Below are 57,671 nucleotides of genomic sequence, written 5' to 3'. Positions count from 1 at the left end.
TTATTGTATAGAATATTTCTTTTGTATATTGTTCGCTTTCGTAATGTCCTATCTCTGCCAGCAGAATGTCCGTATCGTGTCCGAAGTAATCGTGATACTTGATTTCCCCGGTGATGAACACGTCTGCACCGTTGCGTATGGCAAGCGGCATCAGAAATGCTCCAGCTCCTCCACACAGTGCCACGGTCTGTATTTCACGCCCGGTCAGCTTGTTATGCTTCAGACAGCCCACTTCAAAGGTCTTCTTGATGCGTTTCAGGAACTCCAACTCCGTTTCCGGTGTTTCCAGTTCTCCGATAACTCCTGCCCCAGCCTGTGTCCAGCTATTCTGCAAAGGATATAAATCGAATGCAGGTTCCTCATACGGATGGGCATTCAGCAGAGCTTTGATAACTTCCGATTTCTTGTAGGCAGGCAATACGGTTTCTATCCGCATTTCTTTTTCCGTATGCAACTCTCCGATGCTTCCACAGAACGGGTGGCTACCCTCCTGAGCGCGGAAAGTTCCCTCTCCTTCTACATTGTAGCTGCATGCGTCGTAGTTTCCTATGCAACCGCATCCGGCTGCAAACAAAGCTTTACGAATATCTTCCGCCTGTGCTGTGGGTACAAAAGTCACCAATTTTACCAAAGCATTCTCTTTGGCTTCCAGCACGCGTACATTACTCAATCCTATTTTCTCGGCAATCTTGAAGTTCACCCCTCCCGGAGCATTGTCCAGGTTGGTATGTGCCGAGTAGATCACGATATCATTCTTGATTGCTTTCATGATACAATGCTCTACATAGTCCCTACCCGTGATGGATTTATATCCTTTGAATATCAGCGGATGATGGGATATGACAAGATTGTACCCTAACGCAATCGCTTCGTCCAGCACGGCTTCGGTGACGTCAAGACACAACAAAGCCCCTGTTGCTTCCGCTTCTGTCAATCCGATTTGCAGGCCGGCATTATCAAATCCGTCTTGCAATGGCAGAGGCGCGAACCGTTCAAGGGCGCTTACTATCTCCTTAATTCTCATTATGTGAATAGAAAATTTCGGTGCAAATATAGTAAAAATGCACTGAATAACTGTTTGTTTTACTCTTTTTTTATATATTTGTTCGGATAATTGTAAAACTCTATACCATGAAAGCATTACTTTTCTCGTTTTTTGCTTTATTATGCATTCTTTTCTCGTGCCAACCCTCACCCAAAGCCCAGGATGGCGGTGAAGAAGATGCACAAGAGGAATTTGTGGATACTACTCCGAAGGCTACAGCCATCTTCTGGATAGATAAACATAAGGAAATGCCCGGACAATCGTCAAAGAGGCCGGGGGCGGTACGTACCGTGAAAGCCAAAGTCAATATCCATTTGGCAGGACGTATAGAAGTACTTTCGTATGTGAAACCGCAGAAAGGATATATAAAAAGTTATATAAATCGCCGTCTTGAGACGTTCCGGGTAAGGAAAGTGTTGATGGATAGTGCTTATATAAAACCCGGCATCCAGTATGTGCAATTGCGTTATACTCCTGAAAAAGTAGAGCACTAACGGTTTTTCTTCTTTTCCTTTTTCTCTACCATTACCTGCAATAGTTTTCCGTTGGCATCGAACGACTTACGGGATGCCAGCGAGATGGTAATCATTAGCGAAAGCATGGATGCCGTGAAGGTTATCACCATAATCATCATCTGATATTTGATGGCGACATTCGGGCTACTGCCTCCCAGGATTTGTCCGATCATTGTGCCGGGCAGTGCCACCAGACCCATAACGGCAATATTGGCAATCAACGGACTAAAAGACTTAATGATAGCCTGTTTGATAAAAGGCGCCTGTGCTTCCGCCCTTGTGGCGCCATTGCCAAGCAGATAGCGATACAATTGCTGTTCCCGTTTCAATCCGCTGTAATAGGCATTCAGCGCAACAACATTGCTGGATAACATGTTTCCCATCAGGATACCGAATATCGGAATAAAATACTGGGCACTGAACACATTTTCCAGCCGTAATACAATGGCAATGAAGTACATGCCGATGCAGACGACACTGAATAAGAAACCTATGGAGATAGGAATAAACAGTATTTTCCGTTTCAGTTGGGTGCGTGCCAGGGCAGTTTGTGCGGCGACGAATATCATAATAATCACCCACAGGAAGTTGATCCACGGGTTATTCCACAGAAACAAGTATTTCAGGTAGATACCGATAAAGAAAAGTTGTACAATCATCCGTGCGATACCAATCACGGTAACCCACAATAGCCCTGTTCTGAATTTCCACAAGTAGAACAGCGGAATGAGCAACAGCAACAATCCAATGGCTAAACTGGTATATGATATGTCGATAGTTCCCACTTTATTAATCTCTTAGTTACAGTGTTATCATCTGGTTGCATCCTTGCGCAAATCCCTGGTCGTGAGAGACGGCGAGGATGGCACTTCCCTCCCTCATTCGTTTCCGGAAGAAAGCAAGTACTTTATCCGTAGAGTCCGAATCCAGTGCGGAAGTCGGTTCATCCACAATCAGCAGCGGCTTTTGCATCAGGGTGGCTACGGCAATCATGATACGTTGCCGTTGTCCTCCGGAGATCTCATTCACACGTTTATCGTACAATTCCTCTTCCAGCCCCAATTCATCGAAACAGGCAAATAGTTTATCCAGTGAAAAGGGGGTATTCCGATTAGCTTTCAGATTGAAAGGGAGTTGCACCATTTCCTTCACCCATTCCGATGGAAGCGCGAGTTCTTGCGGTATCCATGCCACTTGCCTGCGAATTTGGTCGATAGTTCCTTTTTCCAGTAAAATGCCGTTAACGGTGATGTTCCCTGCTTTGAGGGGTACAAATCCTAAAACTGCATTCAGCAAGGAGGTCTTTCCCCGCCCCGATTGTCCGGAAATACAGGCGATTTCCCCTTCGTGCAGTTGTAAGCAAAAACCGGAAAAAAGTGTATCTGCTCCGAAAGCGATGCATGCGTTGTCTATTTGAAGTATAGTCCTGGTCTCCATTTGAAAGCAAATATAGAAAGGAATTCTGAGAAAACGACGGATTATTGGCTGAAATCAGTATCTTTAAATAAGATAAGCTGCATTTTGGCATAACTTTTTCATGCAAGCATGAAAGTTCTGCACTCAATTTGCATTATCTTTGCTATCAGTTTTTAATAAAAGTGAGAATTATGATACAGAACGAACGTGCAAGCCGCCACGAACATGTGTTGGACGTGGCAAGGCAGATGATGACTGCTGCCCGTACCGCTCCGAAGGGAAAAGGTGTAGATATAATTGAAATAGCTATGGTCACCGGAGACGATTTAAAAGTACTGTCGGACAAGATGGTTGCCATGGTGGAAGAACACGGAATGAAGTTCTTTTTGCGGGATGCCGCCAACATTTTGCAGGCTGAATGTGTAATTATAATAGGTACGCGCGAGCAGGTGCAAGGATTGAACTGCGGCCATTGTGGTTATCCCACTTGTGCGGGACGCCCCGAAGGTGTGCCTTGTGCCGTGAATTCGGTCGATGTAGGTATAGCTATCGGTTCGGCTTGTGCCACGGCAGCCGATTTGCGCGTGGATACCCGTGTGATGTTTTCTGCCGGACTTGCTGCGCAGCAATTGGAGTGGTTGCCGGGATGCAGATCCGTGTATGCTATTCCGGTCAGTGCTTCGACCAAGAATCCGTTCTTTGACCGCAAGCCGAAAGAAGAAAAGAAAGAATGATAAATATGAGTGATACGTTCAATGCTGTTTTACTTGCCGAATGGGCGCCGCAAAGCGGAATACAGCTGACTTGGCCCCATGCCGGAACTGACTGGGCACATATGCTTACGGAAGTACAAGCCTGCTTTGCCGCTATCGCACGCGAAATAGCCCAACGGGAATTGCTTCTGATTGTAACTCCCGAACCGGAGGAGGTCAAAAAGCAGATTTCAGCTACCGTCAATATGCAGAATGTCCGTTTCATGGAGTGTGAAACGAATGATACCTGGGCGCGTGATCATGGTGCAATTACCATGTTGGATTCAGAAGGCGCTTCGCTTCTTGATTTCATGTTCAATGGCTGGGGGCTGAAATTCGCTTCGGATAAAGACAATCTGATTACTCGTCAGGCTGTGGAAGCCGGTTTCCTGAATGGGCGGTATGTTAATCGTCTGGGGTTTGTTCTGGAAGGTGGTTCCATTGAGAGCGACGGTTTGGGAACATTGCTCACCACGTCCGAGTGTTTGCTTTCTCCCAATCGTAACGGACAGATGAGTCGCGATGAAATCGAAGAATATCTCTGTTCTGTATTTCATCTGAAACAGGTACTTTGGCTCGATCATGGGTATTTGGCAGGAGATGATACAGATAGTCATGTCGATACGCTCGCTCGTCTTTGCTCACCGGATACTATTGCCTATGTGCAATGCACCGATACGCAGGATGAACATTACGAAGCTCTCCATCAAATGGAAGAGCAACTGAAAACCTTCCGTACTTTGAATGGAAACCCCTACCGCCTGTTGGCATTGCCTATGGTGGACAAGATTGAGGAAGAGGGTGAACGTCTCCCCGCAACGTATGCCAATTTCTTGATAATGAATGATGCGGTGCTTTATCCTACTTATCGTCAGCCGGAGAATGACCAATGTGCTAAAGAAGTGCTTCAAGCAGCTTTCCCTCATCACGAGATAGTGGGCGTGGATTGCTGTGCATTGATAAAGCAACATGGCTCGTTGCATTGCGTGACGATGCAATATCCAGTGGGAATTATAGCCTGAAAGGCTAAAATTATATGGCGTAGGGCAACGCCCTACGTAGTAAATGAATCGCTAACCTAAGCCCTGAAAGGGCGAAATAGAATATTGATCTGATACTAATTAGTGAAATATTAAAATTAGAAAGATATGAGAAAAATAAAAGTCGGAATTATTCAGCAAGCCAATACAGCAGATCTTCGTACGAACTTGATGAATCTGGCTAAAAGCATAGAAGCCTGTGCTGCACATGGTGCGCAACTGGTTGTATTACAGGAACTACACAACTCCCTGTATTTCTGTCAGACTGAAAACACACAACTGTTTGATCTGGCGGAAACCATTCCCGGCCCTTCCACCGGATTTTACTCCGAACTGGCCGCTGCCAATAAAATCGTATTGGTGACCTCCCTATTTGAGAAACGTGCTCCGGGACTCTATCATAACACCGCCGTCGTTTTTGATCGTGACGGGAGCATTGCCGGAAAGTATCGCAAGATGCATATCCCCGACGATCCGGCCTATTATGAAAAGTTCTACTTCACCCCCGGAGATATAGGTTTCGAACCTATCCAAACCTCTCTCGGAAAACTGGGCGTACTTGTTTGCTGGGATCAGTGGTATCCCGAAGCTGCCCGCCTGATGGCATTGAAAGGTGCCGAATTATTAATCTACCCCACTGCCATCGGTTGGGAAAGCAGTGATGCCGATGATGAAAAGGCACGCCAGCTCAATGCCTGGATTATCTCCCAGCGTGCTCATGCCGTAGCCAACGGACTTCCTGTTATCTCCGTTAACCGTGTCGGTCACGAACCCGATCCGTCCATGCAGACAAATGGCATCCAATTCTGGGGAAATAGTTTTGTAGTAGGTCCGCAAGGAGAATTCCTTGCACAAGCCGGAAACGACCGTCCGGAAAATATAGTAGTGGAAATAGATATGGAACGCTCGGAAAATGTACGCCGTTGGTGGCCTTTCCTGCGCGACCGTCGTATCGATGAATACGGTGGATTGACGAAACGCTTTATTGATTAAAATGCAATTTGATAAAAGCGCAGCAAAACGCAGTTTGATAAAACGTTAACGGAATGTGATTCTCCTGTTCATTATAAAATTCACGCCTCCGTAGATAAACAGTCCCAGGAACTGAGCCAGGTATTCATCACAATTCAGTGCCTCGACCAACACTACCAGAAATAGGAATTGCGCCAGATACGCCATTCCGAAAGCGATGGAAAAGAGCAACACCTGCCTCCAGGTGTTGCTCTTCTTTTCTTTATCATCCAAAGGGAATATCCAGTGCTTGCACCAGATAAAATTATGAGTCTGCGCAATGATGTAAGCAGTTATGTTAGAGAGCATATAGTCGATGTCCAGTTCATCCATCATCAGCCAGATGACTGCTGCTATAATCAGGGCATTCAGCGTACCGATTACCGCAAAACGGAAGATGCGTCTCGACTCTCTCACAACAAACTAACCTACTCTTACTCTTTGATATCTACGATCAGATTCAGTTCATCCAACTGAGACGGATCAAGTGCTGCGGGAGCATCCAGCATCACGTCGCGTCCACTGTTATTCTTCGGGAATGCGATGCAATCACGAATACTATCCAATCCGGCAAAGAGAGATACCCAACGATCAAGACCATATGCCAGACCACCATGAGGAGGTGCACCGTATTTGAATGCATTCATCAGGAAGCCGAATTGTTCTTCTGCTTTTTCAGGAGTGAATCCCAGGATTTCGAACATCTTTGCCTGCAACTTCGGATCGTGGATACGGATTGAACCGCCACCGACTTCCACACCATTGATTACCATATCATAAGCATCGGCACGTACTGCTGCCGGATCAGTATCCAGTAAATCAATGTCCTCGTCTTTCGGATGGGTAAACGGATGGTGCATAGCCATCAAGCGGTTTTCTTGCTCACTCCATTCAAACATCGGGAAGTCTACCACCCACAGGCATGCGAATGTGTTCTTATCACGCAATCCCAGTTGGCTACCCATTTCCAGACGAAGCTCGCAAAGTTGCTTGCGCGTCTTCATGGTGTCGTCACCACTCAAAATCAGAATCAAGTCACCCGGTTGGGCACCGAAAGCTTCTTTCACCTGTTGCAGTACTTCCTGCGTATAGAATTTGTCAACACTTGATTTTACATTTCCGTCTTCCTCTACACGGGCGTAAACCATACCTTTTGCACCAATCTGCGGTCTCTTCACAAATTCCGTCAGTGCATCCAGTTGTTTGCGGGTGTAGTGTGCAGCACCTTCGGCACAGATACCACCGATGTATTCGGCGCTATCAAATACAGAGAAACCATGACCTTTCAGTATATCCATCAGCTCCACGAACTTCATACCGAAACGCAAGTCGGGTTTGTCGCTACCATAATATTTCATGGCGTCCGCCCATGCCATACGCTGGAACTGACCTTCCAATTCCACACCGCGGATTTCTTTGAACAGATATTTCGTCATACCTTCAAACAGGTTGATGATGTCGTCCTGTTCTACGAAAGACATTTCGCAGTCTATCTGAGTAAATTCCGGCTGACGGTCGGCACGAAGGTCCTCGTCACGGAAACACTTGGCAATCTGGAAGTAACGGTCGAAACCGGATACCATTAACAATTGCTTCAAGGTCTGCGGGCTTTGCGGCAAAGCGTAAAACTGTCCCGGATTCATGCGTGAGGGCACCACGAAGTCGCGTGCGCCTTCCGGAGTAGAGCCTACCAGTACAGGAGTTTCCACTTCGATGAAACCCTGGCTGTCCAGATAGCGGCGTACCTCAATGGTCATTCTATGGCGGAGTTCCAGATTTCTGCGTACCGATGGACGGCGCAAATCCAGATAACGGTATTTCATGCGGATATCGTCGCCACCATCCGTATTATCTTCGATGGTGAACGGAGGTGTCAGGGCTGCATTCAGCACATTCAGTTCCGATACGATGATTTCAATATCTCCGGTCGGGATATTGGCATTCTTGCTGAAGCGTTCGTTCACCGTTCCTGTAATCTGAATGACGAATTCGCGTCCCAGGCGGTTGGCGTTCTCGCAAAGTGCGGCGTCCACCTCTTCGTTAAAAACTAACTGGGTGATACCGTAACGGTCGCGGAGGTCAATGAATGTCATACCTCCCATTTTACGGCTGCGCTGCACCCAACCTGCCAGCGTTACTTGCTTATTGACATCGGAGATACGAAGTTCTCCGCAGGTGTGTGATCTAAACATGTTGATATTTACAATTTACAATTTACAATTTACAATTTGGCTGCGCTGTCGGGGCACACGCTTAATTGCTAATGACGCGCAAAAATACAGATTTATTTTATAAAAAACTCAGATTTTCGTTAACTTCTTAATCTGCTCTTTACTCTTATCCAATATCATCTTATTCTTATGCACAATCTCCTCATTGATCTGCTTCAGGCCATTTATATAATCCTGTGCCCGTTGCAATACATTCGAAGAGTCTTTTTCGGCATACCGGGGGATGATAACCTGCAATCCTTCTTTGATTACCTTTACGTCAATGTTTTCTCCCATCATCATCGGGTCCCCGTCAAAGTGCACTACCCCCGGTTTGGTACGGTGGATGCGCAGCGTCTGGCAGCGGAAAGTTTTGATGCGGCTATTTTGGTCTATAGTCTTATTAAATAGTTGGAAAGACAGGGAGGGCACATCCAGCACCGTGAAAGGTTCAAGGATGGTCACGTCCAGTAATCCGTCCGTCAGCATGGCCTGTGGAGCTATGTACGCATTGTTTCCATATTGCGAAGCATTGCCGCAGGCTATCAGGAAAGCCTTATACTTTAAAGTACCGTCTTCCGTTTCCAGTTCGTAAGTTTCGGGCTGATACTTCAGGCTCTCCAGCAGAGTCTTTTCTAAATAGGTAAGAGGGCCTCTCCTGCCCGCCTTTGCAAACTTCAGGCTGACAAAAGCATCAAAACCCACACCGCAGGTACAGAAGAAAGGCACTTCATTGATTTTTCCGTAATCGATGACGTCTATAATTCCTTTGTTGATGATTTCTATCGCCTTTTTGGGCTCCATCGAAATTTGCAGATGGCGTGCCAGTCCGTTTCCCGAACCACACGGAATGATGCCCAATGCAGTTTTTGTATGCACCAGCGAACGGGCTATTTCGTTAATCGTACCGTCACCACCAATAGCGACTACAGCGTGCACATTTTCCTTTGCTTTTTGTGCAGCAATTTCAACAGCATGTCCGGCATATTCGGTATAGATTACCTCTTGGGCATACTTTGCCTTATCCAGCTTTTCATCGAGCAAATGGAGGATTTGCTCTTTGCTCTGCGTACCGGATTTCGGATTTATAATGAATGATATTTTCTTTTTTTCTTCGTCCATGCAAGGGTTGTTTCACTATGCAATTTTATAAATGGCAAAAGTAATACAAATACTTGAATTTTTAACCATAGAGTGGGCTTTAATCCATGGGCAAATATATTTTTTAGTAAAAAAAGAACAGATAAGCACATATTTTGCTATCTTTGCCCCCTGTTTTCAAAAGGCTTGTAATTAAGAGTTAAATATTTCATATTATATAATAAACATTTCATGGGATTACTACAAGACAAATTGGCGAAATACGACCTGCCACAGCAATATATGGCAATGGGCGTATACCCCTATTTCCGCACAATTGACAGCCATCAGGATACTGAGGTGTTGATGGATGGTAAAAAAGTCCTGATGTTCGGTTCGAATGCTTATACGGGACTGACTTACGATAAAAGAATAATAGAAGCCGCAAAAGCTGCCACAGATAAATACGGTACAGGTTGTGCAGGTTCCCGTTTATTAAATGGAACTCTTGATATACATGTAGAGTTGGAAAAAGAACTGGCTGAGTTTGTCGGAAAAGACGATGCACTCTGTTTTTCCACCGGATTTACTGTAAATGAGGGTGTTATTCCGCAATTGACGGGACGTAACGATTACATTATCTGTGACGACCGCGTGCACGCTTCCATCGTAGATGGCCGCCGCCTCTCCTTTTCTACTCAATTAAAGTATAAACATAACGATATGGCCGATCTGGAAAAAGAACTCCAGAAATGCGAGCCGGATGCTATCAAACTGATCGTGGTGGATAGCGTTTTCTCTATGGAAGGCGACCTTGCCAACCTCCCCGAAATCGTACGTTTGAAGAAAAAATACAATGCCAGCATCATGGTGGACGAAGCACACGGATTGGGTGTATTCGGAAAACAGGGACGCGGTGTTTGCGATCATTTCGGTGTGACGGATGATATCGACCTGATTATGGGTACGTTCAGCAAGTCACTAGCTTCTATCGGTGGTTTCGTTGCCGGAGATGCTTCGGTAATCAACTGGTTGCGCCACAATGCCCGTTCTTATATATTCCAGGCAAGTAACACGCCTGCTGCTACGGCTGCTGCCCGTGAAGCTCTTCACATCATTATGAACGAACCGGAACGTCAGCAACGTTTGTGGGACATCACCAACTATGCATTGAAGAAATTCCGTGATGCCGGTTTCGAAATCGGTGAAACTGAATCCCCTATCATTCCGTTGTATGTGCGTGATGCAGAAAAGACATTTATCGTAACTAAGATGGCGTTTGACGAAGGCATCTTCATCAATCCGGTTATTCCGCCCGCTTGTGCACCGCAAGATACGCTGGTACGCGTAGCATTGATGGCTACTCACACCAAAGAGCAGGTAGACTATGCTGTTGAGAAGTTGACGAAATGTTTCCGTGAACTCGGAGTGATTGAATAAGGATTTTCCAGAAATCAGATAAAATGAAAAGAGACTGTCTTCAAAAGGCAGTCTCTTTTTTTGTATCTTTGCCATCTGAAAATATTAACTTAATACTAAGAAACAAATGTCTAATACCCCCTCAGCAGCATTTTCGGATACCAAGGCGCATTACGATCTTCTGGACGGACTTCGTGGTGTAGCGGCCCTTATGGTGATATGGTATCATATATTCGAAGGCTATGCTTTTGCAAGCGATACCATGATTACAACGTTCAATCATGGATATTTAGCCGTGGATTTTTTCTTTATCCTTTCAGGTTTCGTTATCGGCTATGCCTATGATGACCGTTGGGGTAAGAGTCTTACAATGAAAGATTTCTTTAAGCGTCGTTTGATACGTCTCCATCCTATGGTGATAATGGGGGCTGTTCTGGGTGCTATTACATTCTGTATTCAGGGTTCCGTGCAATGGGATGGAACACATATCGGTATCTCCATGATAATGCTGTCTCTGCTCTGCACGATATTCTTTATTCCCGCAATGCCGGGCGTAGGTTATGAAGTTCGTGGCAACGGTGAGATGTTTCCGTTGAACGGGCCTTGCTGGTCGTTGTTCTTCGAGTATATAGGTAATATTCTTTATGCCTTGTTTATCCGTCGCTTATCCAATAAGGCGCTGACTGTGCTCGTTGTATTGTTGGGAGTGGCATTGGCGCTATTCGCAGTCTTCGATGTTTCTGGTTATGGAAATATAGGTGTGGGCTGGACGTTGGACGGTGTAAATTTTGGTGGCGGATTATTGAGAATGTTGTTCCCGTTTTCTGTGGGTATGCTTATGTCGCGTAACTTCAAGCCTATGAAGGTGAAAGGTGCGTTCTGGATATGTACCATTGTATTGATTGCTTTGTTCTCAGTGCCCTATCTGGAAGGTGCGGAGCCGATTTGTACAAATGGTGCTTATGAAGCATTTTGTATTATCGTAGCTTTCCCCACCCTTGTATGGATAGGAGCATCGGGAACTACTACGGATAAAAAGTCAACTCAGATATGTAAGTTCCTGGGAGATATCTCTTATCCGATTTATGTGATACATTATCCGTTCATGTATCTGTTCTATGCATGGCTGATTAAAAATCAACTCTTTACTTTGGGAGAGACCTGGCAGGTTGCTTTATGCGTTTATGCCTTGAATGTAGTGTTGGCTTACCTGTGCTTGAAACTGTATGATGAGCCTATACGAAAATATTTGGCTAAACGGTTTTTAAAGAAGAAGTGAAACTTCAGTCTTCCTTATCTTTTTATTTCAGATACGCTGGATCACCGGAGGTGGATTTCGCAGGATCTCTGTTGCATCGAAACAGGGACATTCCTTGATCCATTCTTCCGGTTCAATTTCACCGTTATGGTTCAGGTCGGGGCTGAGATCGCGATGCCCCACTACTCTACTACCGGGGTAATCCTGCAATAACAACATTACCAATACACGAAGGGAGTGTTTCTGGAAATCAGTTCTTGTGTCAGAAGCACGGCCGTTCGTGTCCAACCCTCCTTCATAACATACACCTATTGAGTGAGCATTGTATCCTTTCGCATGTGCACCGGGTTTTTCTACGTGACGAAGGCTTTTAATATCCCCGTTCTTCCTTATATAATAATGATAACCTGCGCCGGAGAATCCCCGGCACAGGTGGTCTGTGGTTAAGTCATATTCCGTATAGCAACGGTCAGCGCAGGTGGCGCTGCAATGAATGACGATTAAATCAATTTTTCTCATTTCTTATTTATTAGACTCCTATTATCTTATCTGACCGTCATCGCATGTGCACTCAGTGCACCCAATACAGCCGAAGCCACTGCAATTACAATTTTCAACACAGCATCCCAAGTCAATTTCTTCATAACACATCAAGTTTAGGTAAAACTACAAGCCACGCCCTCCCACCGCGCAGCCTTTCATTCTTTAATTATTAATTTTTAATTTCTCCGGCTTTAGACCCTATCCCAGCGGATCTTCCTCCAATCCTCCATCAGGCTTATTGGAAGATCCCCCTTCTCCATCCGTCTTTTCCAGGGAGAACGTCACATTCGCAGTACTTCTGGTTTGGGCGTTGCTGCCATTTACCAGTTTCAATTCCTTATCCGGAACAAAGCGGATGTTGACACGTGAGATATTCCTTACCGTACATTTGTCTGCCGTTTCTGTGCCCGGACAGCAGAACGTCATGTGAAATGTGCCGAACTTATTCAGCTTCACCTTATTGCCATTGGCAAGGTTTGCCTGAACTTCTTCTACAAGGGCTTCAATCACATGTTTCACATCGCCTTTGGTCATGGCGCAATTCTTCTCAATGGCGGCGGCCAGTACGTCGATATCCACCTTGCCACATGTGAGGGGGACTTGACGGAGGTAATACAACTTTGGGGAACTGGAATCACTGACAATCTTTCTGCGCAGATAGCGCTCTACAAGTACATCCATAAGTGAATCAAAATTAAGTTAAGGTTTAAGTTAAACTTGCTCTTTCAAGCGTATCACAAAGATACAAAATCAGAGAGGCAAAGTCAAGCATTACGATGTTTATTTTTCAATTATTTTCAATTAATAATTGATGCGATAATAGTTATTTTATTTGGCATTTTGCATCAACCATTCCATAGGCGGAACATAATCTCCCATCTTCGTCAAACTCGGATTATGATGAAAGTAAACGTCTCCCGTCTCTCCATTGCGATGCTTGGCCACGATCACTACTCCCAGTCCTTCAGCGGGATATTTGCTTTTACGGTCTATCGTCTGGCCGCAAATGGCGGGACGATACAGTAACATCACCATGTCCGCGTCCTGTTCGATGGCTCCACTCTCACGCAGGTCGCTCAATTCCGGGCGATGTCCGGGCCGGCCTGCACTCTCACGGTTCAACTGGCTCAGAAGCAAGACGGGGATATTCAGTTCCTTAGCCAGTAATTTGGCTTTGCGGCTTGCCTGTGCCACCTCCTGTTCCCGGTTCCGGTTACTTTGGTCGGACTTCATATCGCAGAGTTGCAGGTAATCCAGAATCACCATATCGCAGTTTCCCTTGCTTTGCAGCATCCGGGCCGAAGAACGCACCCGGTCCATGCTTGTCACCGGATGGTCGTCTATGTGGATGGGCAGGCGGGCAAGTTCGGCGGTGGCATTGCGTATCTGGCGCAATTCTTCCGGAGTCAACTGCCCGCTTTTCAGGTGCTGCGGACTGACGTCCGGCGTAGCTGCCAGCAGCCATCGGTCACCCAGGCGTTCGCCTTGCATTTCGAGGCTGTACACGGCTACATGGTGTCCTGCCATGGCTGCTGATCGTGCCAGGTGAAGGGCAAAGGCGGTTTTACCTACCGAAGGACGGGCGGCAATGACGACCAGATCTCCACATTGCCAGCCCGAAGTGAGAGTATCCAGGTCGGTAAATCCCGTAGGGACTCCTGTGATCCCATTCTTGCTGGAGGCAACACGCATCTCTACTTGCGCAAAGGTATCCTCCATTAACTGATCCATCGAACGTAGATGGTCGGTAGTGCCACATTCATTTTCAAGGCGATCCAGCAGCGCATGCGCATCTACCAGTGTGTCGGCAATGTCTATGGTTTCATCGGTGGCGGATGCCAGTAGTTTGTGGAAGCCGAGCCTCATTTCGCGCCTTACAAACTTCTGCCGGAGAATGAGTACATGGTATTCCAGATGGGCGGAAGAAGCCACCTGTCCACTGATACGCGTCAGGGCGAAAGGGCCTCCCACAGCATCCAGTTTGCCGCGGGCACCAAGCTCATCCCTTACGGTGATGAGGTCGATGGACTTTCCCGCGCGATACATGGCTTGCAGGGCGGCATATATTTCGAGGTTCTTTTCTTCATAGAACATTTCAGGGCGCAGCTTGTCTGCTATAAGGGGCATGGCTTCACGCTCCATCATGCAGGCGCTCAGGATGGCTTCTTCAAGCTCGGCATCGTGCGGATTAATCAAAGTACTCATTAGTAAAGGCTTTATTAGATAAATAATTGGCTGCTTGCAGGCAGTATTTGATGTCACTGAGGTGGAAATAATATTCATTGATGTTATCCAGGGCGAGCTTCTTTTCTTCGGCGGACAGCTTTTTCCATTCCCGCTTGGCACGTCCGATATTTAATTTCTGTCTTTCGGTGATTTCGTGGTAGGCATCCCAGAAGATGTCGAACTCACCACTATCGGCTCCCGGTTTAGAGGGGATACGCTCACTCTTTCCGGTCAGCAGGTCATAGTCCGGTATGCGAATGTGCGTGGTGTATGGGTTGACAAGCCTTTCTATAAAACCTTCGTCAAACATCCTGCGGAAGAAGTAACGGGTGCGGTTTCGGTTCCAGCCGAAGATCTCCGCCCAATGGTTTAGTGTGAGAATAGATTCGCCCCGTCGGCATTCGAACGAATACCCATTGATGCAACAGGTGGTTTGACTGTAGTTAACGTGTGTCAGTACCAGTACAAAAGCTTCAAAATGCCCTTTTGCCTGCTGGTTTAAAATCATTTGTTCTTCAAATAATGCTTTCGGAAACAGGACATATCCTTTACTCAAAATACCCTGAAGGTGGTTATTCATGTTTTTTCTTGTTTAATTGATTGATTGATGTTTCAAAATTACTCCTTTACAGCAGGGAATGCAATTATCCGGTTATGAGGGGTTAAATAATCCAGTTTTGATTAATAACAGAGGGGTGTATTGGTTAGATTTTTTATCACCACCCCTTTCACACCCCTCTTACCCTTCCGAAACCCTTTGTGGATAAGGGTTTCGGAGGATGGTAGAAAAACGTTTTCACACCCCCTTTCACCCCATAATATATATTATAATAATGAATGTATTAAAATACATTATATTTTTTCCGCCATTTTAGGTACGAATAAGTATGGATTTTTATCTATTGCCTCCTTCACCAACAAGGGCATGCCCCATTGCCGGACTAAGGCTAATATCTGTTTCGGGGTCAGTATGGTAGTTTTATGGGTGAATCCGGCTTCTGTCAGTTCTGCCAGCAATGATGCGTGTCCTTTTATTGCCCGGCGCAATGATTTTACTGCCGAGCAGTCGTACTGATAATTGGGAAAATAGGCTACAGCGATTTCTGTAATGGAGTGGCAGCCTTGCAGCATCCATTCAAAACTTTGTTCTTTCATTTTATTTGTTTTTTAATTAATGATGCGGCAAAGTTAGTCCGAAAAATTGGGGAGGGAAAAACCGGAGGTAAAGGGTGAGAAAACATAATGAAATATAAGGCAATAGATCAGTTAGCAGAAGTAACAATGCTGTATTGTTTCATTGTAGTTTCATGTTTGAGATGCTAAGAATTAAATAATAAAAAAGTTGAGTTTTTACCCTACTAATTAGATAATTCTCTTTATCTTTGTTGAAACATTACACAAACAGATGGGAAAATTTATCAATCCGTTCACCGATTACGGATTTAAGAAAATATTCGGCCAAGAGATTTCTAAGGATTTATTAATAGACTTCTTAAATGATTTGCTGAAGGGTGAACGGGTGATAACGGATCTCACATTCTTGAACAATGAACAACTGCCTGAGTATGACGAAGGACGAGGTCTTATCTATGATATCTATTGCTGCACGGATACCGGCGAGAAGATCATTGTGGAGATGCAGAATAAGTCGCAGTTGCATTTTAAGGAACGTGCGCTTTATTATCTTTCTAATGCAATAGTGCAACAAGGTGAAAAAGGTAATGAATGGAGATTCAATATAAAGGCTGTATATGGAGTTTTCTTTATGAACTTTCTGTTTGGTAATACTGTTAAGTTACGGACGGACGTTATCCTTGCCGATCGTGATACAGGCGAACTTTTCACGGACAGGATGCGTCAGGTATTTATAGCTCTTCCTGTTTTTAAGAAGGAGGAAGAAGAATGTGAGAATGACTTTGAACGTTGGATATATACATTAAAGAATATGGAGACACTGAAACGAATGCCATTTAAGGCCCGCAAGGCAGTCTTCGAAAAGCTTGAAGAAATTGCCGATGTAGCTTCTCTTAGTCAAGAGGAGCGGAGGCGTTATGAAAATAGCGTAAATGTGTATCGCACTAATTTGTGCGTACTGGATGCAGCGAAAGAGGAAGGTGCTAAAGAAAAGAGTCTGTCTATAGCTCGCTCATTAAAGCAACTCAATACTCCTATTGATGTAATTGTGAAATCTACCGGCCTTTCCGAAGAAGAAATCACTGCATTATAAAGAATTTACTTCTTGAAAAAGAATAGAGAATGCCCTTTCTATGCCTGAGTATAGTTAGGGCATTTATACTTCTGCTCTCTCCCTTTTAAAATACGTCAGTACCGTTGCCGGTGATAGCTGCTTGTGCCCGGCAGTTTGCGTGCGGCTTTCGAAGCAATAGCGACTATTGACTATGAGGCAAAACAGTGTATAATTGAACGAGCAATGCAAATGGTGTTGCAGATAATCGTAGAGACGGGATATGCGAATGAAGAAAGTGGAAACATGCCGGCGGGAAATGAAACTGCGATATCTCTTTTTCTTACGAGATCGTTTTAGTTTTTGTAAGGTATATTCCAGTTGTTTGATGTCATTGTGATTATAATTCATACTGCGTTTTAAATCTTCCAGACGTGTTTGTTGACGGGCATAACGTTCTTTCTTCTTGGCAATCATATCCATGATATCTTCTTCGGTCATATTCATGCCCCGGTTCTTTGCTCTCATTGTTTTGGCTTTAGTGGTTATAATGATTAAAAATACATGGTCTGTTCACTATGAACAGACGGTCTGCTGAGATTAAACAGACCGTCTGTTGGAGTGTAACGGATGGTGTGTTTGCTTTAGGGTTCCCACAATAATTTGGGATATTCTCCCTGATTATAGGATTTCCAGTGCGAACTACCCCAACCGTTTGAAGTTTCTGCACTGTATGAAGGCCATGAACTTGGATTATTGAAAAAATTATCATCAGTCGTTATTCCGGCATTGATGGAATAGTGTAGCTTGTTATTTGTTACAGAAGTCCCATAATTATTTTTAGAATAACTATTATCTAATTCTCCCATAATACTTCCTATACGGTTATTTCCACCATTATCTATTAATTGCCCCGCATTATAGCAATATTCAAGAACTTTAGTTCTAACCAAACGACTTATTATTCCACCACAATCACCATCGTTTTTTCGGGCATTACTTTTGGTAATTGTTCCGGTATTATAACAATATCTTATTTCTGTATCCATTTTATCTATTTCGTTTGTGCTTACCTGATTTCCCCATGTAAGGCCTACAATACCACCACCATATGTATCAACCGTAATGTTCCCGGAGTTTTTACAATATTCTATTATACTATGTGAGCCATTGCCTACTACACCACCAATATCTCCACCATTGGTAACAGTGATAGTTGCTGCATTACTACAGTTTAATATTTTGTGGCCGGATAATGTACTTTCATTTACAACACCTCCAACTGTTTTGTTATTGACATTTATTGTACCAGAAGTTAAGTGTACATTTTGTATAGTACCTCCGTTAGAAGAAAATATTCCTCCTTGAGTGCTAACTAAATTATTGACTTTATATCCTTTCCCATCGTATAATGCCCCGCTTTTTACAGGTTTCCAATTGTCGTATGCCGACAAATCTAAGTCTGCCTTTTGTTCATAATATTCCGTTTCCGCTGAGTTATTATCTGTTCCTTCTACATCTACACCTCTCAGCTGTGGTGGAGTCGTTACCAAGTATGGATCAGCAGCCGAAGTTCCTGCCCCTTCCATACCACCTGTACTAAGAGGGATAGTCAGACTCTTATTAGTAGCATTTATCGTTATATTCGAGGTCGTGACAGCGAGCAGTAATTGCTCTTTACTATCTGCTTTTGCCAGATTATCAGTGATATAAATACTGAAAGAAGTGAAAGTCTCCGGAGATTTTCTTAAACCATCCAGTAAATACTGGTTATTACTTCCCGAAATGAGGCTTGTACTATATTCAGTTCCATTTATTACTACTTTTGAAACAGGACCTAATACACCTACATAATTTCCGGTATTCAGTTCAAGGTATCTATTATCAAAAGGAGCTTTAATGCGTATATATTTCCCTGCCGTGATATCGGCAGCCGCAAGAGATTTCTGAAATGCATAACGGTTATCCACAGGACCGTAATCAAATCCTATTTCGGCATCTATACCGGGTTCCACGAGATAGCGATATATTCCGTCTGACATCTTCCAGGGCTTAATACCGTAGAATATAGGGGCGGGATCATAACTGGCACTTGAATTGGATGTCTCGTCTATTTCTATCTCTATCAATGACATGGCATGTGTGAAAGGCAGACTCAATGTGCTGCTGCTGAGTGTACCTGTAGCAGTCATAAGGTCAGCAGAGCTATAATTGTCATATGTGCTTTGATCTTCCGGCAGAGTAAATGCAGTGGTAATCTCTGCAATACTTTTCTTATCATCCATATTACTGTTGTATGGGTAATAGGCATAATAAGTGACACCACTACCGTACACATATATCTGGTTTCCTGTATTAACAGGTTGCCAGCTATTGGTTGATGCATTGTACTTATAAGGTACATTGTTGTCTAAAACAATGTTATTAGACGCTTTCAGAGAAAAGATACCGATTTGTTCGTTTCCAATAAAAGTGGTCTGATATCCGCTTTCTTGTGTGCGTGTATCTGTGTTTCCTTCAAAGCTACCCAGAGTAACCTGCAAGGAAGTAAGTACTTTACCGGATTTATCTTCAAAATCCGAATTACATGCCATAAGCAGAGTTATGAAAACAATCCATAATACTCTTTTTTCTAATACTCTTTTCATTGTATATATCATTAATCTTAAAAAGTAAAACCCGGATAAGCGTTTTGCATTGTAGTAGGCTGTGCAGCACCATAACTTCCATTATTAAAAATTGTTGGGAAATTACCACTTGTTTTGTATGAGCTTGTCCAAAGATTACCGAAATCCATGTTTCCATAGCTTCCGGAACTTATATTTGTTCTGCTCTTATTCATAATATCCCTGTTCTCATAGGCATACATTGTCTGCCCTAACGACATAACGTACCAGCCACTGCTGGGGCTTGGTGGTGCTGGTGTGCTGTTTATCAGAACTTCACGTATCTCACGAGGATTGGAATTTGAGGTACTAAGACTTTGTGTATTTGTATAGCCATTAAAAGCTGTTATATTATTAGAACCACTTCCGCCTCTCCGTACACCGGATATTCTATCCAGCGTTACGACATATCCTTTAATCTCAGTGGCTCCGGATAATTCCGTACTGCTATAATTTGAAATATTGTCTCCCCGCTCCGTTCCAGTCTTGCCACTGGCATATACGATGCCGATACAGTTTTTTCCTTCAGTTGGCTGTACGTTGTATTGCATCACGGTTCCATCTGTCAGCATACGGTAACCACCATCACTCCACGTACCGTCGTCATAGTAAAAATCGCCTATTTTTATATCTCCGGCTTTATATCCCTCTGCTATCTCACCACTTTTGTCAATATCTACAGTAGTTCCATTCCATACACTGATACTGCCAACCTCTACTGTTGCCGCAGTTCTTGTTATTTTCAGATTATAAGTGATTGAAGTGGCAGCTAGCCAATCGGCCATGGAAGTCAGTGCTAAGTCTGTTATGGTTTTGGTATCTCCTATTCCATTCATTGTATAAGAGAATGTAAGCGTAGCATTTTCAGACGTATTTCCTGTAGCAGCTATAGGCAGTAAGAAAAAGGTTGCAATTTTTCCCGTACTTCCGGCAGTTACTGTGCTGGAAGATGAAGGTAAAGTGGCAGTGCAGGATATATCATTTCCTGTTCCGGAGGCTATGTTGCTCCATTGCATCCAATCTGTTGGAGAAGTAGTGGAGCTAAACGCTACTGTGCCGCTTTTCTTTGTTTTGATGGAAAGAGAATTAATCGTTATTCCTGTAAAACCGCCTCCCGCTTCCACATTGAGGACAATCCGTGTCAGGGCATGTTTGAATGAAAAATTCACTTTGCCGTCACTTGCGGTCTTATTGGGTGCAGGTTTTGCCAATAGCAGATCCGTTTGGGCAGCTTCTGTGGATGGTACTTCGTATGTGAATGAGGGATAACCTGTTGCCGTAATATCCGGTACTGTCAGCCCTGTAGGATTATGCGGTGCATAGGCAAAGAAAGTAATCTTATCGTTACTGTTGGTCGGCCAGAATTTCGTGGGAGTATATTCCCACGTAGCGGTTCCGCTTGCTTTCGTCACTTCCTGATTGTACATGAAGTTTGGAGTGGAAGACGAAACGTTGAAGTTGCTTCCTTGTGTGAGATAAGCCAGTACACCTAAAGAAGTAAGGTTATCCTTGGTAAAATCTGTTCCGCGCGTCTGTGTCTCTACGGTAGGTACAAAGCTAATGGGTATGCCCATAGATGGTTCGTCTCCACCGGAAGATACTTTGTCTCCGCATGCCGAAAAGCAACAGACGGTCAAGCCTGTAATCCAAATCTTTAAAATTCTGCTCATAATGTTTCGTTGCAATACCTCGCGCTTGGGCATGCAGGAAACGAAAGAGGATGGATCAGAGCGAATTCAACCAGCGACTGATATTTCGTTCTTCTTTACTGAATTCTACACCGAGTTTTATTACTTCGCGTCCGTCCGCCTGATAAGGTATCAGGTAACCTTTATCATCAATCTGTTGCAGGGCCTCTTCTGCCGTGCCGTTCAGTTTGAACTCGAAGACGTAAATGTATTTCGGGGTCTTCACTACGGCGTCCGCACGGCCTTTAGCACTTTTCACTTCCGCCTGCGTGAACTGGCCCATCAATTTGAAGACAAGGTAGAACACTACCTGATAGTGACGTTCGGTCTTTGCGTTCAGTTCGTAGGAGAAGTCGGCAAAGAAGGCTTGCAGGCGGGTGAGGAAGGCGTCGTAATCGCCTGCACGCAATTCCTGCACAAACTTACCGATATAAAATCCCTGGTCGCTGTTCGTCATCGAAGTGTAGTATGGTACCAGAAAATTGATAAAGCCATAGCGGACTTCGTCGTTGGGGAACTGCAGCAGGTAATTGCCAAACTCTTGGTCGTAGTCCTTAATGGTGAGATAACCACTCTGGTAAATCAGCGGGATAGGATTACCGGCATTCACGCGATACTCCGTGAACACGGAAGCCGGAGCTTCAATGCCATCGAGCAAGGTACGCAGGTCGTATTCCGTTTCCTGAAGCATTTCAACAAGGAAGGTAGGGGTACCGGTCTGAAACCAGTAACTTCCCAACTCCATATTGCTGAATGCATTCAAGACACTGAACGGATTGAACATACCTTCTCCTCTCGGATGGAAATGATAGCCGTCATAGTTTTTGGTCAGTGCATCTACCGTTTCTTCAAACGTCAGATTGTTTATCTCACCAAAATGCTCTATTTCCGGAATAAAGACTTTGCACAACTCTTCTTTCGTAATACCACACACAGCAGAATAGTAATAATTCATGCTGATATCCTGCAGCTGGTTCAGATCACTAAATACGCTGACTTGCGAGAATTTCGTCACTCCGGTAATGAAGACGAAACGCAGGTAGCGGTCGGCGCTTTTCAGCACGCCGTAAAAGGCTTTCAGGGTTTTACGGTATTCCTCCAGCAAGTCGTTGTCGCCAAGGGCTTGCAGCAAGGGTTTGTCGTATTCGTCCACCAGCACCACAACACCGCAACCGGCTTGTTCGCAGGCACGGCGGATGATACCGGAGAAACGGGTGGAAAGGGTGTTTTCATCGACACCTTTACCATATAAAGCTTCCCATTGAGTCAGTTGGTTACTGAGAATATTACCCAAACGTTCGGGAGAGTCATATTTTTCTGCATTCAAATCCAGATGCAGCACCGGATACTGTTTCCATTCCGTCTCCATCTTTTCAATGGCAAGACCTTCAAAGAGTTCCTTCTTGCCTTCGAAGTAGGCTTCGAAAGTGGAAAGGAGAAGGCTCTTGCCGAAACGGCGGGGACGGCTCAGGAAATAAGGATTGGACGCGAAAGCCATTTTCCAAATGAATTCGGTCTTATCCACATACAGATAATTACCTTTGCGAAGTTTCTCAAAGGTCTGTATCCCGATAGGGAGCTTACGCATCAATGCATTATATTCCATAAATGTCCATTTTCCTTTTAATAGGTTCAAAGATAATCATTTTTTTCCATAATCTTTCGTTTCCAGCATGTCAAAGAGCGAGCGTTATAACTTTTTTGTTTTAACTGTGTGCCCGGAGAAGGACATTCAACCTTGTCCGGGCTTGGTTAGGGTGGTATTGAGATAAAAAAATGTCCGGCTTAATTTACTGTAACATCTTTATCTCCGCCGGTGGTATCCCAATTAAAACTATCCGTTACGTCTACTTCTATTGAGTTCAACCCGATGGTGAAGGTGAAAGCGTATGCTTTTCCCTGTGCAAGGATTCCGGTTCCCAGGTCTACTTCTTTAGTGAAAGAAGAAACTGCGGCAGTGGAAGCCCCTAAAGAAGGAATAGTAGCAATATCATACGTAATAGAGGCTTTCACCTCATCAGCGCTTGTTGTACCGGTTGCTCCATCTATAGGAATGAAGAACAGGTATTGGTCAGCCGTGAACAGGCTGGCTGCTGTTTCATTGATTGAAACGGCGGGTGTGGTATAACCTTTCCAGGCGGGATTTTCCAGTTTGAGCACACCGTTGGATGAAGTTGCAGCAAGAGGATAAGGACTTGACAGATATTTAGCTGCCTCACCTGGTAATGTTGGCAGTGTCCAGGTAGCATCATTCATGTTGATAGTTGCCTCTCCGGCAAGCTTCGTCGTATGCTTCAGGCTGATGCCGGTAATGTACACCTTAGTTTCAGCATTGGAAGATATGCTCTTGTCCGTCTTAGCTTTCATGGTGACACGGGTGAGTACGTGTTTAAAGTCGAAAGTGACTTTACCGCTGGCAGTTGTTTGTTGTTGGTCTTTCTTGGCTGTAGATACCACCAAGTCTACCATGTCTTTCTGGTTAGTCTGCGACTCAAAAGTTAGAGAGGGATCTGTAGAGTTCGTAGCATTCGTCAGGGTGATGCCATTTGCACCTCCTGTACTATACGGGGCATAAGCGAAGAAAGAGAGTTTATCCGTACTATTTCCCGGCCAGAATTTCAGTGGAGAATATTCCCAACCACCACTGCCACTACCGCCTGTAGCATTCCATGTAGTATGTACATTATCCATAAATGTACCTTTGGATCCACCGGTTGAATAGTTTCCAGTGGTCTGATAGGCAAGAATACCGAAACCTTTACTGGCCACTTTCAGCCCGTTGGCTGTAGTTCCGTCATTCGTCGAGTTGTCCGTAACCAAACCTTTTGTCTGTGTACCTGTGTACACTCCGAAACCAATGGTGCGGTTCGCATCCGGATTGGTTTCCATAACCTCATTTTGCGAGCATCCTGCCACCATAAGGGCGGTTGCCGCTACAAAAAATAAACTTTTCGTTTTCATAACTTGATACATATTTAATTAATAAAAAAGAGTTTCTATACCGGTATATCTACCTGTTGGTCATCTTCCCAGTCATCCACACCGACATCGAATCCGGAATCGGAACCGCCTTCGGGTTTTACATCCGGGAAAGTTTTAGGGACGGAGGCTTCTATGTGTAGCGTAATATTTCCAATCTCATCTGTTTGTTCTTCTACGGTTATATCCGTCAATGTTTGCTCTATCACTGTCTTACCATCCACCAACAGTGCCCTCAGCAGGATGGAATGTGAAAGTGAACGGTCGAAACCGAATACGTCGAGTGTACCTTTCATCGTACCGTCCGTGAAAGAACCTTCATCGAAGTCGGGGCTTCCTACGGTGAACTCCTGTCCGCCCAGTTCTTCACCCGCATGGCCGTCGTGCAGGAAGACCGAAAGAGGTACACCATACAATGTGCAACGTACTTCACGCACATTTTGCAGACCTTTCACATTCAATGTCACCTGTATGCGGCGGGTGAGCGGCACGGGCGTAAAGTGCATTTTGCAAGCACCTGCGGGACATGCGGCGCGTGATGCAGCAGGAGCGTAATTGCCCAGCATATCATCCGTCACTTCAAAATGGCGTATGGTGGCGGCGGCCAGCTTGTCGGGCGAAGAGACTATGACACGTGTCGATGTACGGGTCACCACTTCTCTGGCGTATGCTTCAAGAGCTTCCACGGCATCTTGTCCACGGAACAGGAGGTTATTGAAATCGGTGAAAGAACGATTGAAAAGCACAACGTCGTAAGTGCCGAGGGGCAGGCGCACAGTGGTATATTCACGTTCACCTGTCAGCAACACACGGGGCTGGCTGCCATCTTGCGGGAAGATGACCAGCGTGGCACCATCTTCTTTTTCTTCTTCCAGACCTGCGCGGCTCCAATCGGCAGTTACGGATATTTCAGACTCCATATAATAGGTGATGTCACGGCGCTCGCAACTGCAAAACACCAACAGCAGGAGAAGGAATGTTATTAATTTGAAATTCATCTCTCCCCTCCTTTCACTTTTCGGCCCAGTACCCACACAAAGGATATTTTAGCCTTTGTCGGTCCAAACCAGGTATAACTCCCGTTGCTCTGCCAGAGCAGTGTGTGGTAGTCGTTGATGGTGCGATAATGTTTGTAATTGGTTTGCAGCAGGCCGATGCCGATGCAGAACTCAAAGTTCAAATTACGGGCAATGGGAAGCGCATAACCGTAACTGATGCCGGAGGCGATATAGAATTCGCCTTGGTATCCTTTTTCTTCCCATTGCAGGTCGTATTTTCCGCCACCTGCATAGAAACCGAAGAAATGTCCGGTGAGTGCACGGCGGTTCATGCGTTTGCCCAGCCAGTATCGGGCTTCCAGTCCGCCGGAAAGAAGCTGGAGGCAGTATTTGTCATGATCGATGAGCCACCAGGGAAATATCCATTCTACATTCAGCGACCAACGCTCACGTCTTCCCAAAGGCAGTTCCAGCTCAATGTTCGGGGATATGGCAAGGTCGAACAGTAGGTTCGTTTTCAAGGCGAACAAGGGGCGGGAAGCACGACGCTGTTCAGGTGAAGAAGATGCAGACTGTAGAAGGGGCAGACTGCATTGGTCAGGTGTGCTCTGCCAGTCAGGCATACTCTGTTGACAGGTCTGGCTGTAAGGTATCGTACTTTCCTTTTGATCCACATGATTAAGTACCGAATCATGTTCGGCTACAAAATCCGGTTGAACCGCTTTCAGCTTCACCAGACAAACCGCTGCATTGCGAAGTTGCGGAAGCAGCTTCTTACTGATATAGCGATAAGCATACCCACAGTTCAGTTTTTTCAGTAACACTTTACAGCGATCCCGATCAGGTATCTCATCCAGAATACACAATACATCCTCACGGTCGGGAACGGAATCGTCAGAAACAACCAGTTCACGCAGTTTACCCCAGTCCTCACCCACCGGATCGATCAACAGGCGTTCACGATCCAGATGGGGGTATTTCCAGAGTAAATATCCTTTCACGGCGATGGCACGCTGCCGGGCAAGAGTCAAGTTGTGGCGGGCATCACCTTCGGGAGAAGCGTAAGAGAAGATAGTGATGGTATCAACGTACACGGCGGAAAGGCTGTCAGCGAACAGGACAGAGAAGGATTCAAGCGTGCGTGGATTATCCATATAATCGTACTCCACCAACGAACGGTTCTGGCGGAAATGAAGTAGTAAAGGAGTTCGGGAAAGGCTGTCAAGTACTGATACGGTAGTACTGATCTCCGGTCGTACTTCCCTTGTAGCTGCATTTGCCATAAAAGAACCTATTGCAAGCAGCGGGAAGCAGAGGCTATGGGCGAATATGTATAATAAGCGCTTCATTACAGGTCGAAGAGTTTGATTTCAGATAAGTAAAGGCGTGTCATGTGATTGATAATTCCCAGACGGTTAGCGGCCAGACGGTATTGAGCATACATCTCCTCACGGGTGGGATGATTACAGTTCAGATGTTCGTCAAGGACTTCCAATACATCCAGCAGGGAGATGCTCGAATAAGGCCGGGCAAGCTCATACGAAGAGAGGAGATTATCAGCAGAGGCGTCCTTACGGCGGATCAAGCCACCTGTTTCCAACCGGGTTAAAAGCTCAGTTAAACAGTGGGGCGCAACAGGATACTGTGTTGTGCGATAAGGATAGCCGCCAGTGTATATGTCGTATAATACGGCAATAGCTGTCTGTGTCAATTGTGTCAGCATAAGCAAAAGTTTTGCCGTTACTCCGTAAGTAACGGTGTGTGAATAGCATTACTCCGTAAGTAACGGAAACCCACAAATACGAATACTGTAAGGCGTTATGGAAGCATGACAGGTCCTTGAATCAGATTTTATGTAGAAGTAAAGCGTAAGATATTACATATCCATGTTGAAGAGTATAACGTGGGAAGGAGAATCGTGTGTTTTCTCATAGTCGGTAGGACTGTAATATGTCTGTTTGTCGGTATATTTTTCTACTAAAGCCGTGTGTAAAGTTAAAATATTGTCATTTTTTAAAGCTTATAATTTGTTTTTACGAAATTTACTCTATCTTTGTCGCGTACTAATAGTTCCGTTACTTACGGAGTAACAGCCGTTTCACGCCCTACTCCATAGCTTTTTCTTTCCAGAGTAAATGTAATTAATTATCATTCGATTCGCTTTCGCCAATTCGTCCCCGTCAAAGCTTTTCAGATAGGTGCGGGTAACTTCCAGCGAGGAATGTCCCAATCCTTCCGAAATCATTTCTTCCGGTACATGGCAGTATTTGGCAAGTGTTGCCCACGTATGGCGGGCGGTATAGGAGCTTACTTTGATATCACCCACTCCACAAAGTTCAGACAGTCGTGTTAATTGGAAATTCAGGTTCCGTAGTTTCCTGCCATATTCATTGAAAGCTGCTTCACCTTTCAGAGTGCCGCTCAGGAAATTGAGCAGATAGGGTGAAGATGAATCTTGATTACGGTAGAGGTTGATTAATCGCATGGCTTCCGGAACTACTTTCACACATAGTTCAGTACCTGTCTTGCAGCGTCGGCAGGTAAGGAGATCGCCTTGGATATCCTTCTTGTGCAGGTGCGCCAGGTCAGTGTAGGGCATGCCTTGTAGTAAAAGCATCAGTTTAAGGCTGTCTTGTGCCTGGCAGACTTCTTCAGGCAATTCGGTGCAGGGCGTTGGAGGGGTCAGCAGACGGTTCATCTGGGAGGCTGTTACTGCCAGTTTCCGTTCGGAGGTTACTCCGGTTTTCAGTCCGGAAAAGAGGCGGAACTCTCCGGGAATTAGTTCGCGGTCTACCGCACGGTTATACACTGCCCGCAACGCACGTATGTACGTGGAGATGGTGTTGTAGCTTCGTAGCAGGTCTTCCAGATGGCGCTGGAAGCGACGGAGCGAGGACTTGTTGAGACCACCGAAGAAGATTTCGCCACCACCTATAAACTCGGTAAAAGCCCGAAGGGCATACGTGTAAATGTGTGCCGTGGCAAAGCGCTCCTGTTGGCACAAATCTTCAATGACTTCATTCATGAAGCCGGTTAAACTTTTCTGTTTCATACTTCTATTATATTTAGTATTCAACTACAATATAAAAAAAGTATGATTGTTCGCAAAGGGAGGTGGGAAATGATAAAAGTTCTGATGCCCTTAATCTACAATATGATTTAGATCAAAATAGAGTAAATGGGGGGTGTCATTCTCATCATCTGAGGTTCAAATCCATCCTTTTACTTTTTTAGAGTCTTTATAAAGTACTCATAATCTTTCAATCTTTCTTCTCGTTGCTCTTTCGTCTCTTTACGCGGGTGTTTCATACGCTCTTCAAAATGGCGTGCATCTTCTCCGTAAAGGATGGGTGTTTCTTTTATAGGTCGTGCCATATCTAATTCTCCTTTCTTTATTAAAGAAATGTAAAGGTACGTATTATTTTCCATAACCTTTCATTTTCAATAGGGGTATGAGTGAAACTTCATTGTTATATTGCATAGTTTGATTTTATTTTTTTAAATTTGCTATCAATTTGGAAAAGCATAATATGAAAGCCATTGTTATCATCATTAAATCAATATATGCACTTATTACTATTGTGGCGATGTTTTTTGCATCTATGTTCTGGCTTGGCACTAAAGAATATTGGGACTTTTGAGTATCTACCAATTTTATTGAGTTCTTATTTTCAAGGTTTTTGTTAGTTTTAATTGTCGGCTTATTGTTTTATGTACCAAACCTGTTTTTAAATTTATTTTTTAGAAAAAGAATCAATTTATCTCTATATTTTATACTTTTTGAAATAGGAGGAATAATTCTTATTGCCATTTCGTTGACATTTTATTCTTTTTCTTAAAGCATACCTATATTCTGTATATTCTATTTTTTTACTATATTCACTCATTTCTTTTCGGTTATGGATTAAATGGGTACGCGGACGACACGGACAAGGCGGACGAACGCGGATTTAAAAAGCTGCGCTATACTATTATAAATGATAAATTAAAGTCCGCGTTCGTCCGCCTTGTCCGTGTCGTCCGCGTATCTATTTATTCATTACCATTCCGTTATGAGTTAAATGATATAATCTTTAAAAAGAAATATTATAGTATAAACTGGAATCTTGCCTGCAATACACTAAAATTCTTGTCGCTTATCTCCCGAATGTGTTTTCCGGGGATTACATAGCTGTAGTTTACTTTAATCCCTATATGCTTGTTTATGTAGTAATTCAATCCCAGAGAAAAATCCTTTTGTGCTCCGCCCAATACTTCCGCAGTCCGGTCGTTCATATCTACGATATTGAAACGTCCGCAGAGTTCGAGCGCACGGCCTATAGGACGGGCAGGACATGCCAGAGCTGCATCATAGTCATAAGTATCTCCTATCAGGAGCCATGAACATTGCGCATATCCACCCTGCCCGGTATAGTCGGCGAGGGCATTCCTGCGTTTCACCTGAGTACGGATATATTCGCTTTGGAGGAAGAATTTTCCGTAATAGATCAGCAGTTCAGTACCCAGCTTCACTTGATGGCGGGCATTATCCACTTCCGCATAAATCAGGTTACGATTGTCGATAGTACTTACTCCGGCAGATTTATAGATAAAGGTATTCTTGTTATCATCATCCGGCAAAGCACCATCGGGAGTGCGATAGACAGCGGCAATACCGAGATGCAATAGCTTTCCTACTTCATTTACAGGTCGGTAAACAAAACGTCCGTCTACGGCATAACCTTGCGAGGTATTCTTTAAATTACTGATATCGTTGTCGGTAAACAATCCTCCGCAAGCATAATAATGCGTAGCATTGTAAGTGTAGGCAACTCCCAGACGCCGACTGTTGGTCATGGCAAGCACAGAACCGGGTGACTGATGGAAACGTAGGTCGAAAGTGCTGCAAAGCATATCCATGGTGAAAGGTTCGTAGAATTGCCCTACCTGGATGATATGCTTACCGGAAGTGTAAGTGGCGAAAGCATCTTTGATAGAAACCTTGCTGCCTACATAACCTATTTCCACTTTCATGTCCCAGCGCTGGTAAGTGGCCTTCATGCCTACGCGCAGATCATTGAATTCCGTACCGTTACCGAAATGATTGTCATTCCTGAGATAAACACCGCCATCCATAAGCATGCGGCCGGTTACTTTGTACTGTAATTTGTCGGAGAGAGTTTCCTGTGCTGTGGCGGTCAGAGAAGTGACGACCGCCAGCAGGCACAGGGAGGATTTAGAAAGGTAATTCATTAGTAAGAAGTTTGTTGGACTACTTCTATCAGACGTGCGAAATCTTCAGGATGTACATCTCCGATGTTGCCGATGCGGAAAGTATCTGCCTGGGATATCTTGCCCGGATAGATGACGAAACCTTTTTCTTTCAGTTGGGTGTAGAAAGAGTTGAAGTCGAAACCAGCTTTCGGATAAAGGAAAGAGGTGATGATGGGCGACTGGAATTCGTCCGGCAGCAAGGTTTTGAAGCCGAGTGCGCGCATTCCTTCTACCAATATGCGGTGGCTTTCGCAATATCTCTTGTGGCGGGCGGCTACTCCTCCCTCTTCTTCCAGTTCGGCAAGTGCCTGCTTGAAGGCTCTTACTACATGGGTGGGTGAAGTAAACCTCCATTTGCCGTGTCCCTTTTCCATCGTCTCCCATTGGTCGTAAATATCGAGTGAGAGTGAACGGGAAACACCTTTGCTGTGTAACAGTTCGGATTTGCGGGCTATGATAAAACCGAAGCCGGGAACACCTTGAATACATTTGTTGGCACTGCTGATCATGAAGTCGATACCTAATTCATACATATCCAAAGGCACGCCGCCGAAGCTGCTCATAGCGTCTACAATCAGCTTTTTGTTGTGGAGCTTCACAATGTGGGCAATCTCTTTGAGAGGGTTCAGGATACCGGTAGTGGTTTCGCAATGTACTACGGCTACGTGGGTGATATCTGAATTGTTGGACAGGTAATCGTCTACATAGTCAACGGAAACCTGTTCGGTTTCTTCGAAAGCAAGCATATCGTAGTTGATGCCGTGATATTCGGCAATGTGGCCCATACGGTCACCATAAGCGCCATTGCTGAGGATAAGTAGTTTGTGTTTGGGAGTGATGACACTGCCGATAACGGCTTCCACGCAATAAGTGCCGCTTCCCTGCAAGAGTACGGAAGTGTATTCGTCGGTAGCTGTAGTAGCAAGGGTAACGAGGGATTTGCGGATTACTTCTACAATGTGTACGTTATAGTCGGCGTCCCATGTACACCAATCGGTCATCATGGCTTCTTTTACGGTTTCTGACGTGGTTAATGGGCCGGGGGTTAATAATAAATAGGGTTTCATATTGGTTTGATATTTAAAAGGATTAATGATTCGTATTCAGTTTATGATTGATAAGCTCTATGATTTGGGGAAGCTCTTCGATGCTGTCCACCACATAGTGGGCGCCCGCCAGAAGCATGCGCTGTCTGACTTCTGCTTTCCGGGCAGTGAGCGTTGCGGGAGACATTTGTTCTACTTCCTCCTGGGTTAGTCCCAGTTCGTTACTGCCGAGTATTACGCCGACGGTCCAGACTTTGGCATTGATACCCTCTTTGATGTCGGCAATGGTGTCACCGTACTTCAGAACACAGTCTGTTGAAGGGATGGCAAGATCGATCATGTTTTGGTAAATCATATAAGGAAGAGGACGTCCGGCAGGCAAGCCGTTGGGAGTGACACACTTGTCGGTGGTGTAGCCTTTGCGGGCTGCATTGGGGAGCACTACGTCCATCATGGCTTGGGTGTAGCCGGTGGTGGAACCTATTTTGATGCCTTGTTTTCTCAGTTCATTCAGGGTCTCGATGACTCCGGGAATGGGGTCGGTGTAGTTTGCCAGGGAAGCAAAAAGGTATTCCTCGAATTTGGCGTTCATATCTATTACGTCCTGTTCGTTCCAGGGGCGGTGATAGAGTTTCTCAAACTCCTCGCCTACTCCGTCCATCTTGAACAGTTCGCGGATGTGGTCTATCTTGGCCATTCCCATAGGGCGGCGGGCTTGTTCCATCGTGATGTTGATGCCTATTTCATTGAAGGCTTTCAGGAAGGCGGCTACCGGAGCGAAACATCCGTAATCGACTGCAGAGCCTGCCCAGTCCATAATGATACATTCTATTCTTTTCATGTTTACTTGTTATTTTATAATGAGTTGTTTAATAATAAATTGGGGGTTATCTACTTTTGTAAGCCTTTTAGGCTATTTGCGAAACTTGAATTATTCATCTGTTGAATTATTACTTATTGCGATAAAATGTTCTTATTTCTCTTACTTTTTTAGCTGGGCATCACAGAAAATGCAGATTGCAGCATTTTCGGTTTCTCTTCTACCGCACGTCCCGTGCGCAGGAGTTCTTCTTTCTTATGTCTCTGCACCAGGTAGACAATAGAACAGCTGAATGCTACGGTACAGATTATTCCTACATAACCGGACATCTGGTTATAAAAATCGAGCCAATTGATATCCGTATTAAAGAATTCCTTGAACATCAGGACGAGTACGGTACCGGTATATCCGATGAAATCAATCGTCACAATAAAGAATCCTACATTGCCTTTTATCTTGAAGCATGCTATGAAGCGGTCGAAAAATATGCTTTGAAAACAAAGATAGGCGATGTAAAGGCTCAGACTCTGGATGAACAGCCAGGTCACGGTGCTGAGTTGAAGCGTATCGTAATTGAGTGATACGAAACTCATGGTAGCCGTTCCGGCAACCACCATACTCAAGAGGATGACCAATACTTTGATATTACTCTTTACAAAGACCATCATTCCGAAAAGTGCCAGGATGATAAGAGTAACAACACTGTCGATCTGTGCAAACAGCCAGGAAGAATGTCCGCTCATGTCGATAATCTTCACCAGGAAATCTTCTTTAATATCCCGGAGGATAACCAACAGCAGGTTGGCTACGAACAGGAGGATCAATACAGGCATGAAGTTGCGGAACAGTTCTTTGCGTTGTTTTCCGTTGAGAGTGACACGCTGGCTCTTTTCGGCAATGTCCTGTTGGGTGGGTTGCGGCAGGCGATTCAGGGTGTAACCCAGCAAGGCAAGTAATGGCAAGGCAAAAGCGCCGATGAGAGCGGGCATCCAGAACTCTCCTACATGCAGGGTGTTCATAACGAACAGTCCGATAGATTTTGCCACGCCGGAGCTGATGACAATACTGATACCCAAAAGGCTGGCAAGAATATCGGTGGTGCGTCTGCCTTCGATGAAGCTGAATATCACGCCCCACATGCAACCCAGTGACAAACCGTTGAAGAACATGGCGAAGATATTATAAGGAGCGGGCAAGAGTCCGAAGAGAACCAGGGAGAGTTCCGCTACCAGAATAGAAGCCAGGATGAACTTCATGCGGTGCTCCTTCTTTAATTCGGAGATCAACTTGATACCGACAAACTTGGCGATGAGGTAGCCCAGAATCTGGACGATGGTAACCAGTACTTTATAATCCAATCCGAAAGCCTCCAATCCATCGAAGGAGGCAGCGGTGAAAGGTTTGCGAAGCGCATATACTAAGGAGTACGAAAGAAGCGCTGCACCTCCTGCCCAAAGTATGAATACAAGATCGGATATTTTCTTGTTTGAAAGTAGTTCCGTTTTAATGTCGGTAATTGTTTTCATTTTATTCTCTTTTGATTTCGAGGGCAAAAGTAGAAGGATGATGTTACAGAAAAAATGAATATTTATTATTAATACATTTAATTATCGGATAGAAAATAAAGTAACATTAATGTAACATTTATGCAATCGGAATATAACACAAGTGGGTGTTCTTTGCAAATTAAAAACCAAAAACACTTACAAAATATGGAGGAACTATTAGAGATATATAAGCGGATAGAAGATCTGCGTAATAAAGGGGTGAAAATGAAAGATATAGCTGACAAAACGAATATGCCTGCCAGTGTGCTGTCTTCTCTCTATTCAAGTGTGCTGCCCACCTTTGCAAGATCGGTAAAGAAAGGAATGACGGCAGAAGAAGCATTGGACTATGCCCTGTCTCAGGTGAATAATGTTTCGAAGAAACGTTTGCTCGGCAACCTTACTGAAATGAAAGGGCAGTTGCTGGAACTGGAACCCGTGACAACCGGTAACCAGAAGGAAATTCCATTCGTCAGAATGTTGACCGAAGAGATGAATCATTCGGCACAGGAAGTGTATAATTATAGTGGTATATATATAAGTTATAGTCTTTCGTCTTCGAGCGATTGCCTAAAGATGGAACCATATCTGATTAGTGCCTCCGAAAACAATGACTATGTACAGGTGACTCATATGAGCGCTTACAACACAACGCACCGGGGGATCGGGTTATTAAATAATCATCAGAATGCATATATCATCTTCAACGAAAGGGAGGCTCCGCAGCTTGCATTATTCACCATCTATCTGCAACTGCCCATGTACGACTATCCGTCTATGCTGAAAGGGCTTTACCTGAGTCTGGACTATAACCGGAATCCGATAGCCCGGCGGATTGTTTTCGTGAAATATTCCGATAGCACCAGCATGGATGATTTTATTGAACTGAAAGGCGGACTGCTGACCGAGGAAGAACTGACACCGGAGCAAAAGGTCTATTTTGAATATACATGCCGGGGCGGGGATTATATAAAAACGTGTACGGTGCCCTCCCCTCACCTGAATGGTGACGATCTGGAAAGGGAGAAGAAGATGCTGAAACTGTGATTCTGCTAATAAGAATAGAACGACGGTGTGTCTTTTGTTACGGTTTTACAGTTTTTCTTATCATCTTGCTTTGATATTGAAAGTTTTTTAGTATGTTTGCCGCATTATTAATGAAAAACACGTCTTTTCAATGAAAAAGCAAGATTTCCTGTTTATTATTCTGGTGGTGGTAGTCTTTCTACCCTTCTTTTTGAGTGACGCGGTTTATGACTGGTATAAGTCGTTCAATGCTGCACATGGTATGGTGATGAGCTTTCTGAAGTTTGCCATTCTGTCTTCGTTGGGCGAAGTTCTGGGATTACGAATCAGTGCGGGAGTGTACAACCGGAAGGGTTTCGGTATTATTCCGCGCATGGTGGTATGGGGCATACTCGGTATGGGAATCAATGCCGCTATGATTATCTTTTCAAAAGGTGTGCCGCAGTTCATGGAGTATATGGGAATGGCAAATGCTGCTGCAACGTTTACAAGTGAAGCGATGTCTCTCGATAAGGTGCTGGTGGCGCTGGCCATATCGGTAACGATGAACACAATCTTTGCTCCGGTATTCATGACTTTCCATAAAATAACAGATACGCATATCCTGATGTGCGGCGGTTCTATTAAGAGTCTTATCACTCCTATTCCGATGACGAAAATCATCACCGGACTGAACTGGAACGTTCAATGGAACTTCGTTTTTAAGAAGACAATCCCGTTCTTCTGGTATCCTGCACACACCATTACTTTCATGCTTCCGCCGGATATGCGCGTATTGTTTGCGGCATTGCTGGGTATTGTGCTGGGAGTATTGCTGGCAGTGGCGGCACGGAAATAGTTTTTTTATTACCTTTGCTTCCTGCTAAACGAAAATAGATGTATGAAACTATATAGTAGGCAGGAAGCAATCGCACGCATGAATATGCTGGCAGGCTGTTCAAAGTCGTTTGTCTTTCTGATTGATTATTCGCAGGAACAGGTTTATGTGGAAGAGACGGCAGAGGTCTCACCGGAGGAGTTGATATATAACCTGAATGGATTTACGAATGAAGCAGTTGCCGGTTTAACGGATGAATTGTTTCCGGAGAGTTTACCGGAACAGATAGAATGGACCTCACAGCCTGTTTCTTTTCAGGAATACAGTCGTGCTTTCGGACATGTGAAAAAGAATATTCTTGCCGGAAACAGCTTTCTTACGAATTTAACTTGCCGGACTCCGGTACAAACCAATCTGACTTTAAAGGATATATATTGTAACTCCCGTGCTTTATATAAAGTATGGGTAAAGAATCGTTTTGTAGTTTTCTCTCCGGAGATTTTCGTTCGGATAAAGAAAGGGATTATCAGCTCTTATCCCATGAAAGGTACGATAGACGCTACCCTGCCCGATGCCGTACAAACCTTGATGAACGACGGGAAAGAAGCGGCGGAACATGCTACGATTGTGGATCTGATCAGGAATGATCTGAGTATTGTGGCGTCTCATGTCCGGGTGGAGCGTTATCGCTATATAGATGTGTTGCAGACAAATCGGGGACCGATATTGCAGACTAGTTCGGAGATATGCGGTGAACTTCCAGAAGATTACAAACGGCAGTTAGGTGATATTCTTTTCAGTATGTTGCCTGCCGGTTCTATTACCGGTGCACCCAAAAAGAAGACGATGCAGATTATTCGTGAAGCTGAAGGATATGAACGGGGATTCTATACGGGAATAACCGGATATTTCGATGGAGACAATATGGATAGTGCCGTGATGATACGTTTTGTGGAGCAAGAGGCGGACGGAATGTATTTTAAAAGCGGTGGTGGCATTACTTTCAAGAGTGACGCCCGCAGTGAATATGAAGAAATGAAACAGAAAATATATGTGCCGATTTATTGAAACGATACAAGTACGTGACGGTAAGTTGCAGAACCTTGCCCATCACAACCGTAGGATGAATGAGACGAGACAAGCGGTTTTCGGAATGGCGGATCAACTGGATATTCTGGATTATACAGGGGATTGTCCTGAAAGCGGTTTTTATAAATGCCGGGTAGTTTATGGCAGAGAAGTATGTGAAGTGGCATTTTCCGCTTATACAATGAGGACTGTAAGTTCACTCCGGTTGGTCGGTTCGGATACGATTGATTATCGCTACAAGAGTACGGACCGGAAGGAACTGGAAGCATTGTATGCCCTACGCGGCAATCAGGATGATGTATTGATTGTCAGAAACAATCTTTTGACGGATACTTCCATTGCTAATGTGGCGTTAGAAAAAGAGGGAGTCTGGTATACACCGAGGACTCCCCTATTGAAAGGCACAAAACGTGCATTGCTGTTGGAACGGGGGGTACTGACGGAATGTGATATTCCGTCAGATGAGATTTCCTCCTATTCACACATCGCTTTATTTAATGCGATGATTGATTTTCAGTCTCTGGTTCTGGAGATTAACCGGGATACGGTTATTCGTATTTGATACTATCTACCGGATTATTTCTTGCTGCCCGATAACTGTTCAGGCATACTGTGAGCAGGGTGATGCAGACAGTGAAGACCAAAGGAAGCAGAAAATGAAGGATACCAATGTGTACATGGTAAGCAAATTGTTGCAGCCAATAATTCATCAGATAGCAAACCAAGGGTACAATGAGTATAAACGCTATACCTATGTAGTACAGGAACGGTCGATTGACAAGCCATAATATTTGCCCGAATGATGCACCGTGAATCTTCCGAATTCCTATTTCACGTATACGTTGCTGGATAGCATAATGGGTGATGCCGAACAATCCGAACAGTGTGAGGAATAAACTGATTGATGCATACATCAGCAGGATGCGGGAAAAGTCGGTGACTTCCTGATTATTGGAGATCAGTACCTGATAAGGGTCTTCATAATTGAATGGAGTACCGGGGGGGGGCTTCTCCCATAATCCGCGAAGATGATTGATAACTGTTGTGCGATCTTGTTCGTCAAACTGTAAGGTCAATGTGGTATAGTTATCTTGTGGCATTTCGTGCAGAATCATTCTCAGTGGAAACACATTGTTTGTGAGCGAATATTTCTTGAAATCTTTCATGACACCGATAATAGTACCTTTCTCACTCTTTTCGGGCACGTATTTAGAGATCGGTTGTCCCACCGGATCTTCTCCTTCGGGCACAAGATAGCGAATGAAGGACTCGTTGATGATGACCGGCACAGAGGTACGGAGTAATAAATGGAATGTTTGTTTGGCATCCAGCAAGTCGAAATCGTATATATCCAGGAAGTCCGGACAGTTTTCATAAAGTTCAAGCATCAGAAGGTCATTCTTCTCACCATTTTGGCGGGGAACGGCCATACTCATGGTATAAAGACCTGATTTGGAAGATACAACAGACTTCACTCCGGGGATGGATTTAATGTCTTCTATCCAAGTAGATAAAGGGGATTGCCGGGAGTCGCCGATTCCAAACTCAACGATTCCTTTGTAGCGGCTTCCCTCCTGCTCTATCAGGTCCATTTGGCTACGGATTATCATAAAAGCACTTAGCAGTCCGATAGAAATCATGAATTGTAAGGTGACCAGTGCTGCTACAATGCGCTGTTTCTTACGACCTGTAAAGAAGCTGCGGTAATGGCTTTCGGACAAGGTCTGTATCTTCCGGCTCATGTATTCTGCCGGAACAACGGATAGAATGATGACAAACAGCAGGATAACAGGGAATACCTGAACGGAGAAAAGATAGGAGAACGACAGATGTGCGGATATTGTTGCATTGAATACTGCTAACAGGTCGCTCATCAACAGAATGGATAACAAGAACGCTGTAATCACCATTAGGAAAGTATCGGCAAAGAGTTGCCAACGGATTTGACGGTGGCTTGCACCTAAAAGGCTTTCAATGTGCAAGGTGCGTATTTGCTTCAATAAGCGTGAAAAACTGAGGTTGATATAGTTGAAGCAACCGATGAACAAGATTAATAAAGCAGATAGCAGTCCGACGCTTAACAGGGCCTTTTGCCGATGCTCGATACACTGATTGCTATCTTGTGTGGTAGTGGTAAAATAGGATTCCTGTAAAGTCTGGGTACGGTAATACCCTTTGCCTAATAAAGTAGGAAGCTCGGTTGTCTCGAAGCGTTGGCGAAAGGCGTTGAGGTCTGTTCCTTCTTTGAGAAGTATCGAACAGGTGGTTCCTTCGGGACTTTTTAGATGCGTGAGCAGATCTGCCTGCAACATGCTTTGCGATGGCAGGCGGAAGACGGCGGCGATACGATAGGCACTTTCGCCGGATTGAGGGATATCCAGCAGCTTGCCGAGGCAGTCGGTGGTACCGAAACAACGTTCGGCCAAAGCTTGGCTGATGGCAATGGTTCCCGGGTGAGTCAATACTTCTTCTATTTTTCCTGCAAGGGTTTCGATGGGGATAAACTTGGGCAATGTACTGTCTGCCGATAGCAGGTTCAGTTCGGAATATTCTTGGTCGCCCACACGGATTTTTGTGTGCGTGATAGCTTGTGTGCGTAGTGAAGCTTCTATCTCAGGGAATTGTGAGATGATTTCGGGGACAGATTCGTGGTATACGAATGTTCCCTGCATTTCTTGTTGAGCGAAAGGTAGTGTTTGTGTCAGCCGGAGGATACGGTCACGGTTGTGGTTGTTATACTCAATGTTGTATTCGTATAGGACGAAGGCTGTCAGTAGATTGGTGCATGCGATACCGATAACCAGGCTGACAAGAGAAATAGTGACGAACAATTTATTTCGCCACCAGCTACGCAGGACAAACTTCAGAATGTACATGTTCTTTTAGTGATAATATTAATAGGTTTTAGCTCTATCAGGAAGCCTGAAGAGTTTATATTATATAGTGCCGGGAAACCTGAAAGGGCTCGCATTTACAGTACAGAAACCTGAAAGGCTTACATCATATAGCGTAGGGCATCGCCCTACGTAATAAGTATTCCCATCTCTGAGCCCTGAAAGGGCGAAATAAAATAGTATATCTCCGATTTCGTCCTTTTAGGGCTTAAGTAAAAATGTGTACAATTTGGGTTACAGACTCACCTCTGTCACCACCTGTCCGTCGAACAGATTAATGATACGTCCTGCAAAACCGGCATCGTGCTGTGAGTGGGTTACCATGACGATGGTCGTTCCTTCTTTGTTCAGTTCATTCAGCAGTTCCATCACTTCCTTACCGTTCTTAGAGTCCAGATTACCGGTAGGCTCATCGGCAAGGATCAGCTTCGGATTGGCTACTACGGCACGGGCAATGGCAACGCGTTGCTGCTGACCACCGGAGAGCTGCTGTGGGAAGTGTTTGCTTCGGTGTGTGATGGCCATGCGTTCCATAGCTGTTTCCACGCGACGTTTGCGTTCGGCGGAAGGAATGCCCATGTAGAGCAACGGCAGTTCGATGTTTTCGTATACGTTCAGTTCGTCAATCAGGTTGAAGCTTTGGAATACGAAACCAATGACACCTTTACGCAGGCTGGTGCGTTGTGCTTCAGTGTATTTGGAGACTTCCTTTCCATTGAGGTAGTATTCTCCGCCCGAAGGGTTATCGAGCAAGCCAAGGATATTCAGCAATGTAGATTTACCGCAACCGGAAGGTCCCATGACTGCGACGAACTCACCTTCTTTCACTTCGATGTTCACATTGTTCAAAGCCCATGTTTGCACTTCTTCTGTCTTGAAGATTTTCTGCAGGTTTACTGTTTTAATCATAATAGTGATAATTTTAATTAGTAATATTGTTTATTCATTTTTTATTATCTCGGCCGGATTGATATGCATGATCCGGTAAATTTTATATGCGGTGGTGAGGAATATCATGAAGGCCACACTGAAGAATAATAGAATTCCCCAATCCCAGCCTTGTATACATTTCACTGTACCTTCGCCTATTGATAGCAGCATCAGTCGTACCAAAGGATAAGCAACCGCAAAAGCCAGCAGGAAAATCACCAGATAAGCTTTACCGAATATACCGGCAATGATCCATGGGGTAGCTCCGTTGATTTTACGAATGGCTATTTCCTTCTGTCGGCTGACTGTGTCCATGGAGATGGCCGAATAGATGCTCAGTACAACCAATAGTATACTTACAACGGCCAGGATTGTCATTGCCACTTGTGTCATATACATCGATCCCATCATCGTTTGTTTGTTATCAGATAGGGAGCGGATTTCAAGAGGCAAGGTTGTGGGTACGTAGTTACGACAGATATCAGTGATGCGCCGGATACTTTTGGTAGCGTTTGTACCCGGTGCCAGCTTGACATAGAAATACCTGAAATGGTTGCTGGGGAAAAATACCGAACCGATGGTTGCTCTTCCCTGAGTTTCTTTATAAAGCTCTTTGAAAGTACCGATGATGCGGTAACTCTGCCCCTCAATCTCTACTCTGTCTTGCACGTTGTCCTTATCCAATTGAAGTCTGAAAGCCTCACTGACATAAACGGTACCTTCTGCATCTCCATTCACTTCTTTTCCTTGTAAAGGGATATTCAGGAATTTAAAGTAACTCGGAGCTCCCATTGCTATGTCAATCATGACCTCCGATTGGTCAGCTTTCTTATAGGTGCGCATAAAATGATTTCCACTTTGCAAATCATCTGTCATGGTCAGTGTCTCTATACACTCCGGCAATGCTTGAATATCAGATAATATAGGGTTTATGTGTTGCCACATACGTTGGGTATTTACCTTCAGGGAAATGATATTTTCTTCTTCTTCGAATGTAAGCGGGTTGTATGCCTGACCGAACACTTCGTGCCACACCATATTGACGCCGAGTGTACTGCCTACAAAGAAAATGGCAATGCCTAACTGCAACCACATCATGATCGAACGGAAAATATGACGGCTACGGTTATTGTTGATTTGGCTGATTATGCTCACTTGTCGTAAACGGCGGATAGGAAACCATATTACGAGCATACAGATCATCAAAAGTGCAATATATATTTGGAACTGTACAACGTAGATAGATGACAAGGGTAAATCGGGCATATCATGGCTTGGAATGTATATTTCCGCAAGATTTATCATGAGTTCCGTTAAAACCAGAGACAAAAGAAATGCAGTGGACATCATCCAAAACACTTCAGCAAAAAGAAGAAGGAACAGTCCTTTTATCTCGGATCCCATACACTTGCGAAGCGCCACTTCACGCTGACGATTATAGAACATCTGAATGATGAACTTAAGGAAATTAATCAGCCCTGAAACCAGGATAAGTGAGGCTATGAATAGTATTAGAAACTGCACCATTGTCAGTTCTTTGTCTTGCCGCATACTGAATGCGGCGTAAGGGTGTACGGTGTCCTCATTCCGTTGCCACGTTATGGACCGTAAACTTTTGTTTAGTATTTCCATAGTTGCCTTAGGCGATAGATAACCTTTTACACTCAAGGCGTCATAAGTCATGATTTCATAGGAGAAATAACAATCGACTTTGGGGTCTTGTAGTCCGTTATCTTCCACTACATTCACGACTTTAAAGCTCTGTATTGTATTTTCCGCTATACTTTGTGGGTTAGCAAGGCGTATGGTTGTTCCAATGGGATTTGCAGTGCCGTACGCTTTGCTCACAAATTTATGGGATAATACCACTTCATCAGGTGCTTCGGGAAGTCGGCTGCCATGTAGCAATTGTCTGTTGTTATAGGAGAAAAAGTTACTGTTAACCCCTCTATAACCTATCAGAAAAGGTAAATTACGTTGTTCGTTATCAATGACTTCTATTTCCGTTGAATTGTTAAAGGATTGTATGGTCAGGCACTCTAGCCCACTGATAGATCGCTCTTCCAGTCGTTTTATTTCATTGGTTCGAAAAAGAGAATTTTGTTTCTGGTTGACTGTTATTCTTATCCGTCGTTCGCTGTCAGGTAAGTTTTCAAGTTTGGCCCATTCCTGCATGAAAAAGCATACAATGGTATAGCATACGATTCCCACTGCCAGGCAAAGGGCGGAAATGAAACTGTGAGTCTTGTACTTCAGCAGATTTCGTAGAGCAACTTTCAAATAATGTAATACCATTGTTTTTATTCGTTTTTAATTATTTCCGCCGGATTGGTTCTTGCTATCCGATAGATACGCCAACTAATAGTAGTGATAATTACCACAGCGGTAATCAATAGAGGAATAATCCACAGCAAAGGATGGGTATAATCGAATATAATTGACTGATCCGCTATAATCATAAAGAATAGGCAAAGGGGGACAGCCAATGCTATTGCTATTAAATATAGTACCAGATATTGTTTACTGAATAACCAGTAAATATCTACGATTCGCGCTCCGTTTACTTTACGAATGGCAACCTCCTTTTGTCGTCGTTCAGTATCAATCTGTATTGAATGGAAGATTCCCAATATTGTTATCAGAATTGAAATGATAGTACAGGCAATAAACAGATTTCTTAGAATATTTAGATATCCGATTTCTTCGTCATATAAAGTTTTTTCTTTATAAGGTTTATTGCTTGGATAATACGAATTGATTTTCTCTGAAATATCCTTAAGAGCTTGATGTCGGTTGGCTTCCGACATGAGTTGCAATATAATTTTGTCAACCTTATTCTCTTTCTCCAATGGAAGCAATATCAAATAAGGTGTGTTATAACCAGGATTAGGGTATATTGGGCAGATACCTGTAATGGGGTATTCATTTCCATTTAAAGATGTGATGGTGCTGAATATAGAATCCTTTCTGATATCTTTGTCTATATCAGGAGTAATGTAGGCAAAAACGTCGCCCTGCTGATGCTTTCTCTCTACTTTCATTTGCTTTAGAAAATCTTCTGTTACAAAGTTAAGTATAACGCGATTTCTATTGATATTCATCATGCTGAAAGTGTAAAGAGATAAAGATTTACACCAACTTTTACTACGGAAATAGTTGCATAACTCCGGTAAGTCTTTGTTCAGCCTATCGTCATGCGAAGTGGAGGGTATGATGATAAGGTTTTCTTTTTCTTGTTTGGTCAATAGAGGGCTCATGCTGTCAGAAAGACTTTTCATTTGGAAATGTACCCCCATAATGCCAATAAGAAATACCAAAGCACAAAAGAACTGTATTGTCAATGAGACATTTCGTAAAGCATGCTTGCCTTTGCTCTGTCTTCCACTCAATCCCTTTTTATACATTCTGTAGAGAAGCTGGTGTACTGTTACATAACATAAGCAAAATGATATGAGAAGTATAATCAGAAAACACTTCAGCTCATGCTTCAATAAGGCGGGTATTTCTATTTGAAGCCCCTTTCTTATTTCATAATCCATATGGCTGAATATCATAGGTAGCATACTTTCTGATAAAGCCATTGCAAGCGTACCACTTAATAATAAAATTATGAACTGTTCACTGAATAGAATTAGGAATATATTACTGGTTCTTCCCCCCATATGGCGTCTGAGGCTCAACTCACGAGTACGATTGGCAAAATTACCAATGCTGAATGAAAAATAATTAGTTAAGGCAATTATCAATATGATTAACCCTATTATGCTAATCCATAATTCTATACCAGGTTTATAAGGAAGTTGACTCAATAGATAAAGTTGATATTCATCCTCATTCTGCATGAAATCGACTTGTGTGATTCTCTTATTCAAGATAGACAAGTCCGATGGATTATTAAGTAGAAGTATTATAGTTCCAAATGCTTCATTGTTAGGTATAAATAAATCATAGCTATCCAGATAATTATTCATACCAGCCGGATATGATTCAATAACAGCTCCAATACTGTAATTCTTCTGGTTAATGGTAATAATATTACCTATGATTGGTAAATGGGCATTGGGCATATATTCTTTGACAAATTTATCAGTAACAACCACTATATCAGGTCGTTTCTCAAATTCAGCCAAAGTTCCCTCAATAACTTTAGATGGAAAAGTAGTAAAATAGTCTCTATTACAACAAGTGGTGGAAACTTGGAAAGTATTATCGTTTATTTGAATACATTCCTCTGTATTATAAGATATTGCAGCAGCTTTAATTTCATCTCTACCCAATTTATTGATTTCATTCAAAGGTATATTCACCATCCATTCCGGGTGTTCCACTAGCCGGATTGTAGCCATACATTCGTATGTTTCGAATAATCGGTTTCCACGTTGGAATGTATTGTAATAATAACTGCATATACTAAAACATAAAAGTCCAACTGTAACGCATAATATAGATATAATGCTTCTTCCTGTTTGTTTGCACAGATTCCGTAATGTTATTTTAAATAGATGCTGTAGCATAATTTAATCTTTTTATTCGTTTTTAATTACCTCCGCCGGATTCGTTTTTGCTATCCGCAAGATACGGAAAAGTATTGTAAAGCCTGTAATAAAAGTAACAATCAAGAATATGCAGAGCCAGAAAAGCAGACCGCAATCAAAGAATACCGTATACATTTGTTTCCATAACATCAATACAACATATACAAGCGGGAATGCAACGATGGCACTACACAATAACAAGATAATATAAAGACGGGCAAACAACAGGATAATCTGCGGAACATCTGCCCCATTTACTTTACGGATAGCAACTTCTTTCTGGCGTCGTTCTGTATCGAGCGTGATACTGGAGTATACACCTAATAGTGTGATAATAATGCTGATAACAGCAAAGAACAAAATAATGTCCTTCAGATTGTACTCAAGAGCCTGCAAAACATGGATATCATTCAGGAATGTTTTAGCCTGATAAGTTATATTTTCAGGAAGCATCTCGCGGTAGACTTTCTCAATCCATCGGGCTACTTCCTTTTGCTGGCCCGGATGACTCTTTATGTAACAATGGCCTATGTAGACTGAAGGATCATAAGGCAGGAAAGCATATCCACTACTTCTGTTATATACATTGGCCTGAAAAGGTGCGGATATTCCACAGATTGTGTAGTCAGTATTACCGCTATACAAGTTCATACCGATTACATCTTTCTTCTGCATCTCCTGCCAGACATTGTCTACCACAATATCTTTTTCCGTTTGAGGAAGTCTTCCTTGTTCTATGGGAATATTCATAAAAGAGAAGAAATTGACGGGTACAGCCATGACACTAATATCAATCCAGGAGTTCTCATTTCCCTTTTCGGTCGTTAATCCATTGCCCGACATACCTTGCATATAACCGACATCTGATAACAGAATTTCTTTCACTCCGGCATGTTGTTTAAAACGCTCTATCAACGCCAACTTTTCCTCATTCTTCATAAAGGGATAGTCCAGGGGAATACTAAGAATCTCCGATTTTTCTTTTTGACTTAGCGTATGGATTAAACTATTGGTCGTTTTCTCGGCTTGCAGATATAAAGCAGCCGTCAGGGATACAAATACCCAGCAAATAAAGAACTGGATACCCAGCATAAGGTTACGTCCCCATTGCTTACCTCTACGTTTATTGTTTCCATAAATACCTGTTTGCACGGTAATACGACGAATACGAATGGAAACAGACAAACATATAAGGACGCAGAGTATGATAAGAAGAGCGATATATTGCAGAGCATGTATTAAAAGCGTTTCAGAGGTAAAGGTCATTGCAAAGCCCGGCAAAGAGAAATTCATGTGATTCCCTAATAATTCTATGCCTGATAATACCAATATGGAGGATATGGATATGACAATCAATGACTGTGTGAATAGCAAGCAGAAAAGTTGTTTCCAGTTGCATCCTATCATTTTCATGATACTGTATTCTTTAGTACGATTGAAGAAAGAACCGATAAGGAAATGGAAAAAGTTGATCAGCCCTACTAGTAATATCAGTGTACCTACAGTTCCGGTAACTAATCCCAGATAGGAAGCACCTTGTTTTTTCAATCTGGCTCCCATATTACTGGCAGTGACAGTGTAAGCTTCGCCATACAAAGTATAAGTATAGTCTCTTTTTGAGAATAGCTTCTCTAAATCGGTACATGTAGTTTGTGGTGATAACAGTACGTAGGTATTTGCTCCCGTCATGTTATGCCGTTTGGGACTTTGCAGAAGTCCTTCACTATCGTTTACGGTCAGCATATCTATGTTTTGCATAAAATCTAAACTATTGTTCAGAGGGATATCTTTCATTACTGCCTGAATGGTATAGACGATGCCTCCTGTTTTCGGGGTACTTTCAGGAGAAGTATTGAGCCTTCTCATGAGAGTCATATGTTTGCCGATAGCACTTTCTGCATTACCGAATATTTTAATGGCCATAGATTGGCTCAGGATAACGGAGTTAAGAGACTGACTTGCCATTTTCCAATGTCCTGCTACCATTTCCGGAGTGAAGATTTTATTGTAGCAAGTATCTATTTCAATCGTTTCAAGTTCATAGGGTAGCGTCTTTTCCGGAGATAACTCTACATAATAAGGGCGTTCGCGAGGATAGGTTACGGATGAAATGGCTTCCGTTTCTCCCAAAGCCCATGTGCGCAAATCTTCGGCCAGAGGAACAGGAGAACCGGAAAAATATCTGTTCGCCTTACCGTCATAGAGATTTAATTCTGCTATGCGATCATGATTAGCAAAACAATGGTCTGTGCTTTCTACAAAGCGACTGCAATATATGCAGACACAGAAGCAGAGCAAACCTACTGCCAATCCGATGATGGAAATGATATTTTGTGTCTTATGCTTACACAAGTTTCTGAATGCTATTTTGAGATAATGGAATATCATGGTATATTAGTTGCTATTATTTTGACTAAGTGATAAAAGTATATTCTTGTACATAGTATATTCATTTTGATAATAAGTTTTCAAATCCTGTGCCAAAGTTGTAATGGTTTGTATGCTAGATATATATGCATTATATTGATACTTAATAAGTGTGCTATACTGCACATAAATAGTGCGAATACGCACCGTCTATTCACTCTTTATCACTTCCGCCGGATTCTGCCGTGCAGCCTGCCATACGCGCCAACCGATACATAACAGAATAAGTAAACCTATCCCACTAAATATAGCCAGATATATCCATACACTGATTGCTGTTTGTTCTATATAGCTTTCCAACCATTTTTTCATCAAAGCGTATCCTATAGGAAATGCTATCACTGATGCTGCAACGAGTAGTATAAAGTACTCTTTTACAAACATGGCAAGTATTTCTTTTACAGACGCTCCGTTTACTTTGCGGATGGCTATTTCTTTGCGCCGCTGCTCGCAACTTAGCGTAATGAAAGAGAAGATTCCGAAAACGGCAATGAGTACGCAAATAATTGAGGCAAAGCCAAGTAGCTTCAATAATAACGTTTCGGATTTCAGGAACTTAGAATATTCCTCTTCTATATTGAGAAGAGAATGATATTCATTACTGCCAGTTGAGATTTTGGTATATACATCATCTACTCGCTTTTTAAGATCATCCCATGTTCCTGCCCGATATTTTATCAAGATATCACCATAGTTGGCATCGGAACCGGAACCTCCCAGACCTCCTTTATTGCAGAATAAAGTAGGTGCTGCCGGAATTGTAGGTGCTGTGATATGGAAGTCTTTTACAATTCCGACGATTGTAACTCCTTGGTGAATATTGATTTTCTTACCTATCGGATTATCTAAACCTAGTCTTCTTGCACAAGTCTCGTTGATGATAGCCTTATCTGCATCATCCGGTTTTAGCATTTCACCTTCTATTAGTTTCAGGTTGTAGAAATTGATAAATTCCTTCCCTTCTCTTATGCAGGTGATATCTATTCTATCTGCCTTATCCGTACTTTTCTTTCCTTCCCAGCTATCTGTACTATAAGTTAGTGTACTGTATCTTGGAAACAAGGGTTCACATCCCTTCAGTGTCTCTACAATACATGGCATCTTATCTATTTCGGCACTGACGGCAGCGTAAGATTCCGGAGAAACATATTGTCTTAATACTGCTGTATTCTTCCTTTCCCAACCAATGTCACCATTTGCCAGATGATTGAGTTGCTTCATAAGAATGCTTACGCAAAAGATAAATAAGATACATATTATCAATTGGAATGCTATACTACATTTGCGGAATCGAAACAGACTGCCGGATTGTCTGTGGTATCGGCGGACAATAAAAGGTATTAATAGGATATAGGATATGAAAAGAATACCTGCAAAATAGAGGAATGACTCTCCATAAATATTTCCATTAATTTCGGACAGCTCTCTGAATTTCGGAAGCGATAATTCGATGAATGTCATTCCCGCGAGACCGGATAAAAGCAGCACAAATAAATATTCGGTACCAAAAAGTATGAATAAATTTCGAATGGATGAACCACATACTTTTCTTAATTCAATTTCCCTGTTCCGCGTGCGCATACGGGTGATAAATAAAGAAAGATAGTTGAACAATGCGCAAAGTATAATCATGCCGCTTGCTATGGAGAAAAGTACTAAATAATTAAATTTAAGGGCCAGTTTTTCATTTATGGCAGAGTAATGATATTGGGTTAATGGAATAATCTTATTTTTTTCGAAAGGTTTGGAATACCATTGGTTTCCGGATTCGTAGTTTTTCATTTTTTCCTGAAAAGATATAGCATCCACTCCTTTACGTAGCCGAACGTACGTTTGAAATCTATGTACTCCCCATTCGCTTTTTTCTTTTTGAAATTGTGATGACATTGTCCATGCGGCAAAATAGAGATTACTATGTTTCTCTACATTTTTCAGAATGGCACAGACTGTCTTAGGTGTATCATTTGCCTCTATCTCTTGTCCCAAAACTTCAGTTGAACCGAATAATGACATCGCAGTCTCTTCTGTTAATGCAATTTTATTATCAGAATAAATAAATTCCATACTTCCGGACAATATGGAGGTAGGACGGAACATCTCTAAAAATGTAGAGTCAGCATATATGCAATTAACTTTCGCATTTTTCCCTTCTTTGGTTTTCAGTTCTGTCTCGTTCTGGTAAACTGCACACACAGCTTCTACTTCCGGAAATTCTTGCCGGAGTGTAGTAGCCAACATATATGAACTGTATGTACTGAATGTTGATTCATTGAAAGTGGATTCCTGGTAAAGCAAATGAGTTCGTTCCACACCTTCATGGAATTTGTCATATGTAATTTCGTAGTGTATCCACAGATTTGAGAGTGCGAAGCAAGTGAATCCTACCGCCAGACCTATAATACTAATAATACTCTGTGTTTTGTATTTCAGTATATTACGAAACGCTATCTTGCAATAATGCTGTATCATGTCTTTGATTTTTCTATTATTCACTTTTTATCACTTCTGCCGGATTCTGCCGCGCTGCCTGCCATACCCGCCAGCCAATACATGCAAAAATAACGATCATTATGCCACCGAATATAGCAAAATATATCCAGGCACTGATAACTGTCTGTTCTACATAGTTTTCAAGCCAACGCTTCATCAGCACATACCCTACGGGGAATGATATGACGCCCGCAATGACTAACAAAAGCATATATTCTTTCACAAACATAATAAGAATATTCCGGATTGTAGCTCCATTTACTTTGCGTATAGCTATCTCCTTACGTCTTTGTTCGCAACTCAATGTGATCAGAGAAAAAATTCCGAAAGCAGCAATGATTATGCAGACGGTAGTGACAAAACTCAATAATTTTATCAAAGCATTTTCTGATTTCAGATACCCGGCATATTCTTCTTCTGTATTGAACAATCTATATCTCACTTCTGGATACTCTTGGCTGAATATACTGTCGATCTGCTGTTTCAGTTCTTTCCATTTACCATCATGAAACTTGATTAAGATTTGCCCTTTTCCCAAAGAAAATCCCATGCCTTTAAGAATATCCTCTGCAACTAAAGTATAGGGCTGTACCGGCTCTGTCGGAGCTGTGATGTGAAAGTCTTTAATTATACCTATAATGGTCCATGCTCTATTCTTCTGATAAAGTTTCTTTCCTACCGGGTCATTCATTCCAAGTGCTTTTGCAGCCGATTCGTTAATCATTATTTTACCCGTTTCCGTTGGCTTCACCATTTCTCCTTCCAGCAGTTTTAGATTGTAAAAAGATACAGTCCTTTCACAATTCCACAGACATAGCATATCTATACTTTTCGTTCCATCTTCTTTTCCGTCCCAATTATCGAAAGTTTGTGAAAAGCCTGATGTCTTAGGCAATAAACAGCAATGTCCGGATATAACTTCTTTTGTACATGAGAATTGCTTTATCTTATCAGCAATGGATTCAAAATCTTTATCCGGATATAAAAGATTGATGGTAGCTATACCCTTTCTTTCCCATCCTAAATCTGTATTCGTAAGAAAATAGATTTGCTTCATCATCACTATTATACAGAATGTGACAAGAAGCCCTATCGCTAACTGGAATGCAATGCTTACTTTACGGAGCATATACTTATTTCCGGTATTCCGGATGTGCGACCGTCTGATGGCGAATGGCACTAACAGAAGCAAAGACAGTAAGAGAATTCCCACAAAATAAAGTAGTGATTCTCCATAAATATTTCCAGATACACCGGACATCTTTTTAAAAGCAGGTAAGGCCATCTCAACCAAAGCCATACCCAATACGCCGGATAGTAATATGATGTACAAATACTCTATAAAAAGTAGAATAAATACGCCTCCGATGGAGGAGCCGCATACTTTACGCAGTTCTATCTCGCGGCTACGTATTCTCATGCGAGTAATGAACAGAGAGATGTAATTGAAGAGAGAACAAAGAATAACCAAAGCTCCGGCTACGGAAAACAGTATCAGATAATAGAATTGAAAAGACTTGTTTCTGTTAATTGATGAATAATGATACTCGTCGAGTGGAATTAGCCGAATACTTTCAAACACTCTGTGGGGATCTCTTGGATCGGCTTTTATTTCGTGTGCAGCAAGTTTCTTTTGAAATGCCATCGGATCTGTTCCTTTACGCAATTTGATAATGATTTCGAAGCTTCCATTATTCCAATCATTCTGCCAACGGCGGAAGTATTCTCCTTGTCCCCAGCAACCGAATGTCAGATTACTGTGATTGAGATTTGAGAGGATGGCGCAAACCGTTTTTGTGTCGTCGTTGTAGTTTTTAACTTCTTTGCCCAGTACATCCGTAGAACCAAACAAACGTATAGCTATATCTTCTGTTAAAGCTATTTTATCATCTGAATATATAAAGTCCATACTTCCTGATAGAATGGATATATTGAACATATTCATAAAACATGAGTCTGCCTGCATTTCATATACTTCTGCAGTACTGCCGTCTGCTTTAACATCTGTTTTTTGTCCCCATCTGGTATAGGCACATGCTGCTTCTACTTCAGGGAAATCGTTTTTCAGCACAGTTGATGCCGGGTATGGTATGGAAGTGGAGTACCCGTTTACTCCAAATACGCTTTCTTTGCATAGGATATACATCCGGTCTGCTCCTTCATGGTAAGCATCATACGTCATTTCATAATGTATCCACAAGTTAGCAAGGGCAAAGCAGGTAAAGCCGACTGCCAGGCCAAGGATACTAATAATACTTTGTGTTTTATATTTCAGTATATTACGAAACGCTATCTTAAAATAATGTTGTATCATAGCTTAAATGTTTGTTTGCTGTCTATTTACTTTTGATGTTATTTGCGGGATTATATATTATAATGAGTTTCTTTTTAATATTAAGGTTCAAATCTTGTGCCAAAGAGATAATTACTTGTATTATAGATGAATACTTGTTTTGAAAACATTGTTTTAGTGTGCTATACTGCACAAAAATAGTGCATATTCGCACAAATGGTACATTTAAAATCACAAAGGATAGTTATAGGCTTTGACTATAACTTCTTAACTTTTGATGAAGTAATAATCTAGCTGTGAACAGGTGTAGCGTTTTTTCTCTTTTAATAATCGGGAAAATGCTTCTACTTTTCTCTAAAACACCATGCATTAGATGAACTCATAAATACACTACTTACTGATGGATTAATTACTGTATATCAATGTTTTATAGTCTGAAAATAGAAAGAAATGTGTGGTGTTTAGGGGTCAAAATAGGGTCAGGGTCACTTATACCCCCCCAATTCGGCTCAAATGAATAGAATATTTTAATTAGGTGTAAAATAAAAGCACTGATATAGGGTCAAATTACTAAGGAATCAGATTTTATAATTTGCTCTTTGTCACTTTTGCCTCACTTTCCTGTTTTTGTATCAAACATTTACTTATAAAGAATCGTTCGCATTACAATATTCCGAATCTACGGGAATCTGTTTTTTGCAAAAGTTGTCTAAAGTCAACTATCTGTATATCAATGTAATATTGACTGATAGAATTGAAAATCACCTGCCAATAGGGCTATAAGTGACCCTGACCCTATTTTGACCCCTACCAAGCCTTTTATTAGTCTTAGATTTGTTATATTTATTCAATAAAAGCACGCGAGAAATAATCTGGTAAGCCAAGGTATAGTCCACCCCTGCCTTAAACGGAACATAAGAAGCTATGTCGTGATACAAAACTAGCAATATTCCACATTACAAGATTGCTAGTTCCGCATCACGACATTGCTTCTTATAATTATAATCCCAAAGGATCGTTTTTATTCTTTTATCACTTCCGCCGGATTCTGTCGTGCTGCCTGCCATACCCGCCAGCTGATGCATATTAAAATAACGATAGTTATGCAGGCAAAAATAGCAAAATAGATCCAGGTGTTGATTGCTGTTTGCTCTATATAGCTTTCAAGCCAACGCTTCATAAGTACATATCCTGCCGGAAATGCGATGACAGATGCTATAATCAGCAAGAGCATATACTCCTTTACAAACATGAGAAGGATATCTTTAATGGCGGCTCCATTCACTTTGCGTACGGCTATTTCCTTACGTCTCTGCTCGCAACTGAGCGTAACAAGGGAGAAGATACCAAATGCTGCAATAAGCATGCAGACCACGGCAACAAAGCTGAGAAGCTTCATAAGTATATTCTCTGATTTCAAATACTCTGCGTAAAGATCCTCTGTATTGTCCAGTTTATACTTCACTTCCGGATATTCATGAGTGAGCACGCTGTCTACCCTACTTTTCAGCTCCTTCCATTTGCCATCATGGTATTTAATCAGAATCTGTCCTTTTCCGAAATAAAATCCGCTGATACTAACAGGTCCTGAAATAAATATACAGGGTTGTGCAGGAATCGTTGGAGGGGTGGTATAGAAGTCTTTGATCAGGCCGACTATGGTGGTTGCTCTGCTTCTCTGATAGAGTTTCTTGCCTACCGGATCGTTCATTCCAAATAGTTTTGCTGCTGTTTCATTGATCATAACTCTATCCCGTTCTGTTTCTTTGGGAATTTCCCCTTTCAACAGTTTTATGTTATAGAATGGAAGAATCTTTTCACTTTCCCACAGAAATAGTGGATTCGCATCTTTTACGTCCTCTTCTTTTCCATCCCAATCATCATAATATGCACTTAGGGTTGTTGTTCGGGGCAACAGAGAGCAATGTCCCGTTACGACTTCTTCTGTGCAAGAGAATTGCCTTATTTTGTCTGCAATAGCATCGAAGTCATTGTCCGGATATAAATTGCTGATAGTGGCTATATCCTTTCTCTCCCACCCTAAGTCTGTATTGGAGAGAAAATAAATCTGTTTCATTATGATGATCATACAGAACAGAAAAAGGAGACTTACTGCTAACTGAAGTATAATGCTGACCTTACGAAGCAGATGCCGGTTCCCGGATTTCGAAAATCGCGATTGCCCTATAATGAATGGCACTAACAGGAGTAGAGAAAGGAAAAGGATGCCGAGAAAATAGAGCAACGATTCTCCGTAAATATTGCCGGATACGCCGGACATTGTTTGGAAGGTGGGTAAGACTAGTTCTACTAAAGCCATGCCTATCAATCCAGACAGGAGTATGATGTACAGGTATTCTATAGAAAGCAATGCAAACAAACCGCCGATTGATGAACCGCATACTTTTCGTAATTCAATCTCGCGCCTTCGCATTCTTGTGCGGCTGATGAATAAGGAGAGATAATTGAATAATGAACAAAGAATAACTAATCCTCCTGCTATGGAAAAGAGTATCAAATAATAAAATTTGATGGATTTGTTTTCATTGACCGGTGAATAATGATATTTACTTAAAGGCATTAGCAGAGTTTTCGCAAATATGCATTCGATATCTCTGGGATCTACTTTCTTGTCGTATGCAGAGAGCTTCTTCTGAAAAGCTACCGGATCAGTCCCTTTACGCAATTTAACGATGGTTTTAAAGCCTCCATTACTCCAGTCTGTTTGCCAACGACGGAAGTATGCTCCTTCTCCCCAGAAGCCAAATGAAAGATTACTATGATTCAGGGCTTTTAAGATAGCACAGATTGTAGCTTTTTCATCATTCTCATTTATAATCTCCTTACCGAGTACATCCGTGGAACCAAATAGTTGTATGGCTGTTTCTTCGGTCAGTGCAACTTTATCATCCGAATACATGAAATCTACATTTCCCGACACTATGGAAATATTAAACATCTTCATGAAACATGAGTCTGCCTGTATCTTATAAGTTTCTATAGCGGTATGTTCGTTTGTCTTTATTTTAGTTTTATTCGTCCATTTACTATAGGCACAGACTTCTTCAACTTCCGGGAAGTCATTTTTTAATATAGTGGATGCAGGATATGCCATTCCGGTACTGTATCCATGTTGTTCCATTATACTGGTACGATAGAGAATATACATTCGGTCGGCTCCATCATGATAATTGTCATACGTCGTTTCGTAGTGTATCCACAGGTTGGAGAGGGCAAAACAGGTGAAACCTACTGCCAGACCAATCATACTGATAACACTTTGTGTCTTGTACTTCAGTATATTGCGAAATGAGATTTTGAAATAATGAAATATCATAATGAATTATTTTTAGATATAAGGAATCTATTCACTTTTTATCACTTCCGCCGGATTCTGCCGTGCTGCCTGCCATACGCGCCAGCCGATACTTATGGTGATAACCATTGCTATACCTGCAAAAATGAGGATGAACGGTGTTGCTCCTATATTTACCTGACGATTGTACGTCTCTATCCAATGCTTCATAATAGTATAACCGACAGGGAAAGCTATCAGTGAAGATACGATCAATAGCAGTGCGTATTCTTTAAAGAAGATGCTCAGGATATTGCTGATGGTAGCCCCATTTACTTTGCGGATAGCTATTTCTTTCCGGCGTTGTTCGCATGTCAATGATACCAATGAATATATGCCGAATATAGATATCAGGATACAAACAATTGCGGAGAATCCCAATAGACTGGATAATGCATCTTCTGATTGCAGATACTTATTATATCGTTCTTCTTCGCTGTCCAGAAATAATTTGCGGTCAGGAAGTTCAGCTTGCTGCATTTCCTCAATGCGACGACGACATTCTTCCCAGGTTCCCGGTTTATACTTGAAGAGGACAAAGCAACGCGGCCACATCCACTGTGATTTATTGGTATTGACAAATACAGTATGAGGCAGGTCTTTGGTAGGCGATCTGTATGCACAGTCTTTTATGACTCCGATCACAGTCATAGGTTCCACTTCTTTATTGCAGTAAAAGATATGTTTGCCGATAGCTTCTTCAGGTGTCCATCCCATAGTACGGGCTGTCGTTTCCATGATATTGACTTCACGAACATCCGACTTATCCGATATCCATTCTCCCGCTACCAGTTGCATGTTATAGAATTTGAAGAACTCCTCTCCTGCCAGAATCTCATCTATACCCATTGGGTTTTCAGTTATCCCATTCAGTCCGTCCCAGGAATCGACTTCAAAAGCTGAATAAGAACCCATACTGATGAGTGGCCAGTAAACAGGCCGTACAACTTCAGTCACCATGGGTAATGCTTTTACTTTCTCTGCCCATACATTCATGTCCACATTCATCCAGATGCCCAGGGAAGCCCGGTTTCGATAATCCATTCCCATATCTACATTACGCAAATGATAAAGCTGCATTTGCATTATGATAGTACAAAGTATAAATGCAAGGCAAACGACAAGCTGTATTACAATGCTTCCTTTACGACATATACGTCCCATTATATTCATTTGAGTACTATGAAGTGTATTCTGCAATGAGTGACGGCGGAATAGGTAAACAGAACACAGCGCCACTATAAAAGCCAATACTGACATACCTGCGACGTATACTATGCAATTTCCGTAAATGGATATATCTGTATCGACAATCATGGAATATTGCAAGAACCAGGGTTTGAGTAATTCCACGAAAAACATTCCTAAGAGTGAAGCCAATAGAATAGTAAATAGAAAGTCCGTACTGAGTAATGCCAATAACGAACATTCGGATGCTCCATTCACTTTGCGTAGCGCCATTTCCCGTTTACGCGAGCGGAAACAGTCGATGTAAATCGTTAAATAGTTAATCAATGCGCACAGAATGATAAGCACTCCTGTTATGGAGAAATAAACAATGTAACGGAACTGCACAATCTGTTCATCTCCACGAATAAATTCATCCGCATAGCGCAGTGAGGTAATGGGCTCCAAATAGAAACGTGTATATCCGGTCACTCCATAGCTGTTCTTTTTGAGTTCATCCGGAAAATGCTGATTCATTTTCTCTAAAAGTACATCCACATTTGTGCCGGGCTTTATTTTTATCAGCATCCTGTAATTGGCGTTATCCCATGAAGTATCATTATTAGTACGCCCCATAAAAGCATATTTAAAGTTAGAATGCTCTCCCCAATCGCTGACGATGGCGCTTATGCGATATTCATGCCGATGGTTATTGTCTGTTATGGTCTCTCCAATCACTTTGGCAGTACCAAACAACTCGTGGGCAGCTTTTTCTGTAATGGCTATCCCACCCTTTTCCGGTGATGTTGATAAAAAGAATTGGTTGTCACCTTCCAGAACTTTTATATCCATCATACGGATGAAAGTTGTATCAGGCATTAACATCGGATATTCCGTAAGCTGTTTCCCATTTTTAATGAATAGAGTATTTTGGCCTGATGCACAGAAATC

General features: G+C 42.8%; 46 protein-coding genes (2 of these 46 cut by a window edge). 11 read left to right on the top strand and 35 right to left on the bottom strand.

From position 1 onward, the window contains the following. Nucleotides 1-1,024: the 5' portion of a Nif3-like dinuclear metal center hexameric protein gene (locus DWW10_RS15275; RefSeq protein WP_022391575.1), read on the bottom strand. 71 nt of this gene lie to the left of the window's left edge; the window shows 1,024 of its 1,095 coding nt (coding positions 1-1,024); the start codon lies at nt 1,022-1,024; its stop codon lies beyond the left edge, outside the window. A 107-nt stretch (nt 1,025-1,131) separates the two neighbouring features. On the opposite strand from DWW10_RS15275, the gene DWW10_RS15270 reads away from it, so the two are divergent. Further along, nucleotides 1,132-1,539 carry a DUF4891 domain-containing protein gene (locus DWW10_RS15270; protein WP_022391574.1) on the top strand — a complete coding sequence of 136 codons (408 nt, stop codon included), beginning with the start codon at nt 1,132-1,134 and terminating at the stop codon, nt 1,537-1,539. Here DWW10_RS15270 and DWW10_RS15265 read toward each other — a convergent pair. Together DWW10_RS15265 and DWW10_RS15260 are read right to left on the bottom strand one after the other, a co-directional pair. Next, nucleotides 1,536-2,345 (bottom strand): ABC transporter permease, encoded by an 810-nt coding sequence (locus DWW10_RS15265; RefSeq protein ID WP_022210432.1) that lies wholly within the window; start codon nt 2,343-2,345, stop codon nt 1,536-1,538. The genes DWW10_RS15270 and DWW10_RS15265 overlap by 4 nt on opposite strands. 16 nt (nt 2,346-2,361) lie before the next feature. Further along, entirely contained in the window at nt 2,362-2,982 is a 621-nt protein-coding gene (locus tag DWW10_RS15260) for an ABC transporter ATP-binding protein (RefSeq protein ID WP_118421861.1), read from the bottom strand. Nucleotides 2,983-3,167: 185 nt separating this feature from the next. Here DWW10_RS15260 and DWW10_RS15255 point away from each other — a divergent pair, with 185 nt between their 5' ends. The 3 genes from DWW10_RS15255 to DWW10_RS15245 all read left to right on the top strand — a co-directional run bounded on the left by DWW10_RS15255 (nt 3,168) and on the right by DWW10_RS15245 (nt 5,761). Next, nucleotides 3,168-3,710, top strand: a complete 543-nt coding sequence (locus tag DWW10_RS15255; protein WP_022391572.1) for a ferredoxin domain-containing protein — start codon at nt 3,168-3,170, stop codon at nt 3,708-3,710. Next, nucleotides 3,707-4,750, top strand: coding sequence for an agmatine deiminase family protein (locus DWW10_RS15250; protein WP_118421761.1), 1,044 nt, complete (start codon nt 3,707-3,709; stop codon nt 4,748-4,750). Before DWW10_RS15255 ends, DWW10_RS15250 begins: the two co-directional genes overlap by 4 nt. Before the next feature lie 126 nt (nt 4,751-4,876). After that, a complete protein-coding gene (locus DWW10_RS15245) occupies nt 4,877-5,761 on the top strand; it encodes a carbon-nitrogen hydrolase (protein WP_118421760.1) in 885 nt (294 codons plus the stop codon). Between the two features lie 45 nt (nt 5,762-5,806). On the opposite strand, the gene DWW10_RS15240 is transcribed toward DWW10_RS15245, so the two are convergent. From DWW10_RS15240 to DWW10_RS15230, 3 genes are all read right to left on the bottom strand, one after another. Beyond that, on the bottom strand, nt 5,807-6,196 hold the full coding sequence (locus DWW10_RS15240) for a GtrA family protein (protein ID WP_022391719.1): 390 nt from the start codon (nt 6,194-6,196) through the stop codon (nt 5,807-5,809). Between the two features lie 17 nt (nt 6,197-6,213). After that, on the bottom strand, nt 6,214-7,971 hold the full coding sequence (gene aspS, locus DWW10_RS15235; protein ID WP_118421759.1) for an aspartate--tRNA ligase: 1,758 nt from the start codon (nt 7,969-7,971) through the stop codon (nt 6,214-6,216). A 108-nt stretch (nt 7,972-8,079) separates the two neighbouring features. Continuing rightward, on the bottom strand, nt 8,080-9,111 hold the full coding sequence (locus tag DWW10_RS15230; RefSeq protein ID WP_022391717.1) for a diacylglycerol/lipid kinase family protein: 1,032 nt from the start codon (nt 9,109-9,111) through the stop codon (nt 8,080-8,082). A gap of 210 nt (nt 9,112-9,321) precedes the next feature. Between DWW10_RS15230 and spt the strand changes: the two genes are divergently transcribed. Continuing rightward, complete coding sequence (gene spt / locus DWW10_RS15225; protein WP_007214203.1) at nt 9,322-10,509, top strand: serine palmitoyltransferase; 1,188 nt, start codon at nt 9,322-9,324, stop codon at nt 10,507-10,509. A gap of 106 nt (nt 10,510-10,615) precedes the next feature. Beyond that, nucleotides 10,616-11,767: an acyltransferase family protein gene (locus DWW10_RS15220; protein WP_007218541.1), complete on the top strand. Its 1,152-nt coding sequence runs from the start codon at nt 10,616-10,618 to the stop codon at nt 11,765-11,767. Between the two features lie 27 nt (nt 11,768-11,794). Here DWW10_RS15220 and DWW10_RS15215 read toward each other — a convergent pair whose 3' ends face one another. The 6 genes from DWW10_RS15215 to DWW10_RS15195 all read right to left on the bottom strand — a co-directional run bounded on the left by DWW10_RS15215 (nt 11,795) and on the right by DWW10_RS15195 (nt 15,670). After that, the gene (locus DWW10_RS15215) at nt 11,795-12,265 is read right to left on the bottom strand and encodes an N-acetylmuramoyl-L-alanine amidase (protein WP_118421758.1); all 471 of its coding nucleotides are present in this window, start codon (nt 12,263-12,265) and stop codon (nt 11,795-11,797) included. 26 nt (nt 12,266-12,291) lie between these two features. Further along, nucleotides 12,292-12,390, bottom strand: a complete 99-nt coding sequence (locus DWW10_RS26080; protein ID WP_182021424.1) for a smalltalk protein — start codon at nt 12,388-12,390, stop codon at nt 12,292-12,294. A gap of 97 nt (nt 12,391-12,487) precedes the next feature. Beyond that, nucleotides 12,488-12,970: an HU family DNA-binding protein gene (locus DWW10_RS15210; RefSeq protein WP_118421757.1), complete on the bottom strand. Its 483-nt coding sequence runs from the start codon at nt 12,968-12,970 to the stop codon at nt 12,488-12,490. 147 nt (nt 12,971-13,117) lie between these two features. Then, nucleotides 13,118-14,494 carry a replicative DNA helicase gene (dnaB, locus tag DWW10_RS15205; RefSeq protein WP_118421756.1) on the bottom strand — a complete coding sequence of 459 codons (1,377 nt, stop codon included), beginning with the start codon at nt 14,492-14,494 and terminating at the stop codon, nt 13,118-13,120. Further along, nucleotides 14,478-15,095: a hypothetical protein gene (locus DWW10_RS15200; RefSeq protein WP_118421755.1), complete on the bottom strand. Its 618-nt coding sequence runs from the start codon at nt 15,093-15,095 to the stop codon at nt 14,478-14,480. Before DWW10_RS15200 ends, dnaB begins: the two co-directional genes overlap by 17 nt. A 272-nt stretch (nt 15,096-15,367) precedes the next feature. Beyond that, on the bottom strand, nt 15,368-15,670 hold the full coding sequence (locus DWW10_RS15195) for a DUF4248 domain-containing protein (RefSeq protein WP_118222282.1): 303 nt from the start codon (nt 15,668-15,670) through the stop codon (nt 15,368-15,370). A gap of 250 nt (nt 15,671-15,920) precedes the next feature. On the opposite strand from DWW10_RS15195, the gene DWW10_RS15190 reads away from it, so the two are divergent. Next, nucleotides 15,921-16,742 carry an Rpn family recombination-promoting nuclease/putative transposase gene (locus DWW10_RS15190; RefSeq protein WP_118421754.1) on the top strand — a complete coding sequence of 274 codons (822 nt, stop codon included), beginning with the start codon at nt 15,921-15,923 and terminating at the stop codon, nt 16,740-16,742. Between the two features lie 63 nt (nt 16,743-16,805). Here DWW10_RS15190 and DWW10_RS15185 read toward each other — a convergent pair whose 3' ends face one another. The 14 genes from DWW10_RS15185 to DWW10_RS15120 all read right to left on the bottom strand — a co-directional run bounded on the left by DWW10_RS15185 (nt 16,806) and on the right by DWW10_RS15120 (nt 33,676). Continuing rightward, nucleotides 16,806-17,228: a hypothetical protein gene (locus DWW10_RS15185; RefSeq protein ID WP_118421753.1), complete on the bottom strand. Its 423-nt coding sequence runs from the start codon at nt 17,226-17,228 to the stop codon at nt 16,806-16,808. 116 nt (nt 17,229-17,344) lie between these two features. Further along, nucleotides 17,345-19,348, bottom strand: a complete 2,004-nt coding sequence (locus DWW10_RS15180) for a fimbrillin family protein (RefSeq protein ID WP_182021422.1) — start codon at nt 19,346-19,348, stop codon at nt 17,345-17,347. A gap of 17 nt (nt 19,349-19,365) precedes the next feature. Then, nucleotides 19,366-21,036 carry a fimbrillin family protein gene (locus tag DWW10_RS15175; protein WP_182021420.1) on the bottom strand — a complete coding sequence of 557 codons (1,671 nt, stop codon included), beginning with the start codon at nt 21,034-21,036 and terminating at the stop codon, nt 19,366-19,368. Nucleotides 21,037-21,091: 55 nt separating this feature from the next. Beyond that, on the bottom strand, nt 21,092-22,660 hold the full coding sequence (locus DWW10_RS15170; RefSeq protein ID WP_118421860.1) for an ATP-binding protein: 1,569 nt from the start codon (nt 22,658-22,660) through the stop codon (nt 21,092-21,094). Nucleotides 22,661-22,839: 179 nt separating this feature from the next. Further along, a complete protein-coding gene (locus DWW10_RS15165) occupies nt 22,840-24,015 on the bottom strand; it encodes a fimbrillin family protein (RefSeq protein WP_118421750.1) in 1,176 nt (391 codons plus the stop codon). Between the two features lie 35 nt (nt 24,016-24,050). Further along, on the bottom strand, nt 24,051-25,031 hold the full coding sequence (locus DWW10_RS15160; RefSeq protein ID WP_118421749.1) for a DUF5119 domain-containing protein: 981 nt from the start codon (nt 25,029-25,031) through the stop codon (nt 24,051-24,053). Continuing rightward, complete coding sequence (locus DWW10_RS15155) at nt 25,028-26,380, bottom strand: DUF3575 domain-containing protein (protein WP_118421748.1); 1,353 nt, start codon at nt 26,378-26,380, stop codon at nt 25,028-25,030. The genes DWW10_RS15160 and DWW10_RS15155 overlap by 4 nt, the downstream gene beginning before the upstream one ends. Continuing rightward, nucleotides 26,380-26,754, bottom strand: a complete 375-nt coding sequence (locus tag DWW10_RS15150; RefSeq protein ID WP_118421747.1) for a hypothetical protein — start codon at nt 26,752-26,754, stop codon at nt 26,380-26,382. The genes DWW10_RS15155 and DWW10_RS15150 overlap by 1 nt, the downstream gene beginning before the upstream one ends. Before the next feature lie 375 nt (nt 26,755-27,129). Next, entirely contained in the window at nt 27,130-28,083 is a 954-nt protein-coding gene (locus DWW10_RS15145) for a tyrosine-type recombinase/integrase (RefSeq protein ID WP_118421746.1), read from the bottom strand. A 170-nt stretch (nt 28,084-28,253) separates the two neighbouring features. Next, nucleotides 28,254-28,460, bottom strand: coding sequence for a hypothetical protein (locus tag DWW10_RS15140; protein WP_118421745.1), 207 nt, complete (start codon nt 28,458-28,460; stop codon nt 28,254-28,256). Nucleotides 28,461-29,117: 657 nt separating this feature from the next. Then, a complete protein-coding gene (locus DWW10_RS15135; RefSeq protein ID WP_118422245.1) occupies nt 29,118-30,263 on the bottom strand; it encodes an OprO/OprP family phosphate-selective porin in 1,146 nt (381 codons plus the stop codon). Continuing rightward, nucleotides 30,263-31,351: a 2-aminoethylphosphonate--pyruvate transaminase gene (locus DWW10_RS15130; RefSeq protein ID WP_118422244.1), complete on the bottom strand. Its 1,089-nt coding sequence runs from the start codon at nt 31,349-31,351 to the stop codon at nt 30,263-30,265. The genes DWW10_RS15135 and DWW10_RS15130 overlap by 1 nt, the downstream gene beginning before the upstream one ends. Before the next feature lie 22 nt (nt 31,352-31,373). Further along, nucleotides 31,374-32,171 (bottom strand): phosphonoacetaldehyde hydrolase, encoded by a 798-nt coding sequence (phnX, locus tag DWW10_RS15125; protein WP_022392085.1) that lies wholly within the window; start codon nt 32,169-32,171, stop codon nt 31,374-31,376. A 149-nt stretch (nt 32,172-32,320) separates the two neighbouring features. Beyond that, a complete protein-coding gene (locus DWW10_RS15120) occupies nt 32,321-33,676 on the bottom strand; it encodes a DUF5690 family protein (protein WP_022392086.1) in 1,356 nt (451 codons plus the stop codon). A gap of 186 nt (nt 33,677-33,862) precedes the next feature. Here DWW10_RS15120 and DWW10_RS15115 point away from each other — a divergent pair, with 186 nt between their 5' ends. From DWW10_RS15115 to DWW10_RS15100, 4 genes are all read left to right on the top strand, one after another. Beyond that, the gene (locus tag DWW10_RS15115) at nt 33,863-34,744 is read left to right on the top strand and encodes a hypothetical protein (protein ID WP_022392087.1); all 882 of its coding nucleotides are present in this window, start codon (nt 33,863-33,865) and stop codon (nt 34,742-34,744) included. 130 nt (nt 34,745-34,874) lie between these two features. Beyond that, nucleotides 34,875-35,561 (top strand): hypothetical protein, encoded by a 687-nt coding sequence (locus DWW10_RS15110; RefSeq protein ID WP_007214195.1) that lies wholly within the window; start codon nt 34,875-34,877, stop codon nt 35,559-35,561. Between the two features lie 42 nt (nt 35,562-35,603). Then, the gene (locus tag DWW10_RS15105; RefSeq protein ID WP_022392088.1) at nt 35,604-36,608 is read left to right on the top strand and encodes an aminodeoxychorismate synthase component I; all 1,005 of its coding nucleotides are present in this window, start codon (nt 35,604-35,606) and stop codon (nt 36,606-36,608) included. Continuing rightward, complete coding sequence (locus tag DWW10_RS15100) at nt 36,592-37,191, top strand: aminotransferase class IV family protein (RefSeq protein WP_022392089.1); 600 nt, start codon at nt 36,592-36,594, stop codon at nt 37,189-37,191. The genes DWW10_RS15105 and DWW10_RS15100 overlap by 17 nt, the downstream gene beginning before the upstream one ends. Here the strand turns inward: DWW10_RS15100 and DWW10_RS15095 are convergent. The 9 genes from DWW10_RS15095 to DWW10_RS15055 form a co-directional block, all read right to left on the bottom strand. Next, entirely contained in the window at nt 37,178-39,505 is a 2,328-nt protein-coding gene (locus DWW10_RS15095; RefSeq protein ID WP_022392090.1) for an ABC transporter permease, read from the bottom strand. The two genes, DWW10_RS15100 and DWW10_RS15095, sit on opposite strands and share 14 nt — an antisense overlap. Before the next feature lie 252 nt (nt 39,506-39,757). Then, nucleotides 39,758-40,432 (bottom strand): ABC transporter ATP-binding protein, encoded by a 675-nt coding sequence (locus DWW10_RS15090; RefSeq protein ID WP_007218531.1) that lies wholly within the window; start codon nt 40,430-40,432, stop codon nt 39,758-39,760. Between the two features lie 30 nt (nt 40,433-40,462). Beyond that, complete coding sequence (locus tag DWW10_RS15085; protein WP_022392091.1) at nt 40,463-42,748, bottom strand: ABC transporter permease; 2,286 nt, start codon at nt 42,746-42,748, stop codon at nt 40,463-40,465. Nucleotides 42,749-42,753: 5 nt separating this feature from the next. After that, the gene (locus DWW10_RS15080; protein ID WP_022392092.1) at nt 42,754-44,967 is read right to left on the bottom strand and encodes an FtsX-like permease family protein; all 2,214 of its coding nucleotides are present in this window, start codon (nt 44,965-44,967) and stop codon (nt 42,754-42,756) included. Between the two features lie 12 nt (nt 44,968-44,979). Continuing rightward, entirely contained in the window at nt 44,980-47,376 is a 2,397-nt protein-coding gene (locus DWW10_RS15075; RefSeq protein WP_022392093.1) for an ABC transporter permease, read from the bottom strand. A gap of 189 nt (nt 47,377-47,565) precedes the next feature. After that, nucleotides 47,566-49,884: an ABC transporter permease gene (locus tag DWW10_RS15070; RefSeq protein ID WP_022392094.1), complete on the bottom strand. Its 2,319-nt coding sequence runs from the start codon at nt 49,882-49,884 to the stop codon at nt 47,566-47,568. Between the two features lie 16 nt (nt 49,885-49,900). Beyond that, a complete protein-coding gene (locus tag DWW10_RS15065; protein ID WP_022392095.1) occupies nt 49,901-52,219 on the bottom strand; it encodes an ABC transporter permease in 2,319 nt (772 codons plus the stop codon). Between the two features lie 1,000 nt (nt 52,220-53,219). Beyond that, nucleotides 53,220-55,535, bottom strand: a complete 2,316-nt coding sequence (locus DWW10_RS15060) for an ABC transporter permease (RefSeq protein ID WP_022392096.1) — start codon at nt 55,533-55,535, stop codon at nt 53,220-53,222. 27 nt (nt 55,536-55,562) lie between these two features. Then, on the bottom strand, nt 55,563-57,671 hold the 3' portion of the coding sequence (locus tag DWW10_RS15055) for an ABC transporter permease (protein WP_022392097.1). 273 nt of this gene lie beyond the right edge of the window; 2,109 of the gene's 2,382 nt are visible here — the last part of the coding sequence; its start codon lies off the right edge, out of view; the stop codon is at nt 55,563-55,565.

The sequence above is a fragment of the Bacteroides intestinalis genome, from assembly GCF_003464595.1.
Lineage (GTDB): Bacteria > Bacteroidota > Bacteroidia > Bacteroidales > Bacteroidaceae > Bacteroides > Bacteroides intestinalis_A.
The sequence above is the reverse complement of the archived record's forward strand: the minus strand, read 5'-3'. Positions and strand labels throughout refer to the sequence as shown.

Bases quoted from the DNA above. Each gene is read 5' to 3' on its own strand.
- DWW10_RS15105 (WP_022392088.1), top strand. From the start codon at position 35,604: ATGAAACTATATAGTAGGCAGGAAGCAATCGCACGCATGAATATGCTG.
- DWW10_RS15075 (WP_022392093.1), bottom strand. From the start codon at position 47,376: ATGATATTCCATTATCTCAAAATAGCATTCAGAAACTTGTGTAAGCAT.
- DWW10_RS15200 (WP_118421755.1), bottom strand. From the start codon at position 15,095: ATGAATAACCACCTTCAGGGTATTTTGAGTAAAGGATATGTCCTGTTT.
- DWW10_RS15270 (WP_022391574.1), top strand. From the start codon at position 1,132: ATGAAAGCATTACTTTTCTCGTTTTTTGCTTTATTATGCATTCTTTTC.
- DWW10_RS15070 (WP_022392094.1), bottom strand. From the start codon at position 49,884: ATGATACAGCATTATTGCAAGATAGCGTTTCGTAATATACTGAAATAC.
- DWW10_RS15120 (WP_022392086.1), bottom strand. From the start codon at position 33,676: ATGAAAACAATTACCGACATTAAAACGGAACTACTTTCAAACAAGAAA.
- DWW10_RS15090 (WP_007218531.1), bottom strand. From the start codon at position 40,432: ATGATTAAAACAGTAAACCTGCAGAAAATCTTCAAGACAGAAGAAGTG.
- DWW10_RS15255 (WP_022391572.1), top strand. From the start codon at position 3,168: ATGATACAGAACGAACGTGCAAGCCGCCACGAACATGTGTTGGACGTG.
- DWW10_RS15100 (WP_022392089.1), top strand. From the start codon at position 36,592: ATGTGCCGATTTATTGAAACGATACAAGTACGTGACGGTAAGTTGCAG.
- DWW10_RS15170 (WP_118421860.1), bottom strand. From the start codon at position 22,660: ATGGAATATAATGCATTGATGCGTAAGCTCCCTATCGGGATACAGACC.
- DWW10_RS15110 (WP_007214195.1), top strand. From the start codon at position 34,875: ATGAAAAAGCAAGATTTCCTGTTTATTATTCTGGTGGTGGTAGTCTTT.
- DWW10_RS15155 (WP_118421748.1), bottom strand. From the start codon at position 26,380: ATGAAGCGCTTATTATACATATTCGCCCATAGCCTCTGCTTCCCGCTG.
- DWW10_RS15190 (WP_118421754.1), top strand. From the start codon at position 15,921: ATGGGAAAATTTATCAATCCGTTCACCGATTACGGATTTAAGAAAATA.
- DWW10_RS15215 (WP_118421758.1), bottom strand. From the start codon at position 12,265: ATGAGAAAAATTGATTTAATCGTCATTCATTGCAGCGCCACCTGCGCT.
- DWW10_RS15220 (WP_007218541.1), top strand. From the start codon at position 10,616: ATGTCTAATACCCCCTCAGCAGCATTTTCGGATACCAAGGCGCATTAC.
- DWW10_RS15150 (WP_118421747.1), bottom strand. From the start codon at position 26,754: ATGCTGACACAATTGACACAGACAGCTATTGCCGTATTATACGACATA.
- DWW10_RS15185 (WP_118421753.1), bottom strand. From the start codon at position 17,228: ATGAGAGCAAAGAACCGGGGCATGAATATGACCGAAGAAGATATCATG.
- DWW10_RS15080 (WP_022392092.1), bottom strand. From the start codon at position 44,967: ATGCTACAGCATCTATTTAAAATAACATTACGGAATCTGTGCAAACAA.
- DWW10_RS15230 (WP_022391717.1), bottom strand. From the start codon at position 9,111: ATGGACGAAGAAAAAAAGAAAATATCATTCATTATAAATCCGAAATCC.
- DWW10_RS15060 (WP_022392096.1), bottom strand. From the start codon at position 55,535: ATGATATTTCATTATTTCAAAATCTCATTTCGCAATATACTGAAGTAC.
- DWW10_RS15245 (WP_118421760.1), top strand. From the start codon at position 4,877: ATGAGAAAAATAAAAGTCGGAATTATTCAGCAAGCCAATACAGCAGAT.
- spt (WP_007214203.1), top strand. From the start codon at position 9,322: ATGGGATTACTACAAGACAAATTGGCGAAATACGACCTGCCACAGCAA.
- DWW10_RS15180 (WP_182021422.1), bottom strand. From the start codon at position 19,348: ATGAAAAGAGTATTAGAAAAAAGAGTATTATGGATTGTTTTCATAACT.
- DWW10_RS15115 (WP_022392087.1), top strand. From the start codon at position 33,863: ATGGAGGAACTATTAGAGATATATAAGCGGATAGAAGATCTGCGTAAT.
- DWW10_RS15140 (WP_118421745.1), bottom strand. From the start codon at position 28,460: ATGGAAAATAATACGTACCTTTACATTTCTTTAATAAAGAAAGGAGAA.
- DWW10_RS15175 (WP_182021420.1), bottom strand. From the start codon at position 21,036: ATGAGCAGAATTTTAAAGATTTGGATTACAGGCTTGACCGTCTGTTGC.
- DWW10_RS15135 (WP_118422245.1), bottom strand. From the start codon at position 30,263: ATGAATTACCTTTCTAAATCCTCCCTGTGCCTGCTGGCGGTCGTCACT.
- DWW10_RS15195 (WP_118222282.1), bottom strand. From the start codon at position 15,670: ATGAAAGAACAAAGTTTTGAATGGATGCTGCAAGGCTGCCACTCCATT.
- DWW10_RS26080 (WP_182021424.1), bottom strand. From the start codon at position 12,390: ATGAAGAAATTGACTTGGGATGCTGTGTTGAAAATTGTAATTGCAGTG.
- DWW10_RS15065 (WP_022392095.1), bottom strand. From the start codon at position 52,219: ATGATACAACATTATTTTAAGATAGCGTTTCGTAATATACTGAAATAT.
- DWW10_RS15210 (WP_118421757.1), bottom strand. From the start codon at position 12,970: ATGGATGTACTTGTAGAGCGCTATCTGCGCAGAAAGATTGTCAGTGAT.
- phnX (WP_022392085.1), bottom strand. From the start codon at position 32,171: ATGAAAAGAATAGAATGTATCATTATGGACTGGGCAGGCTCTGCAGTC.
- DWW10_RS15250 (WP_118421761.1), top strand. From the start codon at position 3,707: ATGATAAATATGAGTGATACGTTCAATGCTGTTTTACTTGCCGAATGG.
- DWW10_RS15165 (WP_118421750.1), bottom strand. From the start codon at position 24,015: ATGAAAACGAAAAGTTTATTTTTTGTAGCGGCAACCGCCCTTATGGTG.
- DWW10_RS15085 (WP_022392091.1), bottom strand. From the start codon at position 42,748: ATGGTATTACATTATTTGAAAGTTGCTCTACGAAATCTGCTGAAGTAC.
- DWW10_RS15095 (WP_022392090.1), bottom strand. From the start codon at position 39,505: ATGTACATTCTGAAGTTTGTCCTGCGTAGCTGGTGGCGAAATAAATTG.
- aspS (WP_118421759.1), bottom strand. From the start codon at position 7,971: ATGTTTAGATCACACACCTGCGGAGAACTTCGTATCTCCGATGTCAAT.
- DWW10_RS15160 (WP_118421749.1), bottom strand. From the start codon at position 25,031: ATGAATTTCAAATTAATAACATTCCTTCTCCTGCTGTTGGTGTTTTGC.
- DWW10_RS15145 (WP_118421746.1), bottom strand. From the start codon at position 28,083: ATGAAACAGAAAAGTTTAACCGGCTTCATGAATGAAGTCATTGAAGAT.
- dnaB (WP_118421756.1), bottom strand. From the start codon at position 14,494: ATGAGTACTTTGATTAATCCGCACGATGCCGAGCTTGAAGAAGCCATC.
- DWW10_RS15130 (WP_118422244.1), bottom strand. From the start codon at position 31,351: ATGAAACCCTATTTATTATTAACCCCCGGCCCATTAACCACGTCAGAA.